Source organism: Thalassotalea castellviae (genome assembly GCF_031846185.1).
Taxonomy (GTDB): Bacteria; Pseudomonadota; Gammaproteobacteria; order Enterobacterales; family Alteromonadaceae; genus Thalassotalea_H; species Thalassotalea_H castellviae.
In genome coordinates, this window is record NZ_JAVRIF010000007.1 from 115343 (window position 1) to 173013 (window position 57671).

The 57671-nt window shown below is 37.7% G+C and carries 53 protein-coding genes (2 of these 53 running past the window's edge); 36 read left to right on the forward strand and 17 right to left on the reverse strand.

From position 1 onward, the window contains the following. Positions 1–76 carry the end of a C1 family peptidase gene (locus RM573_RS12975; RefSeq protein ID WP_311582733.1) on the forward strand. Its footprint begins 902 nt before the window's first position, so only the last 76 of its 978 coding nucleotides appear in the window; its start codon lies beyond the left edge, outside the window; the stop codon is at positions 74–76. A gap of 57 nt (positions 77–133) precedes the next feature. Here the strand turns inward: RM573_RS12975 and RM573_RS12980 are convergent, their stop codons facing one another. Beyond that, positions 134–2068 carry a RiPP maturation radical SAM C-methyltransferase gene (locus tag RM573_RS12980; RefSeq protein WP_311582736.1) on the reverse strand — a complete coding sequence of 645 codons (1935 nt, stop codon included), beginning with the start codon at positions 2066–2068 and terminating at the stop codon, positions 134–136. 446 nt (positions 2069–2514) lie between these two features. On the opposite strand from RM573_RS12980, the gene pnp reads away from it, so the two are divergent. The 3 genes from pnp to RM573_RS12995 all read left to right on the forward strand — a co-directional run bounded on the left by pnp (position 2515) and on the right by RM573_RS12995 (position 7230). After that, positions 2515–4653 (forward strand): polyribonucleotide nucleotidyltransferase, encoded by a 2139-nt coding sequence (pnp, locus tag RM573_RS12985; RefSeq protein ID WP_311582739.1) that lies wholly within the window; start codon positions 2515–2517, stop codon positions 4651–4653. Positions 4654–4878: 225 nt separating this feature from the next. Beyond that, complete coding sequence (nlpI, locus tag RM573_RS12990) at positions 4879–5772, forward strand: lipoprotein NlpI (protein WP_311582742.1); 894 nt, start codon at positions 4879–4881, stop codon at positions 5770–5772. 15 nt (positions 5773–5787) lie between these two features. Next, entirely contained in the window at positions 5788–7230 is a 1443-nt protein-coding gene (locus RM573_RS12995) for a hypothetical protein (protein WP_311582745.1), read from the forward strand. Between the two features lie 3 nt (positions 7231–7233). On the opposite strand, the gene RM573_RS13000 is transcribed toward RM573_RS12995, so the two are convergent. Next, entirely contained in the window at positions 7234–7467 is a 234-nt protein-coding gene (locus RM573_RS13000; RefSeq protein ID WP_311582748.1) for a hypothetical protein, read from the reverse strand. A gap of 155 nt (positions 7468–7622) precedes the next feature. Here RM573_RS13000 and RM573_RS13005 point away from each other — a divergent pair, with 155 nt between their 5' ends. Further along, positions 7623–9284, forward strand: coding sequence for a SufS family cysteine desulfurase (locus tag RM573_RS13005; protein WP_311582750.1), 1662 nt, complete (start codon positions 7623–7625; stop codon positions 9282–9284). Between the two features lie 47 nt (positions 9285–9331). Here the strand turns inward: RM573_RS13005 and tcdA are convergent, their stop codons facing one another. Next, positions 9332–10126 (reverse strand): tRNA cyclic N6-threonylcarbamoyladenosine(37) synthase TcdA, encoded by a 795-nt coding sequence (gene tcdA / locus RM573_RS13010; protein WP_311582752.1) that lies wholly within the window; start codon positions 10124–10126, stop codon positions 9332–9334. Positions 10127–11098: 972 nt separating this feature from the next. Next, a complete protein-coding gene (locus tag RM573_RS13015) occupies positions 11099–12385 on the reverse strand; it encodes a citrate synthase (RefSeq protein WP_311582755.1) in 1287 nt (428 codons plus the stop codon). 412 nt (positions 12386–12797) lie between these two features. Here RM573_RS13015 and sdhC point away from each other — a divergent pair, with 412 nt between their 5' ends. The 8 genes from sdhC to sucD all read left to right on the forward strand — a co-directional run bounded on the left by sdhC (position 12798) and on the right by sucD (position 22963). Beyond that, positions 12798–13172: a succinate dehydrogenase, cytochrome b556 subunit gene (gene sdhC / locus RM573_RS13020; protein ID WP_311582758.1), complete on the forward strand. Its 375-nt coding sequence runs from the start codon at positions 12798–12800 to the stop codon at positions 13170–13172. After that, entirely contained in the window at positions 13166–13513 is a 348-nt protein-coding gene (gene sdhD, locus RM573_RS13025; protein ID WP_303451769.1) for a succinate dehydrogenase, hydrophobic membrane anchor protein, read from the forward strand. The genes sdhC and sdhD overlap by 7 nt, the downstream gene beginning before the upstream one ends. Next, entirely contained in the window at positions 13514–15280 is a 1767-nt protein-coding gene (gene sdhA / locus RM573_RS13030; RefSeq protein WP_311582763.1) for a succinate dehydrogenase flavoprotein subunit, read from the forward strand. A 22-nt stretch (positions 15281–15302) separates the two neighbouring features. Beyond that, complete coding sequence (locus RM573_RS13035) at positions 15303–16013, forward strand: succinate dehydrogenase iron-sulfur subunit (protein WP_311582766.1); 711 nt, start codon at positions 15303–15305, stop codon at positions 16011–16013. 148 nt (positions 16014–16161) lie between these two features. After that, complete coding sequence (locus tag RM573_RS13040; RefSeq protein WP_311582769.1) at positions 16162–18966, forward strand: 2-oxoglutarate dehydrogenase E1 component; 2805 nt, start codon at positions 16162–16164, stop codon at positions 18964–18966. Between the two features lie 30 nt (positions 18967–18996). After that, positions 18997–20478, forward strand: a complete 1482-nt coding sequence (odhB, locus tag RM573_RS13045; protein WP_311582772.1) for a 2-oxoglutarate dehydrogenase complex dihydrolipoyllysine-residue succinyltransferase — start codon at positions 18997–18999, stop codon at positions 20476–20478. Between the two features lie 446 nt (positions 20479–20924). Continuing rightward, the gene (sucC, locus tag RM573_RS13050) at positions 20925–22091 is read left to right on the forward strand and encodes an ADP-forming succinate--CoA ligase subunit beta (RefSeq protein WP_311582775.1); all 1167 of its coding nucleotides are present in this window, start codon (positions 20925–20927) and stop codon (positions 22089–22091) included. Next, positions 22091–22963: a succinate--CoA ligase subunit alpha gene (gene sucD, locus RM573_RS13055; protein WP_303451779.1), complete on the forward strand. Its 873-nt coding sequence runs from the start codon at positions 22091–22093 to the stop codon at positions 22961–22963. Before sucC ends, sucD begins: the two co-directional genes overlap by 1 nt. Positions 22964–23086: 123 nt before the next feature. Here sucD and RM573_RS13060 read toward each other — a convergent pair whose 3' ends face one another. Then, complete coding sequence (locus RM573_RS13060) at positions 23087–23986, reverse strand: hypothetical protein (RefSeq protein ID WP_311582780.1); 900 nt, start codon at positions 23984–23986, stop codon at positions 23087–23089. A gap of 333 nt (positions 23987–24319) precedes the next feature. On the opposite strand from RM573_RS13060, the gene RM573_RS13065 reads away from it, so the two are divergent. Continuing rightward, entirely contained in the window at positions 24320–24499 is a 180-nt protein-coding gene (locus RM573_RS13065; protein WP_311582784.1) for a hypothetical protein, read from the forward strand. Positions 24500–26516: 2017 nt separating this feature from the next. On the opposite strand, the gene RM573_RS13070 is transcribed toward RM573_RS13065, so the two are convergent. Next, positions 26517–27107: a TetR/AcrR family transcriptional regulator gene (locus tag RM573_RS13070; RefSeq protein ID WP_311582787.1), complete on the reverse strand. Its 591-nt coding sequence runs from the start codon at positions 27105–27107 to the stop codon at positions 26517–26519. A 290-nt stretch (positions 27108–27397) separates the two neighbouring features. On the opposite strand from RM573_RS13070, the gene RM573_RS13075 reads away from it, so the two are divergent. Together RM573_RS13075 and RM573_RS13080 are read left to right on the forward strand one after the other, a co-directional pair. Continuing rightward, entirely contained in the window at positions 27398–27946 is a 549-nt protein-coding gene (locus tag RM573_RS13075) for a carboxymuconolactone decarboxylase family protein (protein WP_311582790.1), read from the forward strand. A 153-nt stretch (positions 27947–28099) separates the two neighbouring features. Then, a complete protein-coding gene (locus RM573_RS13080; RefSeq protein WP_311582793.1) occupies positions 28100–28324 on the forward strand; it encodes a glutaredoxin family protein in 225 nt (74 codons plus the stop codon). Between the two features lie 7 nt (positions 28325–28331). Here RM573_RS13080 and RM573_RS13085 read toward each other — a convergent pair whose 3' ends face one another. Both RM573_RS13085 and RM573_RS13090 read right to left on the reverse strand, forming a co-directional pair. Next, positions 28332–29048 (reverse strand): META domain-containing protein, encoded by a 717-nt coding sequence (locus RM573_RS13085; RefSeq protein WP_311582797.1) that lies wholly within the window; start codon positions 29046–29048, stop codon positions 28332–28334. Positions 29049–29226: 178 nt separating this feature from the next. Beyond that, positions 29227–30051, reverse strand: coding sequence for a DUF2306 domain-containing protein (locus RM573_RS13090; RefSeq protein ID WP_311582801.1), 825 nt, complete (start codon positions 30049–30051; stop codon positions 29227–29229). A gap of 419 nt (positions 30052–30470) precedes the next feature. On the opposite strand from RM573_RS13090, the gene RM573_RS13095 reads away from it, so the two are divergent. Beyond that, positions 30471–31187 carry a porin gene (locus RM573_RS13095; protein ID WP_311582806.1) on the forward strand — a complete coding sequence of 239 codons (717 nt, stop codon included), beginning with the start codon at positions 30471–30473 and terminating at the stop codon, positions 31185–31187. A 106-nt stretch (positions 31188–31293) separates the two neighbouring features. Here RM573_RS13095 and RM573_RS13100 read toward each other — a convergent pair whose 3' ends face one another. After that, the gene (locus RM573_RS13100; RefSeq protein WP_311582809.1) at positions 31294–31926 is read right to left on the reverse strand and encodes a flavin reductase family protein; all 633 of its coding nucleotides are present in this window, start codon (positions 31924–31926) and stop codon (positions 31294–31296) included. Positions 31927–32161: 235 nt separating this feature from the next. Between RM573_RS13100 and RM573_RS13105 the strand changes: the two genes are divergently transcribed. The 7 genes from RM573_RS13105 to RM573_RS13135 all read left to right on the forward strand — a co-directional run bounded on the left by RM573_RS13105 (position 32162) and on the right by RM573_RS13135 (position 39173). Beyond that, positions 32162–32524 (forward strand): HopJ type III effector protein, encoded by a 363-nt coding sequence (locus RM573_RS13105; RefSeq protein WP_311582811.1) that lies wholly within the window; start codon positions 32162–32164, stop codon positions 32522–32524. Between the two features lie 219 nt (positions 32525–32743). Continuing rightward, on the forward strand, positions 32744–33655 hold the full coding sequence (locus tag RM573_RS13110; RefSeq protein ID WP_311582814.1) for a DUF2785 domain-containing protein: 912 nt from the start codon (positions 32744–32746) through the stop codon (positions 33653–33655). Between the two features lie 311 nt (positions 33656–33966). Continuing rightward, positions 33967–34188, forward strand: coding sequence for a hypothetical protein (locus RM573_RS13115; RefSeq protein ID WP_311582816.1), 222 nt, complete (start codon positions 33967–33969; stop codon positions 34186–34188). A 122-nt stretch (positions 34189–34310) separates the two neighbouring features. Beyond that, positions 34311–35105 carry a DUF1835 domain-containing protein gene (locus RM573_RS13120; RefSeq protein WP_311582819.1) on the forward strand — a complete coding sequence of 265 codons (795 nt, stop codon included), beginning with the start codon at positions 34311–34313 and terminating at the stop codon, positions 35103–35105. Positions 35106–35258: 153 nt separating this feature from the next. Next, complete coding sequence (locus RM573_RS13125) at positions 35259–36512, forward strand: lytic murein transglycosylase (protein ID WP_311582822.1); 1254 nt, start codon at positions 35259–35261, stop codon at positions 36510–36512. Between the two features lie 215 nt (positions 36513–36727). After that, entirely contained in the window at positions 36728–38398 is a 1671-nt protein-coding gene (gene glnS, locus RM573_RS13130; RefSeq protein ID WP_311582824.1) for a glutamine--tRNA ligase, read from the forward strand. 205 nt (positions 38399–38603) lie between these two features. Beyond that, positions 38604–39173: a hypothetical protein gene (locus RM573_RS13135; RefSeq protein WP_311582827.1), complete on the forward strand. Its 570-nt coding sequence runs from the start codon at positions 38604–38606 to the stop codon at positions 39171–39173. 103 nt (positions 39174–39276) lie between these two features. Here the strand turns inward: RM573_RS13135 and RM573_RS13140 are convergent, their stop codons facing one another. Next, positions 39277–39513 (reverse strand): LysR family transcriptional regulator, encoded by a 237-nt coding sequence (locus RM573_RS13140; RefSeq protein WP_311582829.1) that lies wholly within the window; start codon positions 39511–39513, stop codon positions 39277–39279. A 167-nt stretch (positions 39514–39680) separates the two neighbouring features. Between RM573_RS13140 and RM573_RS13145 the strand changes: the two genes are divergently transcribed. From RM573_RS13145 to RM573_RS13155, 3 genes are all read left to right on the forward strand, one after another. Continuing rightward, complete coding sequence (locus tag RM573_RS13145; RefSeq protein WP_311582831.1) at positions 39681–40553, forward strand: DMT family transporter; 873 nt, start codon at positions 39681–39683, stop codon at positions 40551–40553. Positions 40554–40655: 102 nt separating this feature from the next. Then, on the forward strand, positions 40656–41324 hold the full coding sequence (locus RM573_RS13150) for a peroxiredoxin-like family protein (protein WP_311582834.1): 669 nt from the start codon (positions 40656–40658) through the stop codon (positions 41322–41324). Between the two features lie 323 nt (positions 41325–41647). Beyond that, positions 41648–42370, forward strand: a complete 723-nt coding sequence (locus tag RM573_RS13155; RefSeq protein WP_311582836.1) for a class I SAM-dependent methyltransferase — start codon at positions 41648–41650, stop codon at positions 42368–42370. A gap of 122 nt (positions 42371–42492) precedes the next feature. On the opposite strand, the gene trpA is transcribed toward RM573_RS13155, so the two are convergent. The 7 genes from trpA to aroF are packed head-to-tail and all read right to left on the reverse strand — an operon-like array spanning position 42493 to position 50374. Beyond that, entirely contained in the window at positions 42493–43359 is an 867-nt protein-coding gene (gene trpA / locus RM573_RS13160; protein WP_311582838.1) for a tryptophan synthase subunit alpha, read from the reverse strand. Further along, entirely contained in the window at positions 43359–44600 is a 1242-nt protein-coding gene (gene trpB, locus RM573_RS13165; protein ID WP_311582841.1) for a tryptophan synthase subunit beta, read from the reverse strand. The genes trpA and trpB overlap by 1 nt, the downstream gene beginning before the upstream one ends. Before the next feature lies 1 nt (position 44601). Beyond that, a complete protein-coding gene (gene trpCF, locus RM573_RS13170) occupies positions 44602–45990 on the reverse strand; it encodes a bifunctional indole-3-glycerol-phosphate synthase TrpC/phosphoribosylanthranilate isomerase TrpF (RefSeq protein WP_311582845.1) in 1389 nt (462 codons plus the stop codon). Then, the gene (trpD, locus tag RM573_RS13175; protein WP_311582849.1) at positions 45990–47033 is read right to left on the reverse strand and encodes an anthranilate phosphoribosyltransferase; all 1044 of its coding nucleotides are present in this window, start codon (positions 47031–47033) and stop codon (positions 45990–45992) included. Before trpD ends, trpCF begins: the two co-directional genes overlap by 1 nt. Further along, on the reverse strand, positions 47026–47724 hold the full coding sequence (locus RM573_RS13180) for an aminodeoxychorismate/anthranilate synthase component II (RefSeq protein ID WP_311582852.1): 699 nt from the start codon (positions 47722–47724) through the stop codon (positions 47026–47028). The genes trpD and RM573_RS13180 overlap by 8 nt, the downstream gene beginning before the upstream one ends. Further along, complete coding sequence (locus RM573_RS13185) at positions 47724–49361, reverse strand: anthranilate synthase component 1 (RefSeq protein WP_311582855.1); 1638 nt, start codon at positions 49359–49361, stop codon at positions 47724–47726. The genes RM573_RS13180 and RM573_RS13185 overlap by 1 nt, the downstream gene beginning before the upstream one ends. Next, on the reverse strand, positions 49358–50374 hold the full coding sequence (aroF, locus tag RM573_RS13190) for a 3-deoxy-7-phosphoheptulonate synthase (RefSeq protein WP_311582858.1): 1017 nt from the start codon (positions 50372–50374) through the stop codon (positions 49358–49360). Before aroF ends, RM573_RS13185 begins: the two co-directional genes overlap by 4 nt. Positions 50375–50721: 347 nt before the next feature. On the opposite strand from aroF, the gene rnm reads away from it, so the two are divergent. From rnm to RM573_RS13235, 9 genes are all read left to right on the forward strand, one after another. After that, positions 50722–51591 carry an RNase RNM gene (gene rnm / locus RM573_RS13195; RefSeq protein WP_311582862.1) on the forward strand — a complete coding sequence of 290 codons (870 nt, stop codon included), beginning with the start codon at positions 50722–50724 and terminating at the stop codon, positions 51589–51591. A gap of 12 nt (positions 51592–51603) precedes the next feature. Beyond that, on the forward strand, positions 51604–52224 hold the full coding sequence (locus RM573_RS13200) for an L-threonylcarbamoyladenylate synthase (RefSeq protein WP_311582864.1): 621 nt from the start codon (positions 51604–51606) through the stop codon (positions 52222–52224). A gap of 93 nt (positions 52225–52317) precedes the next feature. Next, positions 52318–53133, forward strand: a complete 816-nt coding sequence (locus tag RM573_RS13205; RefSeq protein WP_311582972.1) for a segregation and condensation protein A — start codon at positions 52318–52320, stop codon at positions 53131–53133. Further along, positions 53120–53695 carry an SMC-Scp complex subunit ScpB gene (gene scpB / locus RM573_RS13210; protein ID WP_311582867.1) on the forward strand — a complete coding sequence of 192 codons (576 nt, stop codon included), beginning with the start codon at positions 53120–53122 and terminating at the stop codon, positions 53693–53695. The genes RM573_RS13205 and scpB overlap by 14 nt, the downstream gene beginning before the upstream one ends. A gap of 87 nt (positions 53696–53782) precedes the next feature. Continuing rightward, positions 53783–54646 (forward strand): 23S rRNA pseudouridine(2605) synthase RluB, encoded by an 864-nt coding sequence (gene rluB / locus RM573_RS13215; RefSeq protein WP_311582870.1) that lies wholly within the window; start codon positions 53783–53785, stop codon positions 54644–54646. Positions 54647–54696: 50 nt separating this feature from the next. After that, positions 54697–55842: a ribonuclease D gene (gene rnd, locus RM573_RS13220; RefSeq protein ID WP_311582873.1), complete on the forward strand. Its 1146-nt coding sequence runs from the start codon at positions 54697–54699 to the stop codon at positions 55840–55842. Positions 55843–55901: 59 nt separating this feature from the next. Then, positions 55902–56189, forward strand: coding sequence for a YcgL domain-containing protein (locus tag RM573_RS13225; RefSeq protein WP_311582876.1), 288 nt, complete (start codon positions 55902–55904; stop codon positions 56187–56189). A gap of 20 nt (positions 56190–56209) precedes the next feature. Then, complete coding sequence (locus RM573_RS13230) at positions 56210–57259, forward strand: lytic murein transglycosylase (RefSeq protein ID WP_311582880.1); 1050 nt, start codon at positions 56210–56212, stop codon at positions 57257–57259. 20 nt (positions 57260–57279) lie between these two features. Next, a protein-coding gene (locus tag RM573_RS13235) for a YcgN family cysteine cluster protein (protein ID WP_311582883.1) crosses the window boundary here: on the forward strand, positions 57280–57671 show its 5' portion. 112 nt of this gene lie beyond the right edge of the window; 392 of the gene's 504 nt are visible here — the first part of the coding sequence; it begins with the start codon at positions 57280–57282; the stop codon falls past the right edge of the window.

The following is a 57671-nucleotide window of genomic DNA, read 5'->3' on the forward strand; positions in this document are numbered from 1 at the left end:
TTTCACTAGTGGCTATCCTTTAAATGGTAAAACACAAGAAAATACTTTTAGTTATTGGTGTTTAACTCATGATTAGCATATACAAAATTGCTGAGTGAAAGATTTTCTCAGTATAACCTTTAAAATTATAAGATTAATGCGTTGAGATATTTAAGTGTCCTGCTGGTCTATTTTTATAATCAGGTAACGCTGGCGTATTACCCATTAAAGCTAACGATAAATAGCAGTTACTTAACGATAATAATAGCTTATCGTTGATTAATGACGTTAAGTTGCTTTCAATTTGCTCTAGACTTTCAATTTTTCTCTTGGCTTCCAGTTTTTTCAACAGTCGATTTTTCGTGATAGGCTCTTGGCATAAGCGGTAAATATCCGCACTCATTCCCGTTAATTGGTGAGTGAAATTAGTGGCAACTTTTCTGGTATCTATAATAACTAACTTATCACCTTGGTCACTCATATACAGTAATGGCATTGAAGATTGTTGCCATTGGTTTACCCAATCGTTTAACTGTTCCTGTAATCGTTGATGTGCAGGAATTACATGATTTGGTTTCTCAGACAAATGAAATACTTTAGTTGTTTTTGTTGAAATATGATCAAAAAAGTACGCTATATCAAATAATTCTTTCCCTTCTAATGGATAAATATATTGATAACTTTTTAAAGGTTCTAATATTAAGCCATATTTTTGGGGCGTTTTAAAATAGGGACTAAACCGCGGGAAGCGTATTTGGCATAACTCTTTATTCGGTGGCTGTAGATGAGAAATTAATGGCAGAATTTCAGCCATTTCATCATACCAATCTGACTCTTCAAAAGGGGCTGCGAACAATAAGTTCCATATCACCACAATCCCTGAGTTCCTGCAATATTTTAATGCTGAAATGTTTTGTATGCCGGTAACACCTTTATCGATGAGTTTGAGAAAACCATCATGCAAGCTCTCGAAACCTGGCTGGATCCATTTTATACCTGAGTTAGCTAATTGTTCGATATGTTCTTTTTTTAAATTCGATTTAGTTTCATAAAAAATGTTGTAGTCTTGATTTTTACTGAGTTCAGGCAGTACTGTTTTCATGTATTCCATCGGTAAAATATTATCAACAACTTCAAATTTGTTATTGTGATAAGTAGAAGAAAGTTGCTCAAATTCTGCTAATACGTCTTCTGGTTTCTTCGCCCGATGCTCCATGCTAACACCGTTTAATCCACAGAATGTGCAATGTTTTTTTGCTCCCCACCAACAACCACGGGAGGTTTCGATCAATAAACCCGCTGAAATATTGTCACTTAAATTCAGATCTGAGAGTGATTGAAAATAACTATCATAAATAGGCACACCTACCTGACTCATATCTTCGATAAAACCGCGGGGAGGGGTGTTTTTTTTCGCTGATTGAGTAATTAATAAATCACTATGGCCTTGGGCAATAAAACCATGAGGTAGGTTATGCACGCCTATCGGTTCATCATTCATTATTTTATCAACAAATTCGCCAATAACTGCGTCACACTCGCCAGAGAAAACATAATCAACCCAGTTGAAGTTTTCGCTAATGGTTTGCCCCATAATGCTTTCGCAATTTGCTCCGCCTAATATGGTTATTGTACTTGGTGATTGTTTTTTTATTTCACGAAGTAGCGCTAATGACGCGCAGTTTTGTTGAAACGTGGAAGTACATGCAACAATTTTTGGTTGATGTTGGATAATTTCTTGACTTAAATTTTTGATATAAAGTTCGGCTTCTTCTCTTACCTGTTTAAGTTGTTCGATTAGTGTAGGAGTGATGTCAGAGAATAAAGCAAAAAACTCATGGTCTAGCGGTATTTTTTCTGGAAAAGCGGCGCGAGAAAAAGTCCATTCCCCAATTAATTGTTCGAAATAGGAACTATCGATAACATCGTATTGAGCTAAGCCAATGATCTTGGCAAATGCTAAATTGGCGTAAATCACCTCCGATTGATGACCATAAGCTAAAATATATTTTTCAATAAGCCCTAACGCTAGCGAAGGATGAGTGAGCGAAGAATAGGGCATATTTACTAGGTAAATGTTTTTTTTCATGGATAAAATTTGTCGATGTTTCAATAACTAAGTAAAGAATAACGAATATTACACGTTAAATTATTCTGGTAATGCACATTAACTTACTCGGTGGATTTATTAAAGTGATTTCGCTTAGCCTTTGTTCTGCCAGCCATTAACAATAATTAGATGAAAAGAAGCCGCTACTTTTCAAAAATTACCAATTTTCTTGCAGATAAATGCTAGTAATAACCTATGGTGTGCGTATAATGTGCGTGCAAAATTTTGTTAAGTGAACCGATTAAACGCGTTTTATCTATTCGCGAAATAAAAATTGAGCTAATCAATCAAACTGTATAATTTTTTGTTCAACTTTAAGCGTTACACCTTGTTGGCTTTTAGTGAATAAATAGTTGGCTTTTAGTGAATAAATAATTGTACAGATTGATTAATTTTTAGAAAAATCAAAATATAAGGAACATTAAATGTTCAATACTGTTACAAAAACATTTGAGTTCGGTAACCATACCGTAACTTTAGAAACCGGTGCAATCGCACGTCAAGCAACGTGTGCTGTTATGGCTAGCATGGACGACACGTCAGTATTAGTGTCTGTTGTTGGTAAAAAAGAAGCAAAAGAAGGGCAAGACTTTTTCCCTTTAACAGTTAACTATCAAGAACGTACTTATGCAGCGGGTAAAATTCCAGGTGGTTTTTTCAAGCGTGAAGGTCGTCCTTCTGAAGAAGAAACGTTAATCGCACGTTTAATTGACCGTCCAATTCGTCCATTATTCCCAGAAGGGTTTACTAACGAAGTTCAAGTCATTATTACTGTTGTTTCAGCTAACCCTGAAATTTCTCCAGACATCATCTCATTATTAGGTACTTCTGCGGCATTAGCTATTTCTGGTATGCCATTTAGTGGTCCAGTTGGTGCGGCTCGCGTTGGTTACTCTGACGGTAAATATTTACTTAACCCATTACAGTCTGAATTAGAAACGTCTCAATTAGACTTAGTCGTTTCTGGTACTGATTCAGCGGTATTAATGGTTGAGTCTGAAGCTGACGTTCTTTCTGAAGAAGTAATGCTTGGTGCTGTTGTATACGGTCACGAGCAAATGCAAACAGCTATCACAGCAATTAAAGAAATGGCTGAAGAAGTTGGTAATGCTAAATGGGAATGGGAAGCGCCAGTTAAAAATGCTGAGTTAGTAGCTAAAATTGCTGAGCTTTCAGAAGCTCAAGTTAACGAAGCTTACCAAATTACTGAAAAAGCAGTACGTTACGAAAAAATTGCTGAAATTCGCAATGCTGTTATCGAGCAGTTATTAGAAGCTGACGAAGAATTAAACGTACAAGAAGCAAAAGACTTGTTCCATGACTTAGAGAAAACTGTTGTTCGTGGTCGTATCACACAAGGTTCACCACGTATTGATGGTCGTGATCCTGAAATGATCCGTGCGTTAGACGTAATGACAGGTGTTTTACCAAGAACTCACGGTTCTGCTGTATTTACACGTGGTGAAACGCAAGCATTAGTGACAGCTACTTTAGGTACACAGCGTGACGCACAACGTTTAGACACTATTATGGGTGAAAAAACTGACAACTTTATGTTGCACTATAACTTCCCTCCATACTGTGTTGGTGAAACTGGTTTTGTTGGCTCTCCAAAGCGTCGTGAAATTGGTCACGGTCGTTTAGCGAAACGCGGTATGTTAGCGGTTATGCCTTCTGCTGAAGAATTCCCGTATGCCGTTCGTGTTGTTTCTGAAATTACAGAATCAAACGGTTCATCTTCAATGGCTTCTGTTTGTGGTACTTCATTAGCATTGATGGATGCTGGTGTACCAATTAAGTCTTCTGTTGCTGGTATTGCCATGGGCCTTGTTAAAGAAGGTGATGACTTCGTTGTTCTTTCTGACATTTTAGGTGATGAAGATCACTTAGGTGATATGGACTTTAAAGTAGCGGGTACAACTGAAGGTATTACTGCACTTCAGATGGATATTAAAATTGAAGGTATCACGCAAGAAATTATGCAAATTGCATTAAATCAAGCGCGTGCTGCTCGTACTCACATTTTAAGCGTGATGGACGAAGCAATTAATGCTCACCGTGAAGAGATTTCTGAATTTGCACCTCGTATTCATACGATGAAAGTAAATCAAGATAAAATCCGTGACATTATCGGTAAAGGTGGCGCTACGATTCGTCAACTTACCGAAGAAACGGGCACAACCATTGAAATTGAAGACGATGGTACGGTTAAAATTGCTGCAACTGACGGCGAACAAGCAAAAGATGCAATCGCACGCATTACTGCATTAACCGCTGAAATTGAAGTAGGGACTATTTACCAAGGTAAAGTGGTACGTATCGTTGATTTTGGTGCTTTTGTTAATGTACTTCCGGGTAAAGACGGTTTAGTTCACATTTCTCAAATCTCTGAAGAACGTGTGAATGCTGTTACTGACGTATTGTCTGAAGGTCAAGAAGTTACTGTTAAAGTACTTGAAGTTGACCGTCAAGGCCGTGTACGTTTAAGTATTAAAGAAGCGATTGAAAAGCCAGCTGAATCGGCTACTCCAGCAGAAAGCGAAGAAACGCCTGCCGCTGAGTAATCATCTTTAGCGCTGAACATAAACGCTAAAAATCCCCTAAAAACCAGTGATTCGTCACTGGTTTTTTTTGTGCTGTACTTTAGGTTGTCTTCAAGCAGCACTATTTTTTTGAAATATTCTAAAAAAGCAGTGTAAATGCATGAATATATCCGGTGTTGCATCTCGCAATTTTAAAGTGCTGAGGTATAATCGATGGGTTATTCATTTTAAGGTTTATATTTTTTCGTGAAATTATTATTTAAGTCACTCGTCATTATCACCGTTATTCTTGTTCAGGGCTGTAGTTTAACAGGGCAAAAATCTCAATCGATGATTAATCAGTTAGTGATCGCCGAACCTCTCCCTGTTAATTATAAAAGTGAAGTGGCACTTGCGCGTTTAACGGAAGTTATTCAAAGGGCGGAAGTGACCGATGAGCAACGTGCTCAACTTTTTTATGATAGAGGCGTGATTTACGATAGTGTCGGTTTGCGTTCTTTGGCTCGATTAGATTTCAACCGTGCATTGCATTTAAAGCCTGACATGGTTGATGCCTATAACTTTTTGGGCATTCATTACACGCAATTACAAGAGTTTGATGAAGCGTATGAAGCGTTTGATTCTGCTTTAGATCTTGAACCTGATCATGAATATGCTCATTTAAACCGTGGCATAGCGTTATATTATGGCGAACGTTCGTTATTAGCTGTAGATGACTTAGCTTTGTTTTATCAGCAAAAAGTCACAGACCCTTATCGTTTGTTATGGCTTTACTTAATAGAACAAGATGTTGATAGTGAAGATGCATTAAAAAAACTTCAACAACGTGCTAACAATATATCAGACGATGTGTGGGCAAAAAGTATTGTTAACTTATATAGTGGTGAAATCGATCAAGCTAAATTTCTACAAGATATCACAGTCAATGTACGCTCGAATAAAGAGTTTAGTGAACGTTTATGTGAAGCATATTTTTATTTAGGAAAATTAAGCTTACTAAAAGGCAATAGACGTGCTGCAGCAAATTTTTATAAATTAGCCTTAAGTACTAATGTTTATGAATTTGTAGAGCATCGATATGCAAAGTTAGAATTAGATTTAATGCGTCAAGAAGTGCTACAAGAGCCTGTAACCAATTAGTGAGTGTGCAAAAGCATGACTAAGCAATGGTTCTATTTAATGAGTTTAGTGTTATTTATAACAGTAAGCTCATTTTTTTTACCGAGGTTTTTAACGTATTTATTAGATCACGATACGCAAAACAAGGCCGTTTTGTCAGTAAGTAAATCATTAACGTTATCTGCTTATTTTCATCATCAGCGTAGAAATGCCATTGTAGGCTCGGCTGTTTGGTTGAAAAACTCTGTTGCTTTGCTTGATGAATCACCACAACTTACCATAGAAATTGCAGACTACTATTTGAAAGAAAAAAAACGAGTCAAAGCAATATTTTGGTATCAACAAGCCATTAAGTATGGCCTAGATAACGCGAGGCATACTTTAGCGTCACTGTATTATCAACAACAAAATTATCAACAAGCTAAAGCGGTTTTAACTCCTATTTTATCGGTAAAAGCGAATGACAGCATTGAAAGTAGTTTAGTGTTATTAATTCATATTGCTTTGTTGGAGGGAGATATAGTCGAAGCAACTCATTTTACGGCTGAACTATCCCAGTTAAATCAACATCATGACTTACTTGATGAATTGAACAAGTATCAGGTTTTTACTCAAGATAAACTAGAGCATAATATTGCTACGCATAAGCATTTAAGCGATGTTGATTTTCCTGCAAGTGAGATAAAAGCTTGTGAGACCAGTTTACAATTTTATGCCACTAACCTACATGACCTGCGTTATATCACCGGATTAATTAAGCAAGTGAAACTGCGTCCTCTGTCAAAATATATTTGTTTTACACCGGCAAGGTATATTCCTTTACCGACGCTTGGCTGTAGCCATGATAAGGATGAAGCGATTACTTGTAATGAAGCGGTTTGGCATTCTTATAAAAATCAGATAGATACACGCTATATTGGTGTGATGGTGCCTAATGGTGGAGCGAAAGTTCATAACGGGATTTTATATTTAGATAATAAAGATACGGTGGCTGTATTTGCGCATGAACTCGCTCATTTGTTGGGGTTTATTGATGAATACAGTTTACCTAAAAATCATAGTCGTTGTTTAAAACCACAGGATAAAACGTTCGCACACAATATCGCAGTGCTACCAAAAGTATACCATGGCGATAAACAGGAAATTCGTAATAAAGTATTAATGCAATTGCCTTGGCGCGCTTTTATAAAAAGTGAAACGCCAATATTAACCAAACAAGACAACGCATGGTTACTTGGAACACCAAAAGCTTTTCAGGGTGAAGTAGGCGTATTTAAAAGTGATACTTGTCAAAAAGCTTCATCTGATCTCACCAATAATATACAAGCCTATAAGCCGCTTACTAAACGTACATCGTTGAATTATTTCGAACTGAAATTTCCTGCGCTATATCAACGCTTATTAGAAAAAGAAACTCGAAAATTTTTAATGCCAAGCTTTCATCGAAATATAGAAAAAGCACTAAATCGCGCGCATTAAAATCTAGCGATTAGTGCTTTCTTCTGCCTCAGTATGAGAGGAGGGTGGAATTGTGGTTTCTTTGTTTTTGATCGCATCTATCATTTGCTGTTGTTTAACAATGATATTTCTTCTTACCTTAGCGGTTGGCCACATGGTGCTGGCATTAAATGAAGATATTTTTTCGTCAATATGATCATTTTTAACTGTTAAGGACGTGGCTTTTTTACTACCGTTAAACCATGAAAATAAGGCCATACATCTCACCTCGTTATTACGTTAGCACTATTATAGACGATCAAATGTGGATACACCCAATATAAATATGGGAATAAAAGGCGTTTTAAACAGATCTCATTGAATTAATTAGGATATAATTGAATATTATTTTTTAATATTTTTTTTTATCTCTTATGAATTCCATTGAGCTAGTAAATTTTAGAGCTAATTTCCCAATACTTTTCGAAAAAGTAAACGAAAAAGCATTGGTATATTTTGATAATGGAGCCACGACCCAGAAACCTGAGATCGTGATAAAGACAGAAAAAGAATATTATCAACAATTCAATGCCAATGTTCATCGAGCCGCTCACCAATTAAGTGCACAAGCAACGAGTGCTTTTGAATCAGCTCGCAATAACGTTCAGCATTTACTTCATGCAAGACATGCCCATGAAATCATTTGGACAAAAGGTACCACTGAAAGCATTAATTTAGTTGCCCAATCTTGGGGCATGAATAACCTTACTTGTGACGATGAGATCGTTTTATCTTATGCCGAACACCATGCCAATATAGTACCTTGGCAAATGGTTGCTGAAAAAACAGGGGCTAAGATAAAGGTTCTCCCGCTTGATAAAACCGGAATAATTGACGTTGATAAAATTACTCGAATTATTACCAAAAACACCAAATTAGTCTGTTGTTCGCATATTTCAAATGTGATTGGCAAAATCAACCCTTTAGAAAAGATCATCGCATGTGCCAAAACGGTTGGTGCTAAAACCTTAATTGATGGCGCGCAAGCTATTGCAAATATTCCTGTGAATGTACAAAAGCTAGATTGCGACTTTTATGTGTTTTCAGCACATAAAATGTATGGCCCCACAGGTGTCGGTGTTTTATACGGCAAAGCCGAAGTATTAAATGCGATGCCTGTTTACCAAACGGGTGGTGAAATGATTAAAAGTGTCAGTTTTACCGGCACTAGTTTCCATGAATTACCGTTTAAGTTTGAAGCGGGAACTCCTAATATTGCAGGAGTTATCGCCTTTTCATCAGCCATTGATTTTATTCATCAATTTGCCTTGAATCAAGCTGATGAACATAAACAAAATTTAAACGATTATTGTTATCAGCAATTATCTTTGATCGAAGAAGTGCAACTTTTAGCCGAAGGAAAACCTGATATTCCCTTGTTTTCATTTATTATTGCCGGTCACCATCAAAAAGACATCGGAAGTTATTTAGATGCCGAGGGGATTGCTGTGCGAGTAGGGCACCACTGTGCTATGCCTCTAATGGAGTTTTTATCTGTACCTGGTTGTATTCGTGTGTCATTAGCGTCTTATAATTCGCTAGCCGAAATTGACTACTTTATTGCGTCGCTAAAACGTTATATAGGCATAACGTCAGATACGGATAATATGATTTGCGTCGATAAATTAAAGACGAAAGAGAATGAAACACAGCTTTTATTAGATAAATTTACGCAAGTGAAAAGTTGGGATGCTAAGCACCGTGAAATTATGTTGTTAGGAAAAACTTTACCTCGAATGTCAAAAGAGTTGCGAACAGATGAAACATTAATTACCGGTTGTGAAAGTGCTGCGTGGTTAACGGTTATTCCGTCATCAACGGGAGTTTTTACGTTTTCTGCTGATAGTGATGCAAAGATTATTCGTGGCTTAATGGTGATCGTTTTAGCGGCATTTAATAATAAATCAGCAGAACAAATTTTAGCTTTTGATATTGACCAATACTTTCAAGAATTAGGGCTTATTCAGCATTTAAGCCCTTCACGTGGCAATGGCTTACTAGCAATTGTGAAAAAAATTAAACAAGCTGTTTCTTAACGCGTGATGATGATTCGCTTGAAATAATTTTATGAACTTTTGATTGTTTAACGAGAGCTAGCACTGTTCTTTTTGATTAATTTACTCAGTGCTTTACTCACCGCAAAAAAAGCAAAACTAGCCGTTACATGTGTTGCTGCACCAAAGCCACCGCTACAATCTAATCGCATCGCGCCTTCTTGTGATTGTTTCGCATGACAAACTTCACCTGATTCATCTGGATACATCAATTGTTCTGAGGAAAATACTGCATCAATGCCAAATTTTCGCTTGGTGTTTCGAGAAAAATTATACTCTCTTCGTAATTGATTTCTTACTTTTGAAAGTAACGGATCTTGATAGGTTTGACTTAAATCTGTAAGTTGAATTTTGCTTGGATCTGTTTGTCCGCCGGCGCCACCTATGGTTATCAAAGGTATTTTATTGCGTTTACAATGAGCAATTAAAGCGGTTTTAATTTTGACGGAGTCAATCGCATCAATAACATAGTCAAACCCTATTGACATTAATTCACGTAAATTCTCAGCCGTAACAAAATCCTCAATCACATGAAGCTGGCATTCCGGGTTAATTTGTTTGATCCGTGCCGCCATAACTTCAACTTTGCTTTCACCCACGGTATTGGTAAGTGCATGAATTTGACGATTTATATTAGTAGTACAAATATCATCAAGATCAATTAAGGTGATTTCTCCCACGCCACTGCGCGCTAATGCTTCAGCAGCCCATGAACCTACGCCACCTATACCAATAACACAAAAATGAGATTGTTGTATTATGTTAGCACCTGTTTGACCGTAAAGACGGGAGATACCGCCAAATCTTAATTGATATTCAGACATAAACACATGTTGGAAGTTTTTGATGGCGCATTATAATACCTGTTTTTCGGTTTATCTATGTTATTAAGCGTACTTTTTAGCACAATTCATGTTAATTCTTAGAAAAGTATGCGGATCTCGTACTGATAAACACGGCATAAACGTATTTTGTTGGCAAAAGCCTTGAGCTATTTAAGTGATATTTGTGAATTTTAAGACGTATTCAATCTAATTTATTACTGGTTGTTACCGATTTATACTGATTGGTAAGTATGCTCTATTGTATTTAGGTAGGTGTTTTGATGGAAAATATTAACCAAAAATGAGTTTTTCTATTACCAATAATGCTAAGCCATAGCAAAGTACTCTATAAAACTTGGTTTTTCATCGATGTTTATAGCTAAATTACCTCGAATAATCACAGATTATTGTTTTATTGTCGCCAATTTGCACAAATAAGTTTAAAACTAAACACGCGTAGTTCTGATAAACGCGATAAAAAAACAAAATTGTTGGCAAATTTGAGGCTTATACGGTTCATGATATTATTTTAACCGTTAATTTATCACTACGAACTTAAGTAAATGAGCTTGAATGACTTAGAGATCTAGTAATAAGTCACATAGAAGCTTGCCAAAGCGCGTAGTTATGGCTAAGTAACAATGTTGCAATAAAGTAGAAAATATTAATAAGTAAATAAGGATTAACGACTTTATCCATAGGTTTAAAATGTGATGTGTAAGGCAAATTTTTAATGTATTACATGTTTATTAACGGGTCACGATTAAGTTAAATTTTACTGCGATGAAGCTTGTTTTTAGATAAAAAATAACCGTTGTATTCTGTATACAAAATGAATAATTATTTGAGTAATTAGTTCAATCGATTGTTTGAAACTGTCTTTTATTAGATTGAATTTTATTGGAATAATACAAAATTAGCGTGTAAAAAAGGCAGCTAAACGCTGCCTTTTAAAAGAAAGATTATTGATTATTATCTGTCTTTAAGTGGTGTAAATTCGCGATTTACTTCACCAACGTAGTTTTGACGAGGACGACCAATCTTCTGACCAGGTTGACCTAACATCTCATCCCAGTGAGAAATCCAACCTACTGTACGAGACATCGCAAAAATTACCGTAAACATATTCGTAGGAATACCAATTGCTTTTAAGATGATGCCTGAGTAGAAGTCTACATTTGGATAAAGTTTCTTCTCAATGAAATAAGGATCTTCAAGGGCTACTTTTTCAAGAGCCATTGCTACGTCTAGTAACGGATCTTCAATACCTAACTCTTGTAATACTTCATGACAAGTTTCACGCATAACCGTTGCGCGAGGATCGAAATTTTTATAAACACGATGACCAAAGCCCATTAAACGGAACGGGTCCGCTTTATCTTTTGCTTTAGCAACGAATTCATCAACACGGTCTAACGAGCCAATTTCTTCAAGCATGGTTAAACAAGCTTCGTTTGCACCACCGTGTGCAGGGCCCCATAGTGATGCGACACCCGCAGCAATACATGCGTATGGGTTTGCACCTGAAGAACCGGCTAAACGTACCGTTGATGTTGATGCATTTTGTTCGTGGTCAGCGTGAAGAGTGAAGATTCTATCCATTGCGCGAGCAACTGTAGGGCTTACCACATATTCTTCAGCTGGTACTGAGAACATCATGTGCAAGAAGTTCTCTGCGTAAGTTAAGTCATTACGCGGATATACGAACGGTTGACCTATGCTGTATTTATACGCCATAGCAGCAATTGTAGGCATTTTAGCAATTAAGCGATGTGCACTACGCATACGCTGATCTGCCGCGTTAATGTCTAAATCACTATGATAAAATGAAGACATAGCGCCCACAACGCCACAAAGCATCGCCATTGGGTGAGCATCAGGTAAGAAACCGTGGAAGAAATGTGCAAGTTTTTCATGAACCATTGTATGGTTAGTGATGATTTTTGAAAACTCGTCATACTGTGATTTGCTTGGCGCTTCGCCATTTAGAAGGATATAACAAACTTCTAAATAGTCCGCTTGTTTTGCTAAGCTGTCGATTGGGTAACCACGATGTTGTAAAACACCTTTACCGCCATCAATAAATGTAATTGCTGATTCACAAGAAGCCGTAGCTAAAAAGCCCGGATCATATGTGAAATAGCCTGCACCACCTAATGTACGAATATCTATTACGTCATTACCCGCTGTACCAGAAAGTATCGGCAACTCGGCAATTACTTTTCCATCAATACTAAGAGAGGCTTTTGAATCAGCCATATGTTTTACCCCTATCAAATTCTATCAAATTCGTTTTCTGAAAAATCTTTTCGTTTTAAAAATGAAAAGTTAATCAGTTTTTATGAATATAAAACTGCGCAGTATTCTACTTCAAGATCCCCCCCTAAAGTCAATTCAATTATTATAAGATTAGACTAAAGTCATAAGTTTATTTGTTATAGGTCAAAAAATAGTCATAAGCCCTTATAAATAACGGTAAATTTGTCGGTTAAGTAAATTGTAATTAAAAATCATCGGCTATATAATCTAGGTGATCTAACATCATTTACTCAAATTTTATGAAAGTTTGAAAATATTGACTAAGATCGTTGGGGGGTTGCTCGTATTAATATTAATTAATTGAGTGACAATAAAAAAAAGTTGAAGGCTCTATGAGCTCTTAGGCACAATCGTGAAAAAACAACGTCCTGTAAACCTAGACCTGACTACAATAAAAATGCATCCAGCAGCAAACGTATCTATTTTGCACCGTATTTCTGGTGTGATTATGGTATTTGCTATTGGTATCTTGTTGTGGACTCTTTCTTTATCTTTATCATCAGCTGAAGGCTTTGCTCAAGTAAAATCATTACTTGATGGCTGGTTCTTTACTTTGATTATCATCGGTATTATCTCAGCGCTCATTTATCATGTTCTTGGCGGTATACGTCATTTGTTGATGGATTTAGGGCATTTTGAGGAACTTGCTTCTGGTAACGCCAGTGCCAAGTTAGTTATTGCCTTATGGTTAGTTTTAACCATCGTTGTAGGAGTTAACTTATGGTAAACAATGCAGCAACAGTAGGCCGTAGTGGCGTACATGACTTTATTCTTATTAGAACGAGTGCAATCATTCTTGCTTTGTACACTTTCTATATTCTAGGTTTCTTTGTAACAACTAACGAAGTTACTTATGATGTTTGGCAAGGCTTTTTCTCAGGCCTTTGTACCAAAGTTTTCACTATATTAGCCCTTTTTTCATTACTTGTGCATGCCTGGATAGGTATTTGGCAAGTCTTGTCTGATTATATAAAACCTGCGTTTTTACGTGGTGCTTTACAATTTATTTTTGCCGTTACATTACTTGGTTATTTAGTAATGGGCCTATTAACAGTGTGGGGTGTGTAAGTGAGCGTTCCAGTTCGTGAATTTGACGCCATCGTAATTGGCGCAGGTGGTGCAGGTATGCGCGCCGCATTAGCAATTTCAGAATCAGGCAAATCTTGTGCTTTGATTTCTAAAGTTTTCCCTACTCGTTCTCATACAGTATCTGCTCAAGGTGGTATTACCGTCGCTTTAGGTAATGCCCATGAAGATCACTGGGAACAACACATGTACGATACCGTAAAAGGTTCTGATTACATTGGTGATCAAGACGCAATCGAGTATATGTGTAAAACGGGTCCTGAATCGATCATTGAATTAGAAAAAATGGGACTACCATTTTCCCGTTTTGAAAACGGTAAGGTGTACCAACGTCCATTTGGTGGTCAATCTAAAAACTTTGGTGGTGAGCAAGCCGCACGTACTGCAGCTGCAGCTGACCGTACTGGTCATGCTTTACTACATTGTTTGTATCAACAAAATGTGAAAAACAAAACTAACGTATATTCAGAATGGTATGCATTAGATTTAGTTAAAAACAGTGATGGTGCGGTAGTAGGTACAACGGCGATTTGTATTGAAACTGGCGAAATTGTTTACTTTAAAGCGCGTGCAACCGTACTTGCTACGGGTGGTGCGGGTCGTATCTTTGCTTCAACAACGAATGCTCACATTAATACCGGTGACGGTGTTGGTATGTCGCTTCGTGCTGGTGTGCAAATGCAAGACATGGAAATGTGGCAATTCCACCCGACAGGTATTGCTGGTGCTGGTGTACTTGTTACTGAAGGTTGTCGTGGTGAAGGCGGTTACTTATTAAATAAAGATGGCGAACGTTTCATGGAACGTTATGCGCCAAACGCGAAAGATCTTGCTGGTCGTGACGTTGTCGCTCGTTCAATGATGACAGAAATCCGCGAAGGTCGTGGTTGTGACGGTCCTTGGGGTCCACACATTAAGCTTAAACTTGATCACTTAGGCCGTGAAACGCTAGAAAAACGTTTACCAGGTGTTTGTGATTTATCTAAAACATTTGCTCATGTTGATCCGGCTGAAGAGCCTATTCCTGTTATTCCAACATGTCATTATCAAATGGGTGGTGTGCCTTGTAATGTTAACGGTCAAGCCATAAATGTTGCAGCTGATGGGTCAGAAACTATTGTAGAAGGTTTATTTGCCGTCGGTGAAATCGCTTGTGTATCTGTGCATGGTGCAAACCGCTTAGGTGGTAATTCACTGCTTGATTTAGTGGTATTTGGTCGCGCAGCTGGTAATTTCTTAGGAACTTACTTAAACGATACTGAGTTTGGCAAAGAAGCTTCAGAGTCAGATTTAGAAGCCTCGCTAGCCCGTACTAATCGTTGGGAATCATCAACAACAGGTGAAGATCCAGTACAGATTCGTAAAGACTTACAGCAATGTATGCAGCTTAACTTCTCGGTATTCCGTGAAGGTGAAGCAATGGCGCAAGGCATGAAAGAATTAACGGAAATTCGTGAACGTCTACAAAATGCTAAATTAGATGACAAGTCTTCTGAATTTAATACGCAGCGTATTGAATGTTTAGAATTAGACAATCTAATGGAAACAGCTTTTTGTTCTGCTAAAGCTGCTAACTTCCGTACTGAGTCTCGTGGAGCGCATGCTCGTCAAGATTTCACAGAACGTGATGATGAAAACTGGTTATGCCACTCTATCTATTCTCCAGATACTGAAGATATGACAAAACGTGGTGTGAATATGGAACCTATTCACCGTGATGCTTTCCCACCGAAAGCACGAGTTTACTAAGGAATTATTGTAGGAATAAATGATGAAACAGATATTTTCAATTTACCGATATAATCCTGATGTAGACGATAAACCTTACATGAAGGAATACGAGTTAGAAATTCCTGAAGGCTCTGATATGATGGTGTTAGATGCGTTAATTTTGTTAAAAGAACAAGATTCAACGTTATCTTTCCGTCGTTCATGCCGCGAAGGGGTTTGTGGTTCTGATGGTTTAAACATGAATGGTAAAAATGGTTTAGCGTGTATTACACCTTTGTCTGAGCTTAAAGCGAAAACAATTGTGTTACGTCCATTACCAGGCTTACCTGTCGTTCGTGATTTAATTATTGATATGACTCAGTTCTATAATCAATATGAAAAAATTAAGCCATACTTAATCAACGATGGAAAAAATGTACCCGCTCGCGAACATTTACAGTCGATTGAAGATCGTGAAAAATTAGACGGCCTTTACGAATGTATTTTATGTGCGTGTTGTTCAACGTCTTGTCCTTCTTTCTGGTGGAACCCTGATAAATTTGTAGGTCCTGCTGGTTTATTACATGCTTATCGTTTTTTAATTGATAGCCGTGATACAGCAACAGAAGAAAGACTTGATGATTTACAAGATGCCTACAGTGTATTTCGCTGTCACGGTATTATGAACTGTGTAGATGTTTGTCCAAAAGGATTAAACCCAACGAAAGCTATCGGCCATATAAAGTCGATGTTACTTTCACGCGCAGTATAAAAACTCTAACAGCAAAGTATATGTTTACTTTGCTGTTTTATAACCGGAATAATTGTCGTTGATTGAATAAATTAGCCGATAGTCTAATTGAAAAGTTTTTGATAATTATTAAACTTTTTGTTGCTTTTATCCCACAAAGGAACAGGCAATGCCAGAAGGTGTAATGAAGGCTTGGATAGAGTCTTCCCATTTAAGTGGCGCTAACGCTACTTATATTGAAGAATTGTACGAATCATATCTAGATAACTCGCAATCTGTGTCTGCAGAATGGCGAGAAGTATTTCAACAGCTTCCAAAAATTGAAGGTGCTGATGTAGAGTATCGCCACTCTGAAATTCGTGATGAATTTAAAGAGCTTGCTAAACAAAACCAAAAAACGGTCGTTGTTTCAGCAGGAGGAGATGCAAAACAAGTTAAAGTCCTACAGTTAATAAATGCTTTTCGTTTTCGCGGCCATCAAAATGCTAACCTTGATCCATTAGGGTTATGGCAACGTGATAAAGTGCGTGACTTGCAATTATCGCATCATGAGTTATCAGAAAATGATTTTGATAAAGAATTCAACGTAGGTTCTTTTGCCGTTGCAGAAGACACCATGAAGTTAGGTGATTTATATAAATCACTTAAAGCAACGTATTGTGGCGCGATTGGTGCAGAGTACATGCATATTACTTCTACTGAAGAAAAACGTTGGTTACAAAATCGTCTTGAATCTGTTCAGTCACAAGCACAATTAACTACGGCTGAAAAAGAAGAAATCTTAAAAGGTTTAATTGCTGCAGACGGTCTTGAAAAATATCTTGGTGCTAAATTTCCAGGAGCCAAACGATTCTCTTTAGAAGGTGGCGATTCACTCATTCCTATGCTGAAAGAGTTAATTACGCGCGCTGGCTCTCATGGTACTAAAGAAGTCGTTATTGGTATGGCCCACCGTGGCCGCCTAAATGTACTGGTTAATGTTATGGGTAAGAATCCATCAAAATTATTTGATGAATTCGGTGGCAAACATGATGAAATTTTATCATCAGGCGATGTGAAATATCACCAAGGTTACTCGTCAGATTTTGTCACACCAGGTGGCAATGTTCACTTAGCGCTAGCATTTAACCCTTCGCATCTTGAAATTGTTAACCCTGTTGTTATTGGCTCTGTTCGAGCACGTCAAGACAGACGTGGTTGTGAGCAAGGTGATATTGTTTTACCAATTACTATCCATGGTGACTCGGCGATTGCGGGTCAAGGTGTGGTACAAGAAACCTTTAACATGTCTCAAGCGCGAGCATTTAAAGTCGGCGGTACTATTCGTGTAGTCGTCAATAACCAAGTTGGTTTTACTACCTCTAATTCAGAAGATACTCGCAGTGGTGAATATTGTACTGAAATTGCCAAAATGGTGTCTGCACCGATTCTTCATGTCAATGGTGATGACCCAGAAGCCGTTATTTTAGCGACACAAATAGCGCTTGATTACCGAAATGAATTTAAACGTGATGTGGTTATTGACTTAGTTTGTTACCGCCGTCACGGACATAACGAAGCTGATGAGCCTAGTGCAACTCAACCGTTAATGTATAAAAAAGTTAAAAAACACCCAACCCCTCGTCAGTTGTATGCGGATAAATTGAACTCTGAAGGTTCGATTAAAACGGATAAGTCTAATGAGTTAACCGCTTATTACCGTAAACTGCTTGATGAAGGTCAGTGTACTGTTGAACAATGGCGACCAATGACAGAGCATTCTGTAGATTGGACTCCTTATATCGGACACAACTGGGATGATGACTACGAGAAAGAGATTTCAGTTGAGAAGCTAAAAGAGCTTGCTGCTAAAATTTCAACTTACCCTGAGTCTCATCAGGTTCATAGTCGGGTTAAGAAAATTTATGACGACCGTGTAAAAATGGCTTCGGGTGAGAAATTACTTGATTGGGGGATGGCTGAGAACTTAGCGTATGCTTCCGTGGTTGATTCAGGTCAACGGGTACGTATTACCGGACAAGACTCTGGACGCGGTACTTTCTTCCATCGTCATGCGGTGTTACATAACCAAGAAGATGCAAGCAAGTATTTACCTTTACAAAACATTCGTGAAGGGCAAGGGCCATTTGATGTTCACGACTCAGTATTATCTGAAGTGTCTGTTATGGCATTTGAATATGGTTATACGACAGCAGAACCTGCTGGCTTAACAATTTGGGAAGCTCAATTTGGTGATTTTGCCAATTGTGCCCAAGTGGTCTTTGATCAGTTTGTTAGTTCAGGGGAGCAAAAGTGGGGGCGTTTATGTGGCTTAACTATGTTGTTACCACATGGCTACGAAGGTCAAGGTCCTGAGCATTCGTCTGCTCGACTAGAACGATTCTTACAATTGTGTGCTGATCACAACATGCAAGTTTGTGTGCCATCAACGCCTGCGCAAGTATTTAATATGTTGCGTCGACAAGTGATTCGTCCAATGCGTCGTCCGCTTGTGGTTATGTCTCCAAAATCATTATTACGTCATCCGTTGGCTGTTTCTTCACTTGAAGAACTTTCAACAGGTGTCTTTCATAATGTTATTGGTGAAGTTGATGAGATTGATCCTAAAAGTGTTGATCGCGTGGTATTTTGTAGTGGTAAAGTTTACTACGAACTGTTAGAGCAACGTCGTAAGAATGAGCAAAATAATATCGCCATCATTCGAATCGAACAGCTATACCCATTCCCAGAAGAAGAGCTGCAAGTTGAATTAGCTAAATATCAACATGTGAAGCAATTTGTCTGGTGTCAGGAAGAACCGCAAAACCAAGGTGCGTGGTATTGTTCACAGCATCATTTTAGAGCGGCAATACCTGAAGGTACTTATTTGACATATGCTGGCCGCAAGGCTTCTGCAGCACCTGCTGTTGGTTATATGTCAGTTCATGTTAAAGAGCAACAAGCGCTAGTCCATGACGCGCTCAATGTTGAATAGACTAGTTTTGTAAGTGAAGGAAAAAATTAAATGACAACCGAAATTAAGGTTCCCGTTTTACCTGAATCAGTTGCTGACGCAACCGTAGCTACTTGGCATGTACAAGTAGGCGATAAAGTATCTCGTGATCAAGTATTAGTGGATATTGAGACAGATAAAGTTGTATTAGAAGTACCGGCTACTTCTGACGGCGTTATTACTGAAATATCACAAGAAGAAGGCGCCACCGTATTAGGTGAGCAAGTGATTGCAATTTTAAGTGAAGGTGAAGCAGAAGCATCTTCATCTGAAAAATCTGAACCAGCCGCGGCAACTGAATCTTCGAGCGCTTCTGAAGGTAAGGTAATCGACATTGTTGTACCTGTTTTACCTGAGTCAGTGGCTGATGCAACGGTAGCTGCATGGCATGTTGCTGAAGGCGATACAGTCTCTGTTGATCAAAACTTAGTGGATATTGAAACAGATAAAGTCGTTTTAGAAGTGGTCGCACAAGATAATGGCGTAATTGGTAAAATTATCCATGCTGAAGGCGACACAGTATTAGGTGACCAAAAAATCGGTGAACTTAACGCAGGTGCAAAAGCAGCGGCTCCTACTCAATCGAAAGAAGAAGCTATTAGCAGCGATGAATTAGCAAGCCCATCAGTACGTCGTTTAATGACAGAAAAAGGCTTATCAGCAAGTGATGTTGTTGGTACTGGCAAAGGTGGACGTATTTCAAAAGAAGACGTTGAAGCTGCAGCTAACAAACCTTCTACACCTGCAAGTAAAGCTCCTGCTGCAAAAGCACCAGTAGCACAAGACTTAGGTGAACGTTCACAAAAACGTGTGCCGATGACTCGTTTACGTAAAACAATAGCGACTCGTTTACTTGAAGCGAAAAATTCTACCGCTATGTTAACCACGTTTAACGAAGTTAACATGAAGCCAATCATGGATTTACGTAAGCAATACAAAGACGTTTTTGAGAAAACACATGATACCCGTTTAGGTTTTATGTCTTTCTACGTTAAAGCGGTAACTGAAGCGTTAAAACGTTACCCAGCAGTGAATGCGTCAATCGATGGTGATGATATTGTTTATCACAACTTTTTTGACGTATCTATTGCAGTTTCAACGCCACGTGGTTTAGTAACTCCTGTACTTCGTGATGCTGACCAACTAAGCATGGCTGGTATCGAAAATGGTATTCGTGATTTGGCGATTAAAGGTCGCGATGGCAAATTAACCATGGACGAAATGCAAGGTGGTAACTTCACTATTACTAACGGTGGTGTTTTTGGTTCTTTAATTTCTACGCCTATCCTAAACTTACCTCAAGCAGGTATTTTAGGAATGCACAAAATCCAAGACCGCCCAATGGCCGTTGATGGAAAAGTTGAAATTTTACCTATGATGTACTTAGCACTATCTTACGATCACCGTTTAATTGATGGTAAAGAGTCTGTAGGTTTCTTAGTGACTATTAAAGAATTACTTGAAGATCCAACACGCTTATTGCTTGATATTTAAGTATTAAAATATAACTTTACTCAAGGTTATATTAATAAAAACCGTACTAATATAGTGCGGTTTTTTTTGTCAATTTTTTATGGTTATCCTTAGGGTATCGACTTTAAGTGTTGAAAATTTTGTCTGTGGTACTCATGATAATGCCGCAAAAATCACTTCAAAGCTGACAACTATTCTTAACGGCATATTCGTCGTAACTGACTATATTTTTGTACAAAATAGTCTTATTTCGATATCTATTTCATCGCTATTTTCAACACTTATAACAAATATTACTAGATTAAATAAAAAAAACCATGAACTAGACTATAGTATTAGCTCTAAAGACTTTGTTCTCTAGAGCTTTTGTACTATAATCGGTCGACTTTTTTCGATGGTGGTCTCTTTGTAAATGAATTTTTGCAAAAGTCTGCCATTTTCATCTACAGATAAATGGATAAAACACCATGAATTTGCATGAGTACCAAGCGAAACAATTATTCGCTGAATATGGTTTACCAGTTTCTGAAGGGTTCGCTTGCGACACTCCTCAAGAAGCTGCTGAAGCTGCTGATAAAATTGGCGGCGATATGTGGGTTGTTAAAACTCAAGTTCACGCTGGTGGCCGCGGTAAGGCTGGCGGTGTTAAGCTAGTAAAAACTAAACAAGAAATTAAAGATTTCGCTCAAAACTGGTTAGGTAAGAACTTAGTAACTTATCAAACAGATGAGAACGGACAACCAGTTTCTAAAATTTTAGTAGAAAGCTGTACAGATATCGCTAACGAATTATACCTAGGTGCTGTTGTAGACCGTGGTACACGTAAAGTTGTATTTATGGCATCTACAGAAGGTGGTGTTGAAATTGAAACTGTTGCTGAAGAAACTCCTGAGTTAATTCACAAAGCTGAAATCGATCCATTAGTGGGTCCTCAAGCATACCAAGCACGTGAATTAGGTTTCAAATTGGGTTTAAACCCAACTCAAATGAAGCAATTTGTTAAGATCTTTATGGGTCTTGCGAACATGTTCAACGATTTTGATTTCGCTTTATTAGAAATCAACCCATTAGTTATTACTGATGAAGGTAACCTTCACTGTTTAGACGGTAAAATTGGTATCGATGGTAACGCTTTATACCGTCAACCTAAAATCCGTACTATGCACGATCCATCTCAAGAAGATGAGCGTGAAGCACATGCTGCACAGTGGGAATTAAACTACGTTGCTTTAGACGGAAACGTTGGTTGTATGGTTAACGGTGCCGGCCTAGCAATGGGTACAATGGATATCGTTAATTTACACGGTGGTAAGCCAGCTAACTTCTTAGATGTTGGTGGCGGAGCAACGAAAGAACGTGTTGCAGAAGCATTCAAAATCATCCTTTCTGACGACAATGTAAAAGCTGTTTTAGTTAACATCTTTGGTGGTATCGTTCGTTGTGACATGATCGCTGAAGGTATTATCGCTGCTGTTAAAGAAGTAGGCGTTGAAGTGCCAGTAGTTGTACGTTTAGAAGGTACTAACGCTGAAGCAGGTCGTGCAGTATTAGCAAGCTCTGATGTAAACATCATCGCTGCTGAATCATTAACTGACGCAGCACAAAAAGTTGTTGCAGCTGCGGAGGGCAAATAATGTCTGTATTAATTAACAAAGATACTAAAGTAATCTGTCAAGGTTTCACGGGTGGTCAAGGTACATTCCACTCAGAGCAAGCACTTGAGTACGGTACGCAAATGGTTGGTGGCGTAAGCCCAGGTAAAGGCGGTCAAACGCATTTAGGCCTGCCAGTATTTAACACAGTACGTGAAGCGGTAGAAGCAACTGGCGCAACAGCGACCGTTATCTACGTTCCAGCTCCGTTCTGTAAAGACGCTATTTTAGAAGCTATCGACGCAGGTATTGAACTTATCGTAACTATCACTGAAGGTATTCCAACTTTAGATATGGTTGACGTTAAAGTAAAACTTGAGCAAACAGGCGTTCGTATGATCGGTCCTAACTGCCCAGGTGTTATCACGCCAGGCGAAACTAAAATTGGTATCATGCCAGGTCACATTCACTTACCAGGTAAAGTTGGTATTGTTTCACGTTCTGGTACGCTTACGTACGAAGCCGTTAAACAAACAACTGACGCTGGTTTCGGCCAATCTACTTGTGTAGGTATTGGTGGTGACCCTATCCCAGGTACTAACTTCATCGACGTTTTAGAAATGTTCCAAAACGATCCACAAACTGAAGCAATCGTCATGATTGGTGAAATTGGTGGTACGGCTGAAGAAGAAGCGGCTGAATACATCAAAGCTAACGTTACTAAGCCCGTTGTATCTTACATTGCTGGTGTTACTGCACCTGCTGGTAAGCGTATGGGTCATGCTGGAGCAATTATCGCTGGTGGTAAAGGTACAGCTGACGAGAAATTTGCTGCTCTTGAAGCTGCAGGTGTTAAAACGGTTCGTTCTTTAGCGGATATCGGTGTAGCACTTAAAGAGAAAACGGGTTGGTAATCAGCTTTTGATTGCAAACTGTTATTCTTAATAAAAACCCGCATTTTCTAATAGAGAATGCGGGTTTTTTTATGTATTCAAAAAGAAGTTTGTTTGATGAGTATATAGCTCCCATCTATTTATTTATATATTGCTAAGTTTTATTTTTATTGGGTTATCAATAGATAATGCTTTGTTATCTTTTGGATCCCAGTCTAATTTGGTCAATTTTGTTAATACATCAGGCATGTCGAATTCTTCATCAAAAGAAAGTACTTTTTCCAAGCAATTTAAAGTTGTTTTTATTTCATAGATAACCTGAACAATGTTAACTTCATTTTTTTTAAGCTTCTCTTTTAACGAGACGAGGGAATATTCAGTGTCATTGAATTTAAAACTATTTCTAATATTTAGTAATGTTTCATATGTAACCAATATAAGGTTAAATGACTTATCTGTGTATTCATTTTCTGTGAATTCACTATTTTTTAACGAATCTACAAATCGTTCTAATTCCATAAGCGTTTGATGAATTTTTTGTAAGGCGACTATTAAGTTTTTAATTAGATTTTCATCAATACGGTATGAGCCATCTTTGGAATTTGGAAATAACATTTTATGTAGCTTTCTAATACTTACAAACTCTTTATCAATGTTTTCATCTTTTAACATGCCATTGAATTCTTCAAGGTGCTTGTAATAATTAACAAAACTATTATGCCCTTTACTTGCCTTAATTTGTGCTATGGTTTGTTCTGAACGGTGTTGGGCAGCGTAAATCGCACCAAATGGGATTAATAGTGATAGTACACCTAAAGGTAATTTATAGCTTGTAATGAAGGTTTCAAAACAAGTAGCAGACATACAGCCAGTATATTTTTCTGTTGTTGTAACTCCGAATATTAAAATTATTGAAGTAATAAGAATTATTGAAAAAGTGAGCCAAACAATACCTAACTGGAAAAAGCTTTTATAAGGAGAAAATACGCGATACTCCTTAAATTTACTCCAATACAATTTCATTTTATTCCATTCAAATGTCATATTGAATTATTCCTTTATACTTGATTTTTATGAAAATATAACACAAAGATGAATTAAAGGGGGCGGTGACATTTGATATTTATTATCGTTATTAGAAAAAAACTTTCTAATCTTTATTTAATTAAAGGGGTCGGTGACAGTTGGTAATTGTTATCACTTAAAAATAAACCCTTTATAGTATTGGTTTCTTCTCATAATTGTATTGTCGCGGTGGCGACGACACCCAAAGGGAGACTGCCTCCGGCCTCCCTTTGGAAACCCTCGGAGCTGCTGAAAAATGTATTCTTCTTAAATTTAACCTGCGATAAGCTATCACTCAGAAGGCACATCCATGTGCCACTTCGCTTTGCTATCATCCATGATAGCAATAGCAGCGCAGGTTCTATTTATTCAGCATTTTTCCAAGCAGAGTTTATGCTTCGTTCTAGTTTTTATTTAATTGCTAGATTGCTCTTTGTATTAGGTTCATTTCTTGATGTGACCTCGCTATCGAAACGAGATGTGCAGTTTTAACCAATCCCCATCTCAGGGGAATTAAAGGGGTCGGTGACATTTGAAATTAAAGGGGTCGGTGACATTTGATATTTATTATCATTATTAGAATTAAAGGGGGCGATGACGTTTAATTAGTAAAATTGTCGCGGTGGCGACGACACCCAAAGGGAGACTGCCTCCGGCCTCCCTTTGGAAACTCTCGGAGCTGCTGAAAAATGTTGTTCTTCATTCATCATCAATATTCGAGCTAACGTTCAGATAGCACATCCATGCGCTACTTCACTTTGCAGGCGTCCTGCCAGCAATAGCTGATATTGATTATTCATTCAGACATTTTTCCAAGCAGAGTTTATGCTCCGTTCTAGTTTTTATTTAATTGCTTGATAGAAATAAAGGGGTCGGTGACACATGCGTCTCATTCGTATTCTATGGCAATCAATGGGATCAGATCGTTTGATTTGTTCTTGTTAAATACTTTCTAATATTACTTTATATTCTCATTAAATAATTAAAGGGGGCGGTGACGTTTAATTAGTAAAATTGTCGCGGTGGCGACGACACCCAAAGGGAGACTGCCTCCGGCCTCCCTTTGGAAACCCTCGGAGCTGCTGAAAAATGTAATCTTCTTAAATTTAACCTGCGATAAGCTATCGCTCAGAAGGCACATCCATGTGCCACTTCGCTTTGCTATCATTCATGATAGCAATAGCAGCGCAGGTTAGATTTATTCAGCATTTTTCCAAGCAGAGTTTATGCTCCGTTCTAGTTTTTATTTAATTGCTTGATTGCTCTTTGTATTAGGTTCATTCCTTGATGTGACCTCGCTATAGAAGTGAGTAGGGCGGATTTAACCTTTTCCCATGTCAGCGGTTTGCTAAATTACTAGCAATGGTAGACCTCGACCCGAGACATGGATGTCGAGGGCTGCCGCGCGGAGGGACGAGCATTCGGCAGGTATCGAGGTTTACGCTAGTTGTTTAGCAAAGTATTCCGCTGTTGGGGCGTCGGAGGGGTTCCAAGGGGAGGCACGGCGGTACGTCGGCCCTTGGGTGCTGCGGCCACCGCCGCAATATAATCCGAAATTTCAATAAATCTAGAAAGTATTTTACTGGTTAATGAGAAGTTAAGCTTGATTAGCTAGTTAACTATAGAAACGAGCAGGGCAGTTTTAACCATTTCCCCATCTCAGTGGTGAAGGATTTATTTTTAAAGTCGTTAATCGTGTTTTTAAACTGGAGCCAGCGCAGGTACGAACATTTGACAGTTTACGATTATGACTAAAAATTCATGCTTCAGTTTTCACTGAGTCGGGCACCGAGGGGGATGCAAGGGGGAAATGGGTGTTCTTTCCCCTTTGCGTGCTGTCGGCACACCGACAATATGACTAGAACAAAAAACAAATCTAGAAAGAATTTTACTGGTTCATGAGAAGTTAAGCTTGATTAGCTAGTTAACTATAGAAACGAGCAGGGCAGTTTTAATCATTTCCCATCTCAGTGGTGAAGGATTTATTTTTAAAGTCGTTAATCGTGTTTTTAAACTGGAGCCAGCGCAGGTACGAGCATTTGACAGTTTACGATTACGACTAAAAATTCATGCTTCAGTTTTCACTGAGTCGGGCACCGAGGGAGTTGTTAGAGGGAAACGGTGTTATTTCCCTCTATCGTGCTGTCGGCACACCAACAATATAATCAGAATATTTATTTAAGCTAGAAAGAATTTAACTAGTTTTGTGAATTGTTATTGATCAATACTTTAAATTCTCACGGTATAAAACAGTTTAATGTCGCCACCGCCGCAATATAATCAGAAAGCATAACTAGGATAAAAAGTATTTTTCTCGATAAATACTTTTAAATTTAGAGCGTTATCTGCGAGCCTATTAAAGCGATAGGAAACCAACGGGTTAGGAAATCAAAAGGCTCAGATCATTTAAATAATTCGGTAACAGACTGTTCATTAGTTGATACTAAAAGCGCTTGTAAAAGCTATGCACGCAAAGTGAAATTACCTTTGCAACGAAAAAGGCTAGTCGTTAAGCGTTAAACGGGTAATGATCAAAACACTCGTTAATCATTTTATCTAAATTACATTCAACGCCATCTATTTTGGCAAACGTTCTAAGTCCTGCTATTTGTACTTGAAGATACTTAGCAAGCTCTAACGCACTTTTTTCACTATTTATTTCGCCCAGCTCTTTTGATTGTTCAATCAGCTTTGCGAATTCTTGACTTATTTCTTCAATGTGAGCTTTGGTGATATCAAGCAGTTCTTGGTTGTCGCTAGTGAGTTCATTGATGGTTTTTGTCAGCATGCACATACTGTTAGGTGCATCTTCTTTCGTGGTGATTACTTGATACTTTACAAAGTCTTTCAATGCTTCAAGAGGAGAGTCTTTCTCTTGTTCATATTGGTGTATTAGACTAATACCTTTGTCTGTGTAGTTTCTTAAGGTTTCAATAAATAATCCATCTTTATTTCCAAAAGCAGCATAAATGCTACCCGGCCGCATATCAATTTCATCTTGTAAGTTCCGCATAGACGTAGCATTAAAACCTTTTTTCCAATAAAGGTTAGTTGCTAAATCTATTACTTCTTGACGATCAAACTTTGCTGCTTTTGCCATGGTTTTTGAGAATCCAAATATATTGTTGAACAACCGTTCAATTATAGAGGCGTTCATTGTGAAGGTAAAGTAAACCGCTGCTAACACAGAAAATTTTGTTTACGGCGAAAATATACTTTCCTTTATAACCAATTAAAACAGCCAGATAAAGTAAAATTACAAATTAATGAACGATCGTTCAAAATAATTATTGAACGGTCGTTCAATTACGTTTATAGTTTGGATCATCAACAGACATTGTTAAGAACATTCACTCAGTTTTATTAAGCATATGTATTTTGGAGAAACAAATGAACGAATTTACACGACACACTATTGACACTGCGCCACAAGAGAGCAAAGCATTTTTAGAATCATCTAAAAAAGAAATGGGGGCTGTGCCTTTGTTATATGCTGTGATGGCCGAATCACCTGAAATATTAAATGCCTATAAACAATTGCATCAGCAATTTACTGCTACGTCTTTCGACAATGAGGAATTAACGGTTGTTTGGCAGACGATAAATGTTGAACATGAATGTCAATATTGTGTGCCGGCACACACTGCTATTGCAAATATGATGCAAGTAGATTCAGCAATTACAGAAGCGTTGAGAAATAAAGAAGAATTACCTAGTAAAAAGTTACAAGCATTGCATGAATTTACTTTAGCGGTTGTTCGTCAACGTGGCTTTGTTACTAAAGAGCAATTGAGCACATTTTTTGCTGCTGGATATCAACAAAAACAGGTTTTAGAAGTAATTTTAGGACTATCGCAAAAGGTGATCAGTAATTATGTTAATCATGTTGCTGAAACTCCCGTCGACCCTTTATTTGAACAATTCGCTTGGTCTAAATAAAGTGGAGTGGTTAAAGAGATAGGTTTACTGTCTCTTTAACGTCAAAATCAATGGGGTCGGCGTATTTGATTTTATCTTCTGTTCGTTATTCGCTTTTGTTACCTTAGGTAATTCGATAAAATAAGTGTCTTTAAAAACTTAGCAAGGTTCAAAATGAAACGCGTTGTTTTGTATATTTCCGATAAATGTCCTCACTGCCGTGAAGCACAAAAATATTTAGATGATAACGGTATTAAATACCGATTAACTAATGCCAAAATGCAACGTGGTCGAAAAGAATTAGACGCTATCGGTGCTCGAACCGTTCCTGTTCTTAAAATTGGCAATGAAATTATGATTGGTTGGAACTTGAAAAATTTTAAAAAGATCTACGGCTAAGAGCAAATTACATGATGGTTTTACACCGCATTGCTTTCATTCGACCTACGGTCCATAAAGCATTATCCGCTTTGCCTTGTAAACTGAATTTACCATTAGTGTATAAAAATCCTGAGGCCGATGGCGTTTGAGGTAAGGTGACCGATTTATTATCACTTAATGTAACTATAGCCATATTATCATCACTGTTCTGAGATCCATGCTCGACAAATGAAACGGTTAAGCTTGTATCTCGTTCACAGGTATAGTGGACTATTAACGATGGTGATTTTTCTGAAGTTTTTTTACCACGATTAAAAGTAATGGTTTGATTGTCTTGCGCATCAAAAAAAGTAAGATGACCAGCTGAGTCAATCTGATATTTTGTTGATAATGCCAAAGCATTTAAATAGAGGTGTTCACTTTTCATTAATAATGGTGAACAAGCCATTCTCGTTGACAGACTTTTATCAATCGATATTTTATTTTCATCAATGGTTAATTGGCTAGCGTATTGATTACAGCCACTTTTACCGCTGATTTTATTCTTTTCTACTACCCTCAACGTGATATTCACATTATCAAAAAGTGGTTTGTGATAAATGGTTTCGACCCACCATGTATTTTCGATAAAGATGTTTTTTTGTTCTTGAATTGCCAATGTGTCGCTTGAGGAAGTGGCGGTGTGATGCGTACAAGCCATAAAGAATAATAACGAAGAAAGTATCAGTGCTATTTTGAGCATAATGAGTCCTAACGAGAAAGTATTGTGATCATTTTTTGAAAGGGTAAGGGTAGAGACAGATGTGACAATATGCAATTATAAATATTATTATAATGAATAAAAAACATTTGAATTTACACGATAAAAAAACCGCATTATCGAATGGTTAATACGGTTTTATGCATTTTACACTCATTGATTAGAATCTAGGTAACCACATTCCCATTGTCGCAGATAAAATTCCACCTATTGTCGCGAGTGTTAGTAATAAAACGACTATCGCTGTTATCATTTTTAAAGATGTGCTTTTACTGTCTTGCGCATAAAAATAGAGTTGAGCAAATGCTAAAGGTACGCCGTATTGAGCAAAGCCTAAAAAGGTAAGAAACGGACCCGTGAATGTTTTTGGGTCAAATCCTACCGGCGCCTGATGGATCATCAGCCATAACATTAAACTGATTCGGAAAAACCATACGCCGCCCATAACTAAAAATAAGCGAATTGCCCAACGACGATGTACTTTAATGTTTCTTTTAATCGCATTGTAAACGGCTAAACTGGCAAAAATCATGATGAGTATCGCATTGATACTTATGCTGTATTTACCTATTTCAGCTCCTACTGTTCCTCTTGTCCACACCATGTATAAACCACCGATACTCAAGATAAAAGCGGTAAAAATATATATACGACCTAGCAATCGGTGAAAAGCTGGCGCGTTGTTTCTTATTTGTCCAATGAACTGTAATGGCCCCGCCACTAATACAATGAATGCAAGTAGTAGATGGACTCCTACTGCAAGGTTGCCAACAAAATCACCCTCAACATATCCATGAGGCATGACTTCGTTCCACTGTGAAATATCGCCATTTAATGTAGCGCCGCCATAGAACAAGCCGACGTAAGCAGCAAATATCCATTGTCCCAAAACAGCCGTGATAAACCATGCTTTTACGCTATTCGTTAACCATTTGTTGGCATTAATTGATACCGTTTCTGTGCTCATTAGAACTGAATTAGTCATCTTTCCCTCTAAATCATTTTTATAGTTTTATATTTTGTTCTTTAGAGCAGAAAGCATACCAAGTTAAAAAGCTATAAATTTCAATGGGGTAAATAAGTTATAAAACGATACTTTTTGAAAATGGCTAATTTTATTACTTTTTGTTCATTATTTAGGTTTTTCAACAGCAATCTGTAGTTACCTAAACATTTAGCTTAGAAATAAAATAAAAATGCCAACTAACACAGTTAATGACTATTTATAGGTTTGAGTGTAGCCGTTTTAATGATTGATAATTTAGATTGGGTGGTAAAATTTAATCTTACAAAATCTCACATTCTTCTTGCATTTCATCAACAAATTACAGCAGGAATCGAACACAAGCTATCTATACCATGCTTGCATAACTGATTAACACAACAAACACAGGGAATACTTTTATGAAAAAATCACTTATCAGTATGGCATTACTTTTAGCTTCTACAGGCGTTTTCGCTGGCAATCAATCTGATTCTAATTATCCTGAAAACCCAATTTTAAGACCATTGACTTTAAATGATGGCACAATTGCTGTTAGCGGAGCAATTTCTTGGGGTGAAGAAAAAGATAAAAGCAGAGGTGAGCTTAACTTAAATGCGGCTTATGGTTTAACTGATGATCTTACGATAGGTTTCGCTGGCCTTGATTACCGAGTGCTAGCTAGGAATAATAATCGAACGGGTTTAGAGTTGGCTGTTGGCGTAGGCTTAAGAGGTTTTCAAGAATCAACGAGTAATGGAGATGCTATTGGCTATGGCGCCGATTTAAATGGTAAATATGTTTTTAATCAAGATATTGCCATGACTTTTTCATTAGGTCACGTGATTTGGGATGAAGAGCACTTAGCAAATAAAAGTGAAAATCGATTTTCTGTCGGTGTTCAAAGTAAAGTGGCGAAAAATTGGACTGCTTTTACCAACTACACTTATCGTGATTTAAAAGGCTTTACCCAAGATAAGGCTCATAGTGTGCATTCTGGATTAAACTATACATTGAGTAATAATATTGATGTTGGCATGTATGCAAGTTATGACAATTTTGAAGCGCAAGAAAATGGCTATGATTTAAAAAATAATTTTGATCGTAGCCTTGGATTATACCTAACTTATCGTTTTTAATTTTGGCATATGAATCGAACAATTTTTCTGAATTGTTAATCGAGCACTCATTAACAAGCGGCTGAAACATTAGTTTTCAGCCGCTTATATTTGTTCTTGTACCACTCTATTTAGGTCGAGCTTTTTTAAAAGGTGTGGTGATCCCTGAATACTCATTTGCCCCTAATCTTGCTAATGGTTTTACAATATCGGCGTTTATTTTTATCCGGCCATCATGTAGTGTGCTAATTTTTGAGCTGACATACAATTGTTTAACTTCAACAAAAATAAGGGTTTGTGGTATCTCACCAAGTTCTTTAATTTCATAAAGTTCGCAACCATAAGCAATGTCACATTGGGCGAGTCTAGGCAAATCAAAATGTTCAAATGGTACGGTTGTCAGTGCTTCATTATCAACTAATTCGATTTCAGACTCGCCATGTGGCAATGTGGCTGCCGTTTGTGTAACTAAGTCTGCTTGGTTTTCGCTGGCTATATGTATCACTATTTTTCGGGTTTTCAAGAGATTGGTTAACGTATCTTTTGGCTCTCCCGTTGGTTTTTTACCTACCGAAATCATCAATAAGGCAGGGTCACTTGAGATTGCCGTAAAGTATGAGAAGGGCGCTAAATTTAAGCTTTCTGGTGAACCATCTATATTTGAATTAGTCAGCGCCCATGCAATAGGGCGTGGAATGATGGTTTGTGTCATTAAATGGTAACGTTGAGTTGCGTTGTGATCTGCAAAGTTGATGTTCATAAAAAGTTACTTTAAGTCGCTAATATTATGGTAAAACAATATCATATCACGCTATTTTAAAACGGTTATAGGAGTTTTAAATGACTTTTATGCATCGTAATAGCGTCTAATTAGCGTTGAATGTTTAACACATGTTAGTCGATATATTTTAAAGGTATATTTAAATATAAACCGTTCATAGACAAAATTTTTAATTGCGAGAAAATATCCCTACATTTTACCTAAACGCAATAATATGACTTTATCAATCGACGCACTAAATTCGAAATTAAACGCTTCAGAGCCATCTATCACGGAAAACATTACTTTTGAAGAGGTAATTGCCGTAATATCAGCTAATTACCATTACCAACCTTGCACATTTTATAATGGCGACATTGTCAACCAAGCTGGTACAAACGAAGGCTCATGTAAAATCTTTGCTTATGCTCAGCTAAATAATTTATCTGAACAAGCAACGTTACATTGTTTCGGGCAATATTATCGTGAAGATGTATTGAAAAATCCCACCGGAAAAGATCATGGCAACATTCGAAACTTTATTAAAAATGGTTGGCCAGGCATCACTTTTGAACAGGCACCATTATCGTTAAAATAAAAGGCTTAAACTGAGTTAAAGCTATAGTTTTGATCTTTATTGCGTCACTAACATCCAACCTCAAGCAGTCTTTTTAGGCTGCTTTTTTGATTGTCTAGTAAAAGACCTGTTACATAATTAAATTAAAAACGAGTAAAGTTATGAGAAGATACCCTTGTCGATAATTAAAATAATAAGGCAAGAATGATGAAAACAATACCAATCCTGTTAAGTTGCGTAATGCTAGTTTCTTTTAACACAGCTACATTGGCGGCAGACAAAAACATCGTTGATGCGGCGAATGTCGCGAAACGATGTCAAACATCAACATATGATAAAAAGGCATTATTATTGCTGAAAGAGCAAAATTTTTTAATTAAAGATACCGAAGAAAAAACCGCTGTTGCTAAACAATTACTAGATTGTTTAGCAAGCCCTGATCCAGTACTTAGGGACGAAATTGCTTTTACTGGTTTGAGTCAATGGCTTAGAGCGAATGATTTTAATGCCGATTTTTACCTTGCTATGTTAACAACCTTAAGCAATGTTATTAGCGCCGACGTGAAAGATGAATACAGTGTCTATCAACCTTTTGCCATATTAATGCTGTCAGAAGTGGCGAGAGTTGATAGAAAATCTCCTTTTTTAACTGACGTAGCTCGGGAAAAGCTTGTTGCATTAGGTACAAAATTTTTACGTTCAGTTGATGATTATCGCGGTTATCATGCAACCATTGGCTGGCGACATAGTGTTGCGCATACCGCAGATTTAATGCTGCAACTGTCATTAAACCCAGCAATAACCAAACAGCATTTAGATCACATGTTATCTGCGTTATTAAGCCAGGTTGTTGCGAAAAACGATCATTTCTATATTTATGGTGAACCTAAGCGCTTGGCAATGCCTGTTATTTATATTTTTCTTAATGACGAGTATACGATAGAAAACTGGCAGACTTGGCTGAATGATTTAACAAATCCAGCACCTTTAAAGTCTTGGGGCGAAGTCTATTCAAGCCAAACAGGACTAAGTAAACTGCATAACACGCAAAACTTTTTATTCGCTATTTATGCGTTAATCAAAAATAGTAACAACGAACGGTTATCACAAATGGTACCAGCGTTAGAAAATGCCATTAAAAAGATCCAATAATCTTTGAATTTTTTCACTGCCATATGCTCTGTCGACGTTCGATAAACCTAATGTTTCATCGTTTTAAATTAACAATATGTTTATCAGCGTTGCTAATAGCTTTTTCTACAGTCTTATCCCTACTATATTTTCATTATCTGTTTTCACTAAGTTTATCGATAACGTTAATCGTTATTGTTTTGCAACTTACAAAACAATTTGTCCATTATAGAATTACCCTCCCTTTTGTATAAAAAGTAATCAATGGTGCTATACTCAAGTAGTTTACTTAACTTTTTGTTTTTAATTCATGCTAAGTAAAGGAGATGATAATGGAAACTTCAATTAGCACTCGGTCATCGGTTAGTCAGCAGTTAAAGCAGCAACAAGAAACCGTTGACCAGCAAAAATTGCAAGCCGAGCAAGTAAAAAATCAACAAACTCAAGCAAAAAAGACTCAAGAGCTACAAGACGAACAAAAACAGCAACAATTAGCAACGAATAAACAGAATCTAGATGAGCGGCGCGGTAATAATGTTGACGTGAGTGTCTAAATTTAACTTTTACGTTTGTTTTTGAAAGAGCTCTCTGTGTTGTTTATGTGAGGATTATTGCCAATACTTAACTTGTTTTCATGATAAAGTAATTATTATGAATAATTCCTAATTTCAATCTTATGCCTCAATTTCATCCTATTGGCGCTTCTCAAGCATTTAAGTCTCAATACCACATTCTAAATGGTGATTCGCTAAAGTTACAATTTCCTCGAACAATAGGGGGAGAAATTATTGTTGCTCGAGAATGTTTAGTTGATGGTAATGTGCAAGGCCATGATTTTGACTCGCTGATGAATAATAGAGCTAACTTTATTGGTCAGTTTCCTGAGTGTACGCCTGAGGACTATTATGTAAAGACAGTACCTGAATTCAAGAAAATTATCTCGCTAAATTCAGGCAGTGAAATAACTTGTTGGTTTGAGGATGACTTGTTTTGTCAGGCTAATTTTTGGTACGTATTATTTTTATTATCGCAAAAAAACACTGAGCGTGAATACCGTATTTTTTTAGCTAGACCGAATAAAGGTAATGAATATAGTTTTGGTCATATGTCACTATCAGAGTTAACGGAAGCTTTTAACAATAGAAGGCTTATCTCTGCCGAACAGGTAGCAATGTTAAGAGAGCTTTGGCCAAACTATCAAAACAATGATCATGATAAACTGCGCGATATTGCCAAAAGACTTAAAGATCACTTTCCTTTTTTATTACCCGCTGTTAACGCGCATATTGCCAGAACGCCAGACGAAAATGGCTTGGGTTATCCAGAACGCGTACTGCTTGAAATTATTAACGCACAAAAAACACCTACTTTTAAAACCGTGTTTCGTGTATTTCATCAACGAATGTCATTATATAGTTTTGGTGATTTACAAGTGAAAGTGATGTATGACCGTTTAATGAATGCAAAGTAAATCTAAGAAATGATAAACGAATACCATTAAACAGCTGGACAAACTTTCATTTGGGTACTGACATTTCCATTGGTATTACATAGAATCAATTTATTCAGCGATATTTCTCCGTAATTTGTTCTCAAAATAATTATGATGTTTAGGATACAAACCATGATGAAGTCGGTTTCAACCGTTAATAAAATTATCTTTACAGGTATGCTCAGTACTTTCTTTCTCTCTTCTTCGTATGCTGATGAGCAAGCAGAATCTTCCGCTTTACATTCAGATTTAACAGTAAAACCAACTTTTGCACAATGCCAAGATCGCTTTCTAGAGCAAGCAAAGCAGCAAGGTTTTAGTGACGATATTAACGAAATTATTCATCAATTAACCCCAATTAAACGCGTGTTAACACTAGATAAAAATCAAGCTGAGTTTGCCGAAAGTTTTGCGCAATATGTCAATAAACGAGTATCTAATTATCATATTAAAAATGGTAAGCGTTTATTAAATAAACATGCTGAATTATTTAATCAATTACAGGCTAAGTACGGTATTCCTCCACAATACCTTGTTTCATTTTGGGGACTAGAAACAGTTTTTGGTAAACATAAAGGTAAAATGTCGGTTTTAAATTCTATTGCGACATTAGCGTGTGATAATCGCCGTAGTGAGTACTTTACCTCTGAGTTATTCGATTTATTTTCGATGATTGATGAGCAGCGTGTAGCGGTAGAACAATTACAAGGATCATGGGCTGGCGCAATGGGGCATATGCAATTTATGCCTTCTGCTTATCGTAAATATGCTATTGATGGGGATGGTGACGGTAAAGTAGATGTTTGGCAAAGCGAAGCGGATGCGATAACAACTGCGGCAAATTACCTCAACAAAATAGGCTGGAATAAACAAGAGCGCTGGGGAAGAGAAGTAAAATTACCCGAAAATTTTGACTTTAGTGCCATCGCTTATGATAAACGATACCCATTATCTATTTTTAAAACACTTGGGGTGAAACAAAGTAATGGCAAAGCTTTGCCTGATTATGATATTCACGCTGAGTTAGTGTTACCGAACGGGCATCAAGGTCATGCATTTTTAGTTTATCGTAATTTTGACGTTATCATGAAGTGGAATTTATCAAAAAATTATGCACTTTCTGTTGGCATTTTAGCGGATAAACTCGTTGGCGGAAAAGGCGTTAGCTCAGTGAAAGCCGCTAAACCATTGCAATTTAGTCGTGTGCAAATGCAGCAACTACAAACAAAGCTTAATGAGTTAGGTTTTGAAACCGGTAAGCCCGATGGTATTTGGGGGCCGAATAGTCGCAAAGCAATTCGAGCGTTTCAGCTGGAAAAAAATCTGATCGCCGATGGATTTCCTAACCAAGAAGTTTTTAATTCACTAGGTCTTACACAAAGCTAACCACTACGGAATGTTGTTTATCATCATTATTGATTGTATTTTTATAATATTTTCATGTGGTTAATCTGTTTATTGAGTTGAAATATTAAGTGATAATCGGCCATTGTCACTTAATTAAATAATATTCAACAATAAAGCTTTTCCTAGCTATTCTCCAAGAAAAACACTTGATATAATGCCGGCCATTAATATTCTATTTTATCGAGGTTCTGTGGATGTCGGAAGTTGAAAACCGTCCAACTAATTTTATACGCCAAATCATTGATGCTGATCTGGCAAGTGGTAAACACACCAGTGTGCAGACGCGTTTTCCGCCTGAGCCTAATGGATTTCTTCATATCGGTCATGCGAAGGCTATTTGCTTAAACTTCGGTATTGCTGAAGATTATAACGGCTTATGTAATTTACGTTTTGATGATACTAACCCTGAAAAAGAAGACATCAATTACGTAAAATCGATCCAAGAAGATGTGAAGTGGCTAGGTTTTCAATGGGCAGGTGATATTCATTATTCATCAGATTATTTTGATCGCTTACATGCCTTTGCCATTGAACTCATTGAAAAAGGTTTAGCCTATGTGTGCTTTCTTAATGGTGAAGAAGCAAAAGAGTACCGTGGCACATTAAAAGCGCCGGGAAAAAATAGCCCATACCGTGATACTTCCGTTGAAGAAAATTTAGCCTTGTTTGAAAAAATGAAAAATGGCGAGTTTAAAGAAGGGGAATGTTCACTACGAGCAAAAATTGATATGTCATCAAGCTTTATGTGTATGCGTGACCCTATAATATACCGCGTGAGATTCGCTCATCATCATCAAACGGGTGATAAATGGTGTATTTATCCTATGTACGATTTTACCCATTGTTTATCAGATGCCATTGAAGGGATCACCCATTCACTTTGTACACTTGAATTCCAAGACAATCGTCGTTTATATGATTGGGTACTTGAGAATGTGTCGATTGATGTAACACCTCATCAGTACGAATCTTCACGTTTAAACCTTGAATATACAGTGATGAGTAAACGTAAGCTCAATACTTTGGTTGATGAAAACTTAGTCAGCGGCTGGGACGATCCGCGTATGCCTACGATTGCAGCATTTCGTCGCCGAGGTTATACGCCAACGTCAATCCGTGAGTTTTGTAAACGTATTGGTGTAACTAAAATGGATAACACCATCGAAATGGGGGTTCTAGAAGCCTGTATTCGTGAAGATTTAAATGATAACGCACCACGTGCCATGGCGGTACTTGATCCGATTAAACTCGTGATTGAAAACTACCCAGAAGGGCAAGTGGAAGAGCTAACGGTGAAGAATCATCCAAGTGATGAAAGCCAAGGCACGCGCATCGTACCATTTGCTCGTGAACTTTATATTGAAGCGGAAGATTTTCGTGAAGAAGCAAATAAAAAGTACAAACGTTTAGTACTTGATAAAGCAGTACGTTTACGTGGTGCTTACGTGATCACAGCTGTTCGATGCGATAAAGATGCCGAAGGTAAAGTTACCACAGTTTATTGTACCTACAATGAAGATACATTAGGTAAAAATCCTGAAGATGGTACTAAGCCAAAAGGCGTAATTCATTGGGTGGCGGCAGAGCAAAGTGTCGATGCTGAAATACGTTTATACGACCGTTTATTTACCGTAGCAAACCCCGCAGCAGAAAGTGATTTTCAATCGGTAATTAACCCTGACTCATTAATTACTATTGAACACGCGAAAGTTGAGCCGTCATTAAAAAATGCAAAAGCTGAGCAAGCATTCCAATTTGAACGCCAAGGATATTTTTGTTTAGATAACAAGGATGCGACAGCAGATAAACTCGTGTTTAATCGTACTGTTGGTTTACGTGATACGTGGGCGAAAATCTCAAGTTAGCATGGCTTAATTACATACGAAGTTTACCAGGTTGTAAGCTAGGGTAAACCAAGTATTGAATCGAAAACGTTTAAATCTGCTGAATTAGCTAAGAAAGTTTTAAACAAATCGGTTTTGAAGGTGTAAGCTAACATTGATTAGTTTACACCTTTTTTATGACTATCATTATTAATTAGTTAAAAATTAAAATCTTAAGGAGAAGGATATGAAATACATCATGGTAGGCGTTGGCTTATTGATACTCTCAATTCAAAGTTTCGCAGAGCAATCGTTGTCGAAACCATTATTAGAGCAATATGTTTCAACGATTGAAAAATTTCAAGTACTTGAAGACAAATACCCTGCAATGGAGTCTGAGTTTGAAAATGTGTTGCAAATGACGCCCAGTGCAGCAATTGATAAAATTAAAGGGATGCAAGCTTACAGCGACATTGAAAAGATAGTGAAAGCAGCAGGATATGATAATTTTGAACAATTCTATCAGCAATCTTATCGTATCATGTCGAGTATGTTTGCGGTGCAAATGCAACAGATGCCTGACAGCGTTGAGTCGATGGGTGCAATGTTAAACAGTACCATTGAGCGGATGAAAAAAAGCGGTATGCCGAGTGAAATGATCAGCAAAATGGAAAAAGAGATGGCTGAGCAAAAAGCGAATATCGACAGTATGGCCACATTAGCAAAAAGTGCGAGTGATGAAGATATTGCATTTATGAAAGAAAACATGATGTGGCTAATGAGCATTATGCCAACTGGCATAGCGAATAACCAATAACGTTTCGGTGAAGACTTCTTATAAGTGGGAATTTTTAGCCTGCTACGCAGTTTGAACTTCCAGCAGCTTACTATTATAAATATCTATCTTTTAATATGAGCTGCTATTGCGAATTTTTAGATTCGTTAACTATCCAATCTCGAAATCGACTGATTGCTTGATCGTCTCTATACGTTTCTGGACAAACAAAGTAATAAGATTCTTCTTTCAGTGCCATATAATCATTTGCAACAATGAGTTTACCTTCTTGCAAAAGGGGATCAGCAAGCGGTCTATACATAGGAATTATTCCAAGACCATCCACAGCCGCTTGAGTCGCAACCGCTACATTTAAAAACATTCGATATGCCCTTATTTGATATTTTTAGCAGGGTAAACGTTTCAAAATACTCAGTTAAAAACGAAGGCATTTAAACAAACTGTGTAGTATCAGTTTGTTTAAATGTGTAGCTGTTTTTAGCCAAGCAAACTTTTTAAACTCATTGAAAATTTTCATAAAGTTTAATTATGCTGAAAAAACTGATCCCTTTTCTTTTTGTCTTGCTGTGGAGCACGGGTTTTATTGGTGCTAAATACGGATTACCTTATGCTGCTACCGGTGATTTTTTATCCATAAGAACAATGGCTAATATTGCGGTGTTTGTTTTGTTAATTGTGATTTTAAAGCAACCAAAACTGACTGTTAAGCAAATTAGTCATGCTATGGTCACAGGTTTACTAATCCATGGGGCTTATTTAGGTGGCGTGTTTGGTGCAATTGAATACGGTATTCCAGCAGGATTAACGGCTATTATTGTCGGGTTACAACCGTTATTTACGGCGATGTTAGCGGTGTTTATTTTTAAAGAAAAAGTTAATCACTGGCAATGGTTGGCATTAATTTTAGGGATGAGCGGTTTAATTTTAGTAGTTTCTGCGAGTTTAGCAATTACACATGTCTCGAAAAATGCTTTGTTACTGGCTTTTATTGCTTTACTGGGTATTACCTTTGGAACCTTATACCAAAAGCGATTTTGTCAAAATCAGCCATTATTACCTTCGGTTTGTTGGCAGTATATTGCTAGTTTGTTGATTTTTCTGCCTATTGTTTTTGTAAACGACACCCAACCTATCACATGGAATATTGAGTTTATCCTCTGTCTGGCTTGGCTAGTTTTAGCGCTTTCGGTTACCGCTATTTTGTTATTCATGTATATGGTTGAACGAGGAGATTCATCCAAGGTAACCGCTTATTTTTATTTAGTGCCACCTGCTACTGCGCTAGAAGCTTGGTTTTTGTTTGATGAGCAATTGGGGCTTTCAAGTATATTAGGTATGGTGTTATGTGCTATCAGTGTTTATGTCGTAAATAAACCAACGAGAAATATTGTAGCCCCTTAAGCAAGAAAAATTTAATTTTTTTGAATGAAAATTTTGCTTGTTCGGGTCTATTGATATTCACATTAATTATCCTTTTTTCGTTATTAAAAAAAGCAGGGACCTATGAACAAAACCATTATTTCTAGTGCATTACTTTTATTATCACTTTTTCAAATTACTGCATTACAAGCAAAAACAAATGCAATGGAGCAAACCGTTAAAAGCCAAGTTGCGGAAACCGCAGATCAAGTTTCACCTTTATTAAATGGTCAAATGATCCCTGATATCGCAGTGACAACTGTAGAAGGAAATAATGTTCAGTTAGCAGATTATTTAAATGGTCAAAAAACAATATTATTTTTTTACCGTGGTGGCTGGTGTCCATTTTGTAATACTCAAATGGGCCAATTACAAGCCGTTGAAGGACAGTTAAAAAAATTAGGCTTTAAACTGGTTGGTATTTCTACTGATGCGCCTGACGATTTAAAGAAAAGCATTGATAAACGTAAGTTGTCTTATGATTTGTTATCTGATTATCAATCGAAAGTGAGCTCTGCATTTGGTTTATCATTTTTCACTTCTGAACAAACTACCAAACGCTATTTAGCAAAAATGAATTTAAAAAATCCACTTCAAAAAAATCAGGCAGGGGATGAAAGATTAGTTTTGCCTGTGCCAGCAATTTACGTTATTGATAGTAAAGGCTTAGTACAATTTAATTATGTCAATCCTAATTATAAAGTACGATTACATTCTGATTTACTTTTAAAAGCTGCCGAGTTAGTTAAATAAGAATCATGGATAAGCGTAGGTCACAATGATGTTCACCAAGATAATCCGCGTTAAAATATTTTGAGTTATTTATCATTAACCTTACGCTTTCTGAAAAGAAAAACAGAAATATTCGCTAACAGTGCCTATAGTTGACAACATTTTAAAGCATCATGCCGTGAAAAATTTGCAACTCGGTAAATAATTCATTTATTCTTGGTAAATACATTGTTATTAACTTTATATCTTGCTGTTAATAATTTTTGTTTTGCCATATAAATAATATTGCGAAATTGAAAGTTGCATGAACTAAAGAATCTCTGTTTCTAAGGAAAACACACGGAATGAAAACATTTAAATATCATCACGAAGATCCTGTCCCGTTAAGTAAAGCAGATCTATTTAAACTATTTAATGATAATCGTGTTTATAAATTCATCATTGAATTATTAGTCTCGCTTGGCAAAACTGATTTGCCTCAATGCAAAGTATTAGAGCCAGGCTGCGGCAATGGGAGCAAGTTGCGATTTTTTAGTGAATTTAGAGTTCCACCTGAAAACTGTTACGGATTAGAAATTAGTGAAAAGGCGATAGAAATCTGTCAGAAGTGGTCACCTGCAGCAATGAATTTTGATGTAGGCTCAGTAATGGATATGCATTACGAAGATAATTTTTTCGATCTCATTATATGCTCTGGCTTATTTGATTGCTTTAATGAAGATAAAGATATAGGCAAAGTCAGTAAAGAGTTATCTCGGGTATTAAAAAATGATGGTATTGTATTTATTCTCGATATTAATGAAAATTTTAATAATTACTACCGTAATAACCCTGCGGTAATGGCTAAAAACCTACGGCCCTTTAATAGCCAAACAGGTGAATTAGAAGCGTTACTCGAAAATGAGTTTACGGTTGTTAGTCGAGTCCCTTCTTTTGTCGTCGAGAATTATTTTAACTCTGATGGGGAATACGCATCCGTTTACGATCTTCCCAGTATTGATGCAAAAATTGATAAAGAAGAAATCAAATGTGCTTACACATTATGGACATTTTTTAAAAAACTATAATTGATGTAACGCTGAGGATAAATGCTTAAGTTTATTATCACCAATTTGTGATTACCTAGGTAAAGTAAATGATTAAAAAAACCTGTTATTTAATAACAGGTTTTTTTATTACACGTGAATATTTATCTGAGTGTTGCTGCTTTCATTTGACTCACAAATTGATTTAATGCTGTTAGCATTGCATCATGATCGGCTAAATTATTTTCGATAATTTTAACAACGGCAGAGCCACTGATGGCACCCGAAGCTCCTGCATTTAGCGCATCTTTGACTTGTTGTGGTTGTGATATTCCAAAACCAATGACCGCAGGCGCGGCTTGATAGCTTTTTAGTGTAGCAATTAACTCATTTGCTAATGTGCTGGTTGATTTCTTAGATTGTTTGCTCTCTACAACATCAACTCCTGTAACGCCTGCACGGCTCAACACGTAAGTGTAACCGTGGCTGAATGATGAAACTTTTTTCAATGTTTCATCACTCGCATTGGGGGGAGCAATAAATATTGGTGCCACATTTGCTGCTAATGCTGCTTGTCTAAATTTTTCACTTTCACGAATAGGTAAATCAGCGATCAATACTGAATCAACGCCAGCATCGGCCATATCTTGATAAAATTTATCGATGCCTCTGGCAAACACTAAGTTGCCGTAAAGTAATAAACCGATAGGTATGTGCGGTGCATATTCTCTCACTTGTTTTAAAATATCAATACAAACGTCAGTGTTTGTGCCAGTTGCTAATGCACGTTTTCCCGCTTCTTGTATGGTGATGCCATCAGCACTTGGGTCTGAAAATGGGATCCCTAATTCTAACGCATCTGCACCAGCATCAATTAACGTTTTGATGATCGCTAAAGACTGCTCTGGATTAGGATCGCCAATCGCGACAAAAGGAATAAATGCCCCTTCATTTTTTTCAGCAAGCGTAGCAAAACAATCGAGATAACGTTGTCCTGGCTTATTTGTAATATCAACTGTTGATTGAGTCATTATTTATTCTCCTTTTCAGCAGTCGCTTCTTCGGGGTGTAAAACGGTGTGAACGTGAGCTAAATCCTTATCGCCTCGTCCGGAAAGGTTGACTAAAATCACTGTTTCTTCCGTCGCGGCTTCTGCCATTTTTAATGCTTGAGCCAGCGCGTGTGATGATTCCAATGCCGGAATAATCCCTTCGGTACTTGCTAATGTTTGAAAAGCGGCAAGGGCTTCATCATCATTAATAGGCACATATTGTGCACGGCCTGTTTCTTTTAAATGAGCATGTTGAGGTCCTACCGCAGGATAATCAAGGCCAGCAGACACTGAGTATGATTCTTCAATTTGACCATATTGATCTTGCATAATATAAGTGTAATTTCCGTGCAGCATACCTTTAGTGCCCGCAGCAAGGGTTGCACCGTGTTTGTCGGTGTCTATACCTTTACCACCAGCTTCTACACCAATTAATTTGACTGATTCTTCATGGATAAAATCATTGAACATGCCAATAGCATTTGAACCACCACCAACACAAGCAATCACATAATCAGGTAATTTACCTTCTTGTTTTAAAATTTGTTGTTTGGCTTCTTCACCGATCATTTTTTGAAAATCACGCACAATGGTCGGGAAAGGGTGAGGGCCTGCCGCAGTGCCTAGCAAGTAATGAGCATTATCATAGTTTGCTGACCAATCACGTAATGCTTCGTTTACTGCATCTTTTAATGTACCTGAGCCTGCCGTTACTGGAATAACAGTTGCTCCCATTAATTTCATACGAAAGACATTAGGCTGTTGACGCTGGCAATCTACTGCGCCCATATAAACCCGACATTTCAAGCCAAGAAGTGAACAGGCAATAGCGGTAGCGACACCATGTTGACCAGCGCCAGTTTCTGCAATGATTTCTTTCTTACCCATACGTTTAGCGAGTAATGCTTGGCCTAACACTTGGTTCGTTTTATGCGCTCCACCATGTAATAAATCTTCACGTTTTAAATAAATTTTAGCTAACGGGTTTTTAGATAAATTTCTTGTGAGCGTTAAGGGGGTTGGTCGACCAGCATAGTTCGTTAATAAATCATTAAACTCGTCGAGAAAGCTTTGATCTTGTTGTGATTCAATATAGGCTTGCTCAAGTTGTTCAAGGGCAGGGACTAATAATTCGCCAACAAACATACCGCCAAATTCACCAAAATAAGCGGGTAACGTTTGTTTTTCTGCTGACATATTTTCTACTGTTTTATTTGTCATCTTAGTAATTCCGTATTTGCGTGAATACTTGTTGTAGTTTTTCACGACATTTTATGCCCGGACTTTGCTCAACACCTGAGTTTAAGTCCAAACCAAATAATTCTTGTGTGGTTAACTGTTCTATAGCGTTTTCAATGTTATCGCTATTTAAGCCGCCAGCTAAAAAGCAGCATGATAAGTCTTGCTCACTATTGGCTAACGCTTGCCAGTTAAATACTTGGCCGCTACCAGCATTTTTACCATCTAAAACAAATTGTTGTGCATTAACGGTAAGCGCTGGCACTTGTTGCTCAACAGCGATTGCTTTCCATATTTGACAATTTTTAGGCAATTGTTGTTTTAATTTGTCGATATATACTTGATCTTCATCGCCATGCAGTTGCACGGCAAAAAGGTTTAATTGCTGTGCAAGTTCAGCGATTTCTTGACGTTTATGATTTACAAATACCCCAACATAATTCAGTGAATTAGCATGATTAACCATGGCTAATGCTTGCTCAGAAGTGACACATCGTGGTGACTTTTCCGCGAAAATTAATCCACCGTATTGAGCACCAGCGTCTATAACCATTTGCGCTTGTTCGGGGGTTGTTAAACCACAGACTTTGTTGTTGCCATAAATTAATGTGCGACAAGCAAGGTCAATATCATCTTGCGCCATCACTGAACTTCCCACTAAAAAACCATCAACAGCCGGAGCTAACTCTCGTACTTGATCGTTGGTGTAAATACCGGATTCAGAGATGATAATTCTGTCATCAGGTAATGTAGGTGCAAAATCAAAAGTACGAGCAATATCAGTGGAAAGATCACGTAGATCGCGATTATTAATACCAATTAATTTAGCGCCTAATTTTACTGCGCGATCACGTTCTTCTTCATTCGATATTTCAGTCAATATTGCCAAATTATATTGTTTAGCAACGGCTTCTAGTGCTTGATATTCATCATCAGACAAGACACTTAGCATCAGTAAAATAGCATCAGCGCCATAATAACGGGCAAGATACACTTGATAAACATCAACAAAAAAGTCTTTATTTAATACAGGACAACTCACGGTATCCGTGACGATTTTTAAGTATTCAAATTTACCTTGAAAATATTTTTCATCGGTTAATACTGATATCGCTGCTGCATATTTATCGTATATTTGACAGATAGATTTGGGATCAAAATCCGCTCTAATTAACCCTTTCGATGGAGATGCTTTTTTACATTCTAAAATAAAGCCAGCATGATTGTTGCCTTGTTTACGATCAAGGGCCGCATACATGTCTTTTTTTGTTGGTGTTAGCTCATCAATAAAAGTATTAAGTGGCTTTTCTTGTTTTAAGCGTTCAATTTCAATGCGTTTATCAGCAACAATTTTTTCTAATACGTTTGCCATTATTGATTGTTTCCTGATTGTTCTTTTTGATTTACTTCATTATTGGAGATCGCAACCATCGCTTCTAATGTCCCTAAACCTTGACCTGATGCTAATACTTCGCTGGCAAGCTGCGCTGCTGATTTTAAATCTGCAGCTTTATTGTGTAAATAGAGCAACGCGGCACAGTTTATAATCACGGCGCTATTGTGCGCAGGTTGTCCGTTTCCAGATAAGATCGCCTTAATGATATCGGCATTCTCTTGTGGAGTGCCACCTTTAATATCTTCTAAGGTATAACGAGATAAACCAAAATCTTCAGGGGTGATAGTACGTTCAGTAAGCTGGCCATTGATTATTTCAGTGACTTGCGTTTCGCCGTGTAAAGCTATTTCGTCTAAGCCACTGCCATGGACAACCCAACCACGCTTAACGCCAGTTAAGATCAAACTTTTTGCCATGGTTGGTATGAGCTCAGGTGTATACACGCCAAGTAGCATAATTTCTGGTTTTGCTGGATTCACCAATGGGCCAAGTATATTAAATAATGTCCGAATGCCCATCGCTTTACGAACGGGGCCGGCATATTTGAAACCAGGGTGATAAGCTGGAGCGTATAAAAAACATAAATTGGTTTCTTGTAAACACTTGCTAGCCGTTGTTGGTGGCATCATTAGGTTGACACCAAATGCTTCCAGTAAATCAGCTGAGCCGGACATACTTGAAACGCTTCTGTTACCATGTTTGGCCATGGTTAAACCACACGCGGCGGCAAGTATTGCTGCGGTCGTTGAAATATTAATAGTATTAGCGCCGTCGCCACCAGTACCCACACAATCAGCAACACCATTTTCTTGCAAGGGAAAGTCGGTTGCATAATCTCTTACCGCTACCGCAGCGCCGGCAATTTCTTCTGGTGTTTCGCCTTTTATTTTTAAGGCGGTTAATACTGAAGCAAGCATTTCAGGGGCAATATTTCCTTGCATTACTTCACTAAAAAACGTTTGAGCTTGCGTTTGGCTTAACGATTGGCCATCAACTAATTGTTGCAATACATTACTCATAAGTACTCCCTGTGTTTTGCTGGATATTTTCTTGCAATTGACTGCTTTGTACATCATTTGACGTTAAACACTCAATGGCTTGTGCTAATAAATTACTGCCATAGGTGGTTAAAATTGACTCAGGATGAAACTGAAAACCTATCACGCGATCTGTTTTATGTTCAATCGCCATAGGTAAAACGACGCCATCGGTTGTGGTAAATTCTGCACTCATCGTTAGTACGTCGGGCATAGTCGTTGCTACCAAAGAATGATAGCGCGCAACCGGCAAGGGCTGCTGTATATTATGAAACGCGTTTTTACCATCATGTTGTACATTTGACGCTTTACCATGAATTATTTCAGGAGCACGGCCCACTTCGCCACCGTAATGTTCAATCAATGCTTGATGACCTAAACAAATGCCCAATATTGGGTATTTACCAGCCGTTTTTTCAATTAACGCCATTAAACAACCGGCATTACTTGGCTCACCGGGACCTGGTGATAGCACCAATAACACAGGCGTAGTACATGCTTGTATTTGTTCGAAAATATAGTCAGCACTAATGGTATTTCGATAAATAGTTGGCTCGAACCCTAGACATTGAAATTCATCAACGAGGTTATAGGTAAAAGAGTCCAAATTATCCAACATAAAAATTTTTACTTGTTCGGCATCGTTATGCGATGGATTAGAGGATAGCGACATTACTTAGCCTCCTGTTTATTGTTGGTATGTTTATTGGAGCTTAGGTTTTTCATCCTAGCCGCTTTTTTAATCGCATTGATCACCGCTTGTGCTTTTTGACGTGTTTCGTCCGCTTCTGCTTGTGGGTTAGAGTCAAATACAACGCCAGCCCCTGCTTGCACATGCGCCATTTGGTTTTTAACGAATGCGCTACGAATTACAATACAGGTGTCCATATCACCTTCGCCTGTTAAATATCCAACTGCTCCGCCATAACTGCCTCGCCGTTTTCCTTCAAACTGTCGAATTAATTCCGTGGCTCTTACTTTTGGTGCACCAGATAACGTGCCCATATTCATACAGGCTTGATAAGCATGTAGGGCGTCTAAGTCATCACTTAACGTGCCACAAACTCTTGAGACTAAATGCATAACGTGAGAATAACGATCAACTTTAAGTAAATCGGCAACATGTCGGGTGCCTGCTTTACTCACGCGAGCGACGTCATTTCGTGCTAAGTCTACGAGCATTATATGTTCTGACAGTTCTTTTTTATCTTGGCGTAATTCCAATTCTATTCTGCAATCTAGATCTAATGAAAAGTCACCATTGGCTTTATAACCACGCGGTCGAGTACCTGCGATAGGATAAATTTCTACTTGTCTATTGTGTTGCTGATATTTAATTGCAGATTCAGGAGAAGCACCAAACATGCAAAAGTCTTCATCTTGAAAATAAAACATGTACGGGCTTGGATTACTTTCTCGCAATGCTAAATAAGCATTAAAGGTATCTTCACAAGGCAAACTGAAAGTGCGTGATGGTACCACTTGAAAAATATCACCCGCTTTTATATGTTCTTTTAAAGTAATAACAGTTTTGCAAAATTCTTCATCGCTGATGTCGCAGGTCACTTCTGAGGGGGCAACTGAGTCTATATATTCTGTTTGTGGTGGAGCGATATCACTTTCTACCAACGCCTTAATTGCGGATAATCGTCTGGCAATTTCAAAATGACATTTTTGTTGTTGTGGTCCTGAAAATACATTGGCAATCACTTCACTTGAACGTTTTTCATGATCAATAACAACTAAGGTTTCAGCTAAATAATAAACAAAGTCAGGGCAAGTGTTATCACCGTCTTTAACGGCGGGTAATTGCTCGCTCATGGTGATCATGTCGAAGGCAAACGCTCCGCCAAGAAAAACCGCAAAAGGGTGATGTGTTTCATTTTTTAGTTGTTGAAATATACGTAAACTATGAAACGGATTTGTGGCCAATAATCGAGATTTTTCATCAAGGTTTTGTGATGTTTCAGCAAAACTAGCATGTAAATTATTACCCTGAATTGTGACGGTTGCATGTTTCTCTAATTGTTGCTTTGTAAAGCTGATCGCGGCTTCACCATTAACACTTAGCGGTGTAAAACTGACTTGGTTTCCATGACAAACAATTTTCACTGCCGCATCAACTAACAGTAAACTTTTTAATTGATGTTTTTTATCAATCTCAGCCGACTCTAATAAAAGGTTATTACTTTTATTACCACACAGTTTTTTAAACAACGTTAATGGGTCTGATTGATAACTTGCTTTGCTTGATAAGGTATTTACCGAACCAATTTCAGTATGGGCTGTAGGGTCAAATATTGCCTTCATAATGTTTTACCTGCCGCTGAAACAAAAGGTTTAATATCTGCCATTAAAGTCGCAAAGTCGTCTGCGGTCAGTGCTTGATGACCGTCTGATAAAGCTTCTTTAGGGTTTAAGTGCGCTTCCACAATAATACCATCAGCACCAACCGCAACAGCAGCACGAGAAAGTGGATTAATTAATGATTTAACCCCTGTACCATGTGAAGGGTCGACAAACACAGGTAAATGAGATTTCTCTTTTAAATAAGCTACCGCGTTTAAATCTAAGGTATTGCGAGTGGCGGTTTCGAAGGTACGAATACCACGTTCACATAAAATGACATTCGGATTACCAGCATTGATAATATATTCGGCCGCAAGTAATAATTCTTCAAGTGTTGCACTCATGCCGCGTTTTAATAAAACGGCTTTGTCCGATTGTTCACCAACGGCTTCGAGTAAACGAAAGTTTTGCATGTTACGCGCACCAATTTGATAACAATCAACGTATTCATGCATTAATTTAGCATCATTAGGATCGATAATTTCAGAGACTACCGGAAGATCATATTTTTCTTTCGCCGCTTTAAGTAATTTTAAACCTTCAAGCCCTAAACCTTGAAAACTGTATGGGCTAGTTCTTGGTTTAAAAGCACCACCACGTAATAAAGGTACACCTTGTTGTTTTATCATCTCGCTGACGCCAAATAATTGCGCTTGGCTTTCAACTGAGCAAGGGCCAGCAATGACAGTGAAATTGCCACCACCAACTTTTACGCCACCAATAGAGACGATAGAGTCGTGAGCTTGAAGTTCTCTGCTGACCAATTTGTAGGGGCTAAGTACTGGTTTAATTTCATCTACCATAGGGTAGCTATCAAGGTGAAGTTGACGTAACACGCGTTCGTCGCCTAATGCACCTAGTACGGTGCGCTCAATACCTGGCATATAAAGAGGCTTTAAACCAAGGCTGGATATTTTATCTAAAATTTCATTGGCATCTTGTTCAGACGCTTGGGGTTTTAATATGATGATCATGATTATTTCCTAAATCTGTTAAATTATTAAGTTCGGTCAACCAGCGTAAATAGGCTGAAGCCACCATATAAACCAACTTTTTACTCGTGTTGTTAACATTGTTAACCCTTATATTTTGAATGTGTTATAAATTTTAAAAGTATTAAAAAGAAAAACCCGCTTAAGTGACTAAGCGGGTTTTCAGAAAATTTTTGCGATTTCTTTTATGAAAAGCAAACCATCACAACCCACTTAAGTAGAGTTATGCCACCACCAAATTAATGAATTAGTTTGTTTTACTGGTATCATTCGTTTATTAACCTGAGTAAAATGAGTTTGCGAAAAAATCCTCTATAGAAGAACTTATTATGCCTTTGATGTCAACCGAAAATTTTTCCGATTTTAAAAATCGCCGTGTTGATCTACACAGTCATACAAAATGCTCCGACGGAGGCCTCACGCCTGAAGAGTTGATAGAACGGGCGGTTAACTTTCAAATTGATGTACTTGCAATTACAGATCACGATACTACCGCGGCACTTGATATTGCTAAAGCGTATATTGTAGAAAAAAATCATCCAATAAAACTCATCGAAGGGATTGAAATCTCAACGGCTTGGCAAGGATTTGAAATTCATATTGTTGGTTTAAATATTGATAAATCTTCGCCGGCGTTAAAACAATTAATTGCAGAACAACAAACTGCCAGAGAAAACCGCGCGTTATCAATGGGAGACAAGCTTGCTAAATGTGGTTTTGACAACGTGTATGAAAAAGCAAAGGCGATAGCCGGTGAGGGCTCAATTACTCGTGCTCATTTCGCCAAAGTATTATTACAACAAGGCAGTGTGCCAAAAATGCAGGCGGCGTTTGATAAATATATTGGCAAAGGTAAACGTGCCTATGTAAAACCGACCTGGTGCTCGATTGAACAGGCGGTGGATGTCATACATCATGCAGGTGGCCGAGCCGTTATGGCTCATCCTATTCGTTATGATTTATCGACAAAGTGGTTGCGTCGACTCGTCGTACAATTTAAAGAAGCTAGTGGTGATGGTTTAGAGATTGTTTTACCACAAATGAATAACGATCAACGCCGTTTAATGCTAAGCTTTTGTTTAGAATATGAATTACATGCTTCGATGGGCTCTGATTTTCATTATCCGAGTAAATGGTCAGATTTAGGTCGAAATTTAGTGATGCCAGAAGGTGTTTCGCCTATTTGGCAGTTATTTTAAAAGGAATCACTTATGAGTCAGTTTTTCTATGTTCACCCTGATAATCCTCAAGGCCGTTTGATGAAACAAGCCGCTGAGATAATTCGCCAAGGCGGAGTGATTGTTTATCCTACCGATTCTGGTTATGCATTAGGTTGTCATATTGGCGATAAAAAAGCGCTTGATAGAATTTGTCGCATTCGTGATATTGATAAAAATCATAACTTTACTCTTGTTTGTAAAGATTTATCTGAACTCTCAGAATATACTCGCGTAGATAATAGTGCCTTTCGAGCACTAAAAAACAATACTCCAGGGCCTTACACTTTTATTTTCAAAGCCAGTAAAGAAGTGCCAAAAAGATTATTAAATCCAAAAAAACGCACTATCGGTATTCGAGTACCAGACAATGCCATTGTTCATGGTTTATTGGCGGCGCTAGAAGAACCTATTATGTCAACAACCTTAATTATGCCGGGTAAAAGTATGGCGGAATATGATCCTGAAAATATCCGTGATATGTTAGAACATCAAGTTGATTTGATCATCAATGGTGGTCATTTAGGCGAGCATCCTACTACGGTGATCGATTATTCCGAAGGGGATGCACAAGTTATTCGCATAGGAGAGGGCGATCCTGCACCTTTTGAATAATTCATTTTACTTAACGTTTCAATATTTATGCAAAATAGCGCTAAAAATGACCAGATAAATAATCTCACCACAGATAATTTACAAACGGGTGAAATGCAGCAGCAAGTACTGCCGTTTGCTTTCATTCGAGGTGAAGCCGTGGTAGAAAAGCCGCAAGATTTATTTATCCCACCAGATGCTTTAGAAATTATATTAGAGTCATTTGAAGGGCCGCTCGATTTACTTTTATACCTTATAAAAAAGCAAAAGTTTGATATTTTGGACTTGCCAATAGCTCCCATTACCACGCAATACATGAGCTATGTGGAGTTGATGAAAGATGTCAAACTGGAATTAGCCGCTGAGTACTTAGTCATGGCGGCAATTTTAGCGGAAATTAAATCACGCTTATTATTACCTAAGCTGCAAGTGGAGGAAGAAGAAGCAGATCCTCGTGCTGAGTTAGTACGTCGCTTACAAGAGTATGAAGTGATCAAGCTTGCGGCACAAAATATCGATGAACTCCCCCGTTTAGAGCGTGATTTCGCTATTGCAAATGCGAGTTTTTCAAATACTTTTACTTATAAAACACAAGCGGCAGAGGTTGATTTAGCCGATTTAGTCACGGCACTCCAAGGCGTATTAAAAAGAACACAAGCTTTTGAACATCATCATATCGCAAAAGAAACCTTGTCAACTCGTCAGCGAATGAGTGAGATATTAGCTCGCTTGTCAGACACTAAAACAACACATTTTATTGAATTTGAATCATTGTTCGAGGTTAGTGAAGGTCGACATGGCGTTGTTGTCACGTTTTTAGCCGTGTTAGAGTTATTAAAAGAACAACTGATAGAATGTCAGCAAGTACAAAATCTAGGGCAGATCCATGTTCGATTAAAAGGGGCTGAGAGCAGTTATGATCAGCACTAAACATCTTGAACAACTTATTGAAGCGGCGATATTTTCTTCGGTGAAACCATTATCTGTAAAAGATATTAAAGAAAAATTACTTGCTCATTATGAGGTTTCAACCCCAGTCATTAAACAAGCAATAACAAATATTGAAAAGCACTATCAGTCTCGTGGTGTCTATTTGGTTGAAGTTGCATCAGGTTTCCAATTTCAAATTAAGGCGGAACATAACGAAGATATTGCGCGACTCACTGAGGAGAAACCGCAAAAATATTCACGAGCTTTATTAGAAACCTTAGCACTCATTGCTTATAAACAACCTATTACACGAAGTGAAATTGAAGATGTTCGCGGCGTAGCTGTCAGTAGTCAAATTATTAAAACACTAATTGAACGCGAATGGATAAAAGTATTAGGGCATAAAGAAGTTCCCGGCAGGCCTTCTATGTATGGAACAACTAAAGCGTTCTTAGATTATTTTTCTTTAAAGTCGTTAGAACAATTACCAGAATTAATACCAATAGAAGAATCTTCTATCGTTAATGGTACGATGCAAGATATAATGGCGAGTAATGAATGATTACTCAATCAATAGAGACAGAAACTAAGCAATAAAATTGGCCAATGCTGGCCGTTGTGATGTTACTGACGGAAGAGAGTTAGACCTATGTCTGAAAAGTTACAAAAAGTATTAGCCCGTGCGGGTAAAGGTTCACGTCGAGAAATGGAAACTTTCATCAGTGCGGGACGCGTTACCGTGAATGGCAAGGTTGCTTATTTAGGTGATCGTGTTGAGGGTAATGAACAAATAAAAATAGATGGCCATTCGGTGAGTCTACAAAGTAAAGAAGATGAGTTGTGTCGGGTATTAATGTACAACAAACCGGAAGGTGAAATGTGTACCCGTAAAGATCCTGAAGGGCGTCCAACGGTTTTTGATCGTTTGCCTAAACTTGAATCTGGTCGCTGGATAGCCGTAGGACGATTAGATATAAATACTTCGGGTATGTTACTTTTTACAACTGATGGTGAATTAGCGAATCGTTTAATGCATCCATCACAAAAAGTTGAACGGGAATATGCTGTTCGAGTGTTTGGAGAAGTGACAGAAGCCATGTTACAAACGTTAAGAGCTGGCGTTAAATTAGAAGATGGCCCAGCGCGTTTTCAAAAAATCACTTATCGTGGCGGAGAAGGGCGTAATCATTGGTTTCATGTGGTATTGTCTGAAGGGCGAAATCGCGAAGTTCGTCGTTTATGGGAAAGCCAAGACGTACAAGTAAGCCGTTTGATCCGTGTCCGTTATGGCGATATGGAATTGAAACGTCAACTGCCATCGGGTGGTTGGACAGAGTTAAATCTGCAGGATGTGAATTACTATCGCAAATTAGTGAAACTTCCTCTTGAAACGCAAAGTAAAGTCAAAGTGGATGAAAAAGCGATGGACAACGCGAAAAGCCGACGCATTCGCCGTTCCGTGAAAAAGCATCAACATCGTAACCAGCAAGCAACTAGAAGACGTAGAAGTTAACTCGCATATTCGCTGTTTGATTTGTCGTTCATCAATAAAAGGAAACTTTTTTGCAAAATCAATATATTGAAGATGATGAGAGTTTAGTTTCATTATGTCATCAATTATCTCAAGCTAATGTATTAACGATTGATACTGAATTTGTTAGAACTCGTACTCTTTATCCTCGATTAGGTTTATTACAAGTATGCGATGGTAAAGTCGTTGCCTTAATTGACCCGATAGCTATTAATGATTTATCGCCATTTTGGGCGTTAATGACCGATGCAAATATTGAAAAAGTGTTACATGCATGCTCTGAAGATCTCGAAGTGTTTTTAACGCAAGCTAATTGTCGCCCTAATAATTTGATAGATAGTCAAATTATGATGTCATTTTTGGGACATGGTTTATCGATTGGCTACGCAGCGATGGTAAAACATTATTTAGACATAGAACTCGATAAATCAGATTCACGAACCGATTGGACGAAACGTCCGCTCACGGCAAGTCAAATTGAATATGCCGGCGCTGATGTTGAGTATTTATATCAAGTTTACCCTTTATTAAAGAAAGAGTTAATGCAAACGCCTTGGCTAGAAGCGGCGCAGCAAGAAACTCAGTTAATGATAGAGCGTAAGTTTACTCCGATTGATGATAGCCAATTATACTTAAACGTAAAAATGAGCTGGCGGCTAAATGCTAAGCAACTTAATACGTTGAAATTTTTAAGCCAGTGGCGTTATCAACAGGCAAAGAAAAGAGATTTGCCTATTAGTTTTGTCGCCAAAGATCATACCATTATTGGTGTTGCGCAAACCTTACCTAAAAATGTCGGCGTCATGGCCAATATTGAAGGGGTTGATGTGTTAGATGTTCGTCATAAAGGCAAAGCGATGTTAGCCGTACTGAAGCAAGCTGAACAAGTTGATGAAACACACTATCCTGAAAAAATTAAACGGCTAGATGAATACCCTGGTTATAAACAGACTTTTAAAAAAATTAAATCGTTTATTGCTAGTATTGCGAAACAGCATCAACAGCAAGTTGAAGTGTTTGCTTCTAAAAAACAAATTAATCAATTTTTATCTTGGCATTATCAATTGAATACTGACACAACTCCAGCCGATAAAATTGATGTGCTTAGGGATTGGCGCTTGAACATTTTTGGTGAAAAATTATTGGCCGAAGCAAAATCCAACTTTTCACAACTATAATTTATTACAGTAACACTTTTCAGTTACGATTTTTCAGTTACAAAAGATAGGCCTGTATTATGCTATGCGTTATTTATAAAAGCCCTAAAAAGGCACAAACATATTTATTTATTAAACAAAGAGACAAATTTGAGGATGTGCCTGAAGCATTGATGGCGATGTTTGGTACCCCTACTTTGGTGACGATTATCAATTTAGATAATAAAGATAAACTGGCGTTAGCTGATATCAATAAAGTGAGAGAAAATCTTAATAATCAAGGGTTTTATCTACAGTTACCTCCACCGCAAGAAGATCTTTTGAAAGAACACAAAGAGCAAATGAAGCTTAAATCTCAACAAGTATAAAGGACATTATTAGGTATTTTATGAATTTAGTTAAAGTCAGCACTTTTGTTAGTTGTTTCATCTTTTTGATAAGTTATTCAAGCCAAGGCTTAGCTTTTGCAAGTAAAGAGCTTAGCCAAGCAGGTTTTGAGCAATATGTTGTTGAGTTGAAAAAAGAAGCACAAGAAAAGGGCTACAGCGAAGATTTTATTGAGCAAAGCTTTTCACATGTTAAGTTTCATCAACGTGCGGTTGCTGCCGATCGAAATCAGCCAGAAAAGGTGGAAACATTAGACACGTATTTACCGAAAAGAGTCCCTCAATGGAAAGTCGACAAAGCCCGCAGCCAATATAAAGAACACCTTGGTATTTTAGAAAAAGTATCCGAACAATATAATGTTCAACCACGTTTTATTGTTGCTTTGTGGGGGCTTGAAACGAATTTCGGCAAAATAATGGGGAATTATAACGTGATTTCTGCGTTAACTACCCTAAGCTATGAAGGTCGCCGAGAAGCCTTTTTTAAAAAGCAATTGTGGGCAGCTTTAACAATATTGCAAGAAGGGCATATCACGATCGAAGCAATGAAAGGCTCTTGGGCGGGTGCTATGGGACAAAACCAATTTATGCCGACGTCATTTTTAGCTTATGCGGTTGATGGTGATGGGGATGGTAAAAAAGACATTTGGGGTAATCTTCATGATGTTTTTGCTTCTATGGCAAATTATCTCAAAAAAGAAGGGTGGAATGACGCTTTAACATGGGGAAGACAAGTTAAATTACCCGCAAATTTCGATGTTAATTTGGCAATACCTAAAAATACCGGAAGTCGAAAAAACTGGTTAAAAGCCTGGAGTAACCGTGAAAAATCACTTAGTGAATGGCAAGCGTTAGGTGTTAGACGAGCAGATGGCACGAATTTACCTTTAGTAAATGTAAAAGCAGCGTTGGTTTTTCCTGATGATGAAAAAGGCCGCGTATATTTAGCCTATGATAACTATAAAAGCTTAATGCATTGGAATTTATCGTATTACTTTGTTAGTTCAGTGGGACATCTTTCTGATCGTATTAAATTTCCTCCTATTCATTAATCACGTTAGTAATTAAAACTATGACTGAAAAATTTTGGCAAACTAAATCATTATCAGAGATGACTCGCAGTGAATGGGAGTCATTATGTGATGGTTGTGCTAAGTGCTGTTTGCATAAATTCATTGATGACGAAGACACAACCGAAGAAACAGAATTAATGCCAACTACGCATATTAATGAAGGCGAGCAAATGAGTTATTCAAACATTGCTTGCTATTTGTTAAATGATAAAAGTTGCCAATGTACTCAATATGATAAACGGACAAAACTTGTTCCTGACTGTGTTCAATTGACACAAGATAATTTAGACGCCATCTTTTTTATGCCGCCAAGTTGCACTTACCGTCGTTTAAAAGAAGGCAGAGGAATACCATCTTGGCATCCGTTGCTTCATAAGGGGAAAAAGACAGC

Coding starts and splice junctions, on each gene's coding strand:
- rnm (WP_311582862.1), top strand. CDS start 50,722: ATGCCTTTGATGTCAACCGAAAATTTTTCCGATTTTAAAAATCGCCGT.
- RM573_RS13150 (WP_311582834.1), top strand. CDS start 40,656: ATGAACAAAACCATTATTTCTAGTGCATTACTTTTATTATCACTTTTT.
- RM573_RS13040 (WP_311582769.1), top strand. CDS start 16,162: ATGCCAGAAGGTGTAATGAAGGCTTGGATAGAGTCTTCCCATTTAAGT.
- RM573_RS13230 (WP_311582880.1), top strand. CDS start 56,210: ATGAATTTAGTTAAAGTCAGCACTTTTGTTAGTTGTTTCATCTTTTTG.
- RM573_RS13100 (WP_311582809.1), bottom strand. CDS start 31,926: ATGAACATCAACTTTGCAGATCACAACGCAACTCAACGTTACCATTTA.
- pnp (WP_311582739.1), top strand. CDS start 2,515: ATGTTCAATACTGTTACAAAAACATTTGAGTTCGGTAACCATACCGTA.
- trpCF (WP_311582845.1), bottom strand. CDS start 45,990: ATGGCAAACGTATTAGAAAAAATTGTTGCTGATAAACGCATTGAAATT.
- trpB (WP_311582841.1), bottom strand. CDS start 44,600: ATGACAAATAAAACAGTAGAAAATATGTCAGCAGAAAAACAAACGTTA.
- rluB (WP_311582870.1), top strand. CDS start 53,783: ATGTCTGAAAAGTTACAAAAAGTATTAGCCCGTGCGGGTAAAGGTTCA.
- RM573_RS13035 (WP_311582766.1), top strand. CDS start 15,303: ATGAAACAGATATTTTCAATTTACCGATATAATCCTGATGTAGACGAT.
- RM573_RS13140 (WP_311582829.1), bottom strand. CDS start 39,513: ATGTTTTTAAATGTAGCGGTTGCGACTCAAGCGGCTGTGGATGGTCTT.
- RM573_RS13005 (WP_311582750.1), top strand. CDS start 7,623: ATGAATTCCATTGAGCTAGTAAATTTTAGAGCTAATTTCCCAATACTT.
- RM573_RS13135 (WP_311582827.1), top strand. CDS start 38,604: ATGAAATACATCATGGTAGGCGTTGGCTTATTGATACTCTCAATTCAA.
- RM573_RS13060 (WP_311582780.1), bottom strand. CDS start 23,986: ATGACATTTGAATGGAATAAAATGAAATTGTATTGGAGTAAATTTAAG.
- RM573_RS13095 (WP_311582806.1), top strand. CDS start 30,471: ATGAAAAAATCACTTATCAGTATGGCATTACTTTTAGCTTCTACAGGC.
- RM573_RS13185 (WP_311582855.1), bottom strand. CDS start 49,361: ATGAAGGCAATATTTGACCCTACAGCCCATACTGAAATTGGTTCGGTA.
- RM573_RS13075 (WP_311582790.1), top strand. CDS start 27,398: ATGAACGAATTTACACGACACACTATTGACACTGCGCCACAAGAGAGC.
- odhB (WP_311582772.1), top strand. CDS start 18,997: ATGACAACCGAAATTAAGGTTCCCGTTTTACCTGAATCAGTTGCTGAC.
- RM573_RS13080 (WP_311582793.1), top strand. CDS start 28,100: ATGAAACGCGTTGTTTTGTATATTTCCGATAAATGTCCTCACTGCCGT.
- RM573_RS13200 (WP_311582864.1), top strand. CDS start 51,604: ATGAGTCAGTTTTTCTATGTTCACCCTGATAATCCTCAAGGCCGTTTG.
- RM573_RS13105 (WP_311582811.1), top strand. CDS start 32,162: ATGACTTTATCAATCGACGCACTAAATTCGAAATTAAACGCTTCAGAG.
- RM573_RS13205 (WP_311582972.1), top strand. CDS start 52,318: ATGCAGCAGCAAGTACTGCCGTTTGCTTTCATTCGAGGTGAAGCCGTG.
- RM573_RS13180 (WP_311582852.1), bottom strand. CDS start 47,724: ATGTCGCTATCCTCTAATCCATCGCATAACGATGCCGAACAAGTAAAA.
- RM573_RS13070 (WP_311582787.1), bottom strand. CDS start 27,107: ATGGCAAAAGCAGCAAAGTTTGATCGTCAAGAAGTAATAGATTTAGCA.
- sucD (WP_303451779.1), top strand. CDS start 22,091: ATGTCTGTATTAATTAACAAAGATACTAAAGTAATCTGTCAAGGTTTC.
- RM573_RS13000 (WP_311582748.1), bottom strand. CDS start 7,467: ATGGCCTTATTTTCATGGTTTAACGGTAGTAAAAAAGCCACGTCCTTA.
- sucC (WP_311582775.1), top strand. CDS start 20,925: ATGAATTTGCATGAGTACCAAGCGAAACAATTATTCGCTGAATATGGT.
- RM573_RS12980 (WP_311582736.1), bottom strand. CDS start 2,068: ATGAAAAAAAACATTTACCTAGTAAATATGCCCTATTCTTCGCTCACT.
- trpD (WP_311582849.1), bottom strand. CDS start 47,033: ATGAGTAATGTATTGCAACAATTAGTTGATGGCCAATCGTTAAGCCAA.
- scpB (WP_311582867.1), top strand. CDS start 53,120: ATGATCAGCACTAAACATCTTGAACAACTTATTGAAGCGGCGATATTT.
- RM573_RS13015 (WP_311582755.1), bottom strand. CDS start 12,385: ATGGCTGATTCAAAAGCCTCTCTTAGTATTGATGGAAAAGTAATTGCC.
- RM573_RS13115 (WP_311582816.1), top strand. CDS start 33,967: ATGGAAACTTCAATTAGCACTCGGTCATCGGTTAGTCAGCAGTTAAAG.
- sdhD (WP_303451769.1), top strand. CDS start 13,166: ATGGTAAACAATGCAGCAACAGTAGGCCGTAGTGGCGTACATGACTTT.
- RM573_RS13090 (WP_311582801.1), bottom strand. CDS start 30,051: ATGACTAATTCAGTTCTAATGAGCACAGAAACGGTATCAATTAATGCC.
- RM573_RS13125 (WP_311582822.1), top strand. CDS start 35,259: ATGATGAAGTCGGTTTCAACCGTTAATAAAATTATCTTTACAGGTATG.
- RM573_RS13110 (WP_311582814.1), top strand. CDS start 32,744: ATGCTAGTTTCTTTTAACACAGCTACATTGGCGGCAGACAAAAACATC.
- RM573_RS13145 (WP_311582831.1), top strand. CDS start 39,681: ATGCTGAAAAAACTGATCCCTTTTCTTTTTGTCTTGCTGTGGAGCACG.
- RM573_RS13155 (WP_311582836.1), top strand. CDS start 41,648: ATGAAAACATTTAAATATCATCACGAAGATCCTGTCCCGTTAAGTAAA.
- RM573_RS12995 (WP_311582745.1), top strand. CDS start 5,788: ATGACTAAGCAATGGTTCTATTTAATGAGTTTAGTGTTATTTATAACA.
- aroF (WP_311582858.1), bottom strand. CDS start 50,374: ATGATCATCATATTAAAACCCCAAGCGTCTGAACAAGATGCCAATGAA.
- trpA (WP_311582838.1), bottom strand. CDS start 43,359: ATGACTCAATCAACAGTTGATATTACAAATAAGCCAGGACAACGTTAT.
- RM573_RS13225 (WP_311582876.1), top strand. CDS start 55,902: ATGCTATGCGTTATTTATAAAAGCCCTAAAAAGGCACAAACATATTTA.
- tcdA (WP_311582752.1), bottom strand. CDS start 10,126: ATGTCTGAATATCAATTAAGATTTGGCGGTATCTCCCGTCTTTACGGT.
- RM573_RS13085 (WP_311582797.1), bottom strand. CDS start 29,048: ATGCTCAAAATAGCACTGATACTTTCTTCGTTATTATTCTTTATGGCT.
- glnS (WP_311582824.1), top strand. CDS start 36,728: ATGTCGGAAGTTGAAAACCGTCCAACTAATTTTATACGCCAAATCATT.
- RM573_RS13120 (WP_311582819.1), top strand. CDS start 34,311: ATGCCTCAATTTCATCCTATTGGCGCTTCTCAAGCATTTAAGTCTCAA.